We start from the raw sequence: 56,677 nt of genomic DNA, 5'->3' as shown, positions 1-56,677 counted from the left end.
CGTGGGCGCTGCCCTGAATGACCCAAGACAACAGCGCCAAGAACAACCGATAAGAGCCGATCGATCAGCGTTGCTGACCCCATCGACGCACGGTCAAGCGTTCAAGCGTCTTGAAGCCCAGGCTCTCGACCAGCAGGCCTATGAGCACCACCATGGCCAGCCCCGCGAACACGCGGTCGGTGTAGAGCTCGTTGCGGTTCTGGAAGATGTACCAGCCCAGGCCGCCCTTGCCCGACGAGGCACCGAACACCAGTTCGGCCGCGATCAGCGTGCGCCACGCGAAAGCCCAGCCGATCTTCAGGCCCGACAGGATCGACGGCAACGCAGCCGGCACCAGGATCTGCAGCACGTAGCGCAGGCCCTTCAGGCCGTAGTTGCGGCCGGCCATGCGCAGTGTTTCGGGCACGCCCTGGAAGCCCGCATAGGTGTTGAGCGCCAACGGCCACAGCACGGAATGGATCAGCACGAACACCAGGCTGCCCCGGCCCAGGCCGAACCACAGCAAGGCGAGCGGCAACAGCGCGATGGCGGGCAACGGGTTGAACATCGACGTGAGCGTGTCCAGCAGGTCGCGGCCGATCTGGGTGGACACCGCGAGCGTGGTGAGCGCGAAGGCCAGCAGCACGCCGGCAAGGTAGCCCTGCAGCAAGACGGCCAGGGAGATGCGCACCTTCTCGATCAGCTCGCCGCTGGCCAGGCCTTCGAACAACGCACGGGCGGTGGCGGTAAAGGTGGGCAGCAGCAGGTCGTTGTCCTGCCAGCGGGCCGCGAGCTCCCAGAGCACTGCGATGACGACCAGGATCAGGCCCTTGCGCACGCCGGGCTGCGCCCAGATGCGGGCCGGCCACGGCAACACGCGTTCGAGCGGGACTTCGGTGAAGGGCTCGAGCGTGCGCTCGTACTCGGGGCGAACAGGAGGGATGGGAGGCGTGAGAGTGCTCATCGGGTATTGCTCCTTCCCCTTCCGGGGGAAGGCTGGGATGGGGGCGAGCAGCGATGGATGAGCCGGCGGCACTGGATACGCCGCTTGCCTCCACCCCAACCCTCCCCCGGGAGGGGAGGGAGAAAGGCAGGGTTCATGGCGCGGCCGCCACTTCTGGCTCTTCCTCGAACAGCATGTCGTGAATGCGCTTCGCCGTGCCCTGGAACTCGGGGCCGCCCAGGCTTTCGAGAGAGAAGCCATGGCTGTTGATCTCGGCGCGCATGCGGCCCGGGTGCGGCGACAGCAGCGCGATGCGGTTGCCCACCACCAGCGCTTCTTCGATGGAGTGCGTGACGAACAGCAGCGTGAAGCGCACCTCGTCCCACAGCTCGAGCAGCTCCTGCTGCATCTTGCGGCGCGTGAGCGCGTCGAGCGCGGCAAAGGGCTCGTCCATGAGCAGCACGCGCGGCTGCATGGCCAGCGCACGCGCGATCGCCACGCGCTGCTTCATGCCACCGGAAAGCTGGTGCGGATGCACGTCGGCGAACTTCGACAAGCCCACCTTGTCGAGGTAGTGCAGCGCGCGCTCGGCGGCTTCTTTCTTGCCGAGCGTGCGCGAAGCGAGCAGCGGGAACATGACGTTCTGCTTGACCGTTTTCCAGGGCGGCAACTGGTCGAACTCCTGGAACACGACGATGCGGTCGGGGCCGGGCTGCGTCACGCGCTGGCCATCGAGGCGGATCTCGCCTTCGACCGGCGGGATGAAGCCGGCCACGGCCTTCAGCAATGTCGACTTGCCGCAGCCCGAGGGGCCGAGCAGCACGAAGCGGTCGGCGGCGTGGACGTCGAAGCTCACGCGGTGCGTGGCACGAACGACGCGCTCGGGGGTGCGGTATTCGAGGCTGACGCTGTCCACTTGTAGCAGCGGCGCGAGCTCTTGACCCTGGTCTTCCTCCCTCCCCTCCCGGGGGAGGGCCGGGGTGGGGGCAAGCGGCGCCTGCTTCGCCACCGCTCTGCCCGCCCCCATCCCAGCCTTCCCCCAGAGGGGGAAGGAGTCAAACCCGGAAGGCGCCTTCGCCGTGCTCACGGCTCAATTCCCCGAACTGTTCTGCGCATCGTCAAAGAAATAGTCCTTCACCGAAGCCGGCTTGTTCTTGATCGCGCCCACCCTGTGCATGAACTCCGCCAACGGGTAGGTGTTCTGCGGCGTGGTCTTGAACTGCACTTCGGGGTTCTTGATGATCTTCAGCAGCAGCTCGCGGTCGAGCTTCGCGTTGCTCACCTTCAGATAGATGTCCGCTGCCTTCTCGGGGTTGGCGGTGACGAACTTCGCCGCCTCGTCGAGCGCATCGACAAAAGCCTTGTAGGTCTTCGGGTTCTCGCTGCGGAATTTCTCGGTGGCGTAGAGCACCGTGGCCGACGACGGTCCGCCCAGCACCTGGTACGAATTGAGCACGATGTGCGCGTTCGGGTTGCCCGCCAATTCCTGCTCCTGGAACGGCGGATTGCCGAAGTGCCCGGTGATCTCGGTGCCGCCCTTGATGATGGCCGCGGCCGCGTCGGGGTGCGGCAGCGCCACGCTGATCTTGTCGAGGCGGTTGAACTCCTTGTCGCCCCACAACTTGGCCGAGGCGAACTGCAGCACGCGCGACTGCACCGACACGCCGACGGCGGGCAGCGCGATGCGGTCCTTGTCGGTGAAGTCGGCAATGGTCTTCACGTTCGGGTTGTTGCTCACCAGGTAGTACGGGAAGTTGCCGAGCGAGGCCACGCCCTTCACGTTCTGCTTGCCCTTGGTGCGGTCCCACAGCGTGAGCAGCGGGCCCACGCCGGCGCCGGCAATTTCGATGTTGCCGGACAGCAGCGCGTCGTTGACGGCCGAGCCGCCCGACAGCTTGATCCACTCGACCTTGGCATCGACGCCCGCCGCCTTGGCGTGCTTCTCGATCAGCTTCTGTTCCTGCGCCACGTTGAGCAGCAGGTAGACGATGCCGAACTGCTCGGCAATGCGGATCTGCCCTTCGGCATGCGCGGCAAAACTGCCGGCAAGAAGGCCGAGGCCGGTGACGAACGCGGCGGCTTTGCGTGTGAAGCGGTTCATTGAAATCGATCCGGAGAGAAAGAAAAAGAATCAGAAAGGCGTGTCGCCGACGATGGTGGTGCGGTTCAGGCGGCGGCGCAGGTGGTCGGGCGTGCCGGCCGCCAGGTGCATCAGCGAGCGGTTGTCCCAGAACACCAGGTCATGCGGCGCCCACGTGTGGCGGTACACGAACTCGGGCTTGACGCTGTGCGCGAACAGCTCGGCCAGCAGCGCATCGCTCTCGTCTTGCGGCAGGCCGACGATGCGCGTCGTGAAATGCTCGCTGACGAACAGCGCCTTGCGGCCCGTTTCGGGATGCGTGCGCACCACCGGCTGCACGGCGGGTGCCACCTGGTCGATCTGCGCCTGCGAAAGCTTGGGCCGCCATGGATTTTTCGCGCGCAGCTCTTCGTACTTGGCAAGGTAGCTGTGCTCGGCCTTGAGCGGCAGGATGCGTTGCTGCAGCTCGGCCGGCAGCGATTCCCATGCAAGGTGCTGGTCGGCAAAGAGCGTGTCGCCGCCTTCGCTGGGCAGCTCCTGCGCGTGCAGCAGCGAGCCGAGGCTGGGGTTGGGCTTGTACGAAATGTCCGAATGCCAGTACACGCCCGCATCGCCCAGGCCAATGGGCTCGCCGTTCTCCTTGATGTTGGAGACGATCAGTATTTCCGGGTGGTTCCTGAGCTGGAACTGGTGCAGCACATGGATCTCGAGCGGGCCGAAGCGGCGGCTGAATTCGATGTGCTCGGCGGGCGTGATCTGCTGGTCGCGGAACACGACCACGTGGTGGTCGAGGTGCGCGCGGTGGATGCGCGCAAAGTCTTCGGCGTTGATCGGCTTCGAGATGTCGAGGCCGACGATTTCGGCGCCCACCGGTGCGTCGAAGGGGCGCACCTCGAAGTGCTGCGCCGCGGCCCGATGGGCCTGGGCGTTGGGAAGAACGGCAGTCATGCCGCGAATGTAGGGGCCGCTGCGCCGTTCTCCAACGAACTCTTCGTTGCTAGCTTATGACCCGCTCACGCGCCCCTCGGGCCACCCCGGGTCTCGCTCCCCATCGGGGTTTCACAGCGTGTGGCTGCGGTCGCCTTCGGCAAAGCCCATCGCGTCCCAGGGCTCGCCGACCGCGAAGCCGACCACCTTGAACAGCTCACCCATTTCGTGCTCGTGAATCAGCCGCGCCGCCATCGCGCGTTGCGCGGTGGTGCCCTGCTCCATCTTCGACAGCAGGCCGCAGTTCAGCAGAAAGCGCGCCTGGCTGGTGTAGCCCAGCACCTCCAGCCCCGCGTCCTGCCCCGCCAGCGCGATGCCGGTGAAGTCGACGTGCGCGGTGATGTCCTTGTAGCCCACGTCGGCCAGCGGGTCGCCATCGGCCTGGTGGGCGCGGTGGCACATCACCGTGCCCATGTGGCGCTGCGGGTGGTAGTACTCGCTCTCGGGGAAACCGTAGTCGATGAGAAAGGCCGCGCCCTTGTCCAGGCGGTCGGCCAGCGTGGCGATGAAGGCCTGGGCCTGGGGATGGATTTCCGTCAGGTAGTCGTGCGCGCCGACCACCTCGACCGGGGGACGCAGGCCGGTGGCGCGGTCGGCCCAGGCCCAGCCGTCGCCCTGCGCATTGCGCACCACGCCACGCTCGAACCACTGGCCACCAACGCGCGCCAGCAACTGCACCGGCATCGCGTCGAGCACTTCGTTGCCGACCACCACGCCCTGCATCGACCCGGGCAGTTCGCCCAGCCATTCGACCCGGTCCGCATAGCGCACCAGCGCCTGCTGCTGCCGCTCGCGCAGGGTGCCCGACAGGTCGACGATGCGGTAGCGCACGTCGCTTCGGCCCATTTCGTCGAGCGCATGCAGCAGCTGCACCGCCAGCGCGCCGGAGCCCGCGCCGAATTCCCAGACCGTGTCGGTGCCGGTCTTTTCGAGCGCCTGCGCCACCTGCGCCGCCAGTGCCTGGCCGAACATCGGCGTGAGCTCGGGGGCCGTCACGAAATCGCTGCCCGAAGACGGCATGTGGCCGAACTTGGCGGAGCTGTTGGCGTAGTAGCCCAGGCCGGGCGCGTACAGGGCGAGCGCCATGAAGCGGTCGAACCCGATCCATCCGCCGGCGCGTTCGACGGCGCGGGCAATGAGGTGATCGAGGGCGGTGGGTAAACTGTTCGGCGTCTGTGTCGTCACCCCGCCATTCTCTCTCCGTCCCCTTTCCCTTCTTCGCATGAGCGCCGCTTTTCCCTCCCCGACCCGCCGCACCGTTCTTGTCACGGGGGCCGGCCGCCGGCTGGGCCGCGAGATCGCGCTGGCGCTGGCTGCGGGTGGCTGGCAGGTGGCGGTGCACTACCGCAGTTCGCTGGCGGATGCCGAGAAAACGGTGGCCGACTGCGCCGCGCTGTCGGGCGATTCGGCCCTGTTCGTGGCCGACCTCGAAGACGAACAGGCCACGCGCGCATTGCTGCCCCGCGTGGTCGCGCGCTTTCGCACGGTCGATGCGGTGGTGCACAGCGCCGCGCTGTTCGAGCACGACGAGGCCGCGAGCTTCAGCTACGCGCTCATGGAGCGCCATGCGCGCAGCAACACCGGTGCGGCCATCCTGCTGGCGCAGGCGCTGCACGACCACCTGGCGGCGCGCGACACGCAAGGCGCCGTGGTCCACCTGCTCGACCAGAAGCTGTGGAACCCGAACCCCGACTTCCTGAGCTACACGCTGTCCAAGGCCGCGCTGGAAGCCGCCACGCCGATGCTGGCGCTGGCGCTGGCGCCGCACGTGCGGGTGGTGGGCGTGGCGCCCGGCCTCACGCTGGCCAGCCACATGCTGGACGACGACAAGTTCGCGCAGCTGCACAAGCTGTCGCCGCTGGGGCGCTCGTCCACCCCGGCCGACGTGGTGGCCACGGTGAAGTTCGCGCTGGAAAACAGCTCGATCACCGGCACCACGCTGCTGGTCGACGGCGGCCAGCACCTGATGAAATTCGAGCGCGACTTCTCGCTCATGTGAAGAACCTGTGAGCACCACCACCATGCCTTCCCCCCACACCCACGGCCGCCAGACCCTCACCCTGCTGGGCCTGCGCTTCAATGCCAACCTCGGCATCCTCGACCACGAGAAGGTGGCGCCGCAGCCGATCCAGGTCGATGCCGAACTGAGCCTGGGCCAGCAGCCGCTGCTGCCGCAGGACGACGACATCTTCCACGTGCTCGACTACGGCAAGGTGCGCCTGATCATCATCGACGAGTGCACCGCCGAGCACGTGAACCTGCTCGAAAGCCTGATCGGCAAAGTGGTGCACCGTCTGCTGCAGCTGCCCGGCGTGCTGGGCGTGCGCGTGAAGATCGCCAAGCTCGAGATCTTCGACGACTGCGAAGTGGCAATCCGCATGGAAGCCGGCGAGTGGTGAATGCCTGATCGCTTGAGCGCCTGAACGGTTCAGGCCGCTGAGCAGCAGGCCGCCGCGGGCTTGGCCGCGGCCGGCCACATGCGCACGGCCAGCGCGCCGAGCGCCGACAGCGTGGCCAGCAAGGCCACGCCCGACCATCCCCACTGCGCCAGCACCAGGGCGCCCAGCGCCGAGCCCGCCGCCATGCCGATGAACACGCCGGTGAAGAACACCGCGTTGAGCCGGCTGCGCGCACCGGGGTCGATGCCGTAGACGACGGTCTGGTGCGCGATCAGCGCGGCCTGCAGGCCGAAGTCGAAACCGATCGCGCTGGCCACGATGAGCCCGAGCCGGGCAGCCGGCGCCATGAGCGGTGCCAGCAGCATCGCGGCGAACGACAGCACCACCAGCACCGCGCCCAGGCGGATCACCAGCTCCGGCCCGCGGCGGTCCGCGATGCGTCCGGCGATGGGCGCGGCCAGCGCACCCGCCGCACCGGCCAGCCCGAAAGCGCCGGCTGCCGCGCTGCCCAGGTGGAACGGCGCGCCATGCAGCATGACGGCCAGCGTCGACCAGAACGCACTGAAGCCGATCGACAGCAGGCCCTGCGCGAAGGTGGCGCGGCGCAGCGCGCCGTGCTTGCGCCACAGCTGGGCCAGCGAGCCCAGCAGCGCGCCGTAGCCCAGCTGCGTGGTCGGACGCAGGTGCGGCAGGCCGCGCGCCGCGGCAACACCAATGAACGCGATGCTGGCCGCCGCGACCGCGAACATCGCGCGCCAGCCGAAATGCTCGGCCACGAAGCCGCTCAGCACCCGCGACAGCAGGATGCCCAGCAGCAGCCCCGTCATGACCGTGCCGACGACCTTGCCGCGGTGCGCCTCGGGCGCCAGCGTGGCGGCGGCTGGCACCACGTCCTGCGCCAGCGTGGCGGTCAGGCCGATGACGAGGCTGGCCAGCAGCAGCGGCCCGACCGACGGCGAAAAAGCCGCGGCCAGCAGCGCCAGCACCAGCACCGAGGCCTTGGCCAGGATGATGCGGCGCCGGTCGAAGCGGTCGCCCAGCGGTGCCAGCAGCAGGATGCCCAGCGCATAGCCCAGTTGCGTGAGCGTGGGCACGAAGCCGACGCTGCGCGCGGAAGCGCCGATGTCCGGCCCCAGTTCGCCGAGCATGGGCTGGCTGTAGTAGAGCGCCGCCACGGCGAACCCGGCGCTGGCGGCGAGCAGGAGGATCAGCGAGTTAGGCAGCCCATCATGCGTTTTTTGAATGGAAGACATGGCGTTAACCCTTAGGTCATGAAAGCAAGGGTTGAAGTGTGCGGGGCGAAGGCGCGCCAAGGTAGTCCCACGGTTTGAACAATTGATATACGCTTGACGCATGACCACGCCGCTTTCTGCCCCGCCCTCGGTCGACCGCATCGAGCTGATGCAGACCTTCGTGCACATCGTCGAGGCCGGCAGCCTTTCGGCCGCGGCCGCGCAGATGGGCACCACCCAGCCCACCGTGAGCCGGCGGCTGCAGGCACTGGAGCGCTCCCTGGGCGTGCGCCTGCTGCAGCGCTCCACCCACGCCATGAAGCTCACCGAAGACGGCGAGCGCTGCTTCCACCGCGCCAAGGAACTGATCCTGAGCTGGAGCGCCTTCGAGGCCGAACTGCGGGGCGTGGGCGACCACCCCGAAGGCCGGCTGCGCGTGGTGGCGCCGCACGTGTTCGGGCAGCAGTTGCTGGTGGGGCCGCTGGCCGCGTACCTGCACCGCTATCCGCAGATGACCGTCGAATGGCTGCTGCACGACGGCCCGCAGGACCGCACGCCCGACTTCATTGCCGAGGGCGTCGACTGCGCCATCCGCGTCGGCGAAGTGACCGACCCGGGCGTGGTCGCGATCCGGCTGTCCGAGGTGCCGCGCATCGCGGTCGGTGCGCCGTCTCTTTTCAAGGAGGCGGCGCTCCCCGTGCACGCCCGCGACCTCGAAGCGCTGCCCTGGATGGCGGCGCGCAACTTCTACCGCACCGAGATCGCGCTGACCCACGAAACCACCGGCGAGGTGTACCGCGTGCAGATCCGCCCGCGCATGATCACCGACAGCCTCAATGCGCTGCGCAGCGCGGCCGTGCTGGGCGTGGGCGTCGGCGTGCTGTCGACCTGGATGCTGGCCGAGGAGCTCGCGGACGGACGGCTGCTGCACCTGGCGCCGCAATGGCACGCGGCCGCCGCGCCCGTGTACATGGTGTACCCGTACGCGCGCTTCTACCCGGCCAAGCTGCGGCTCTTCGTGGAGGCCATGCGCACCGCCTTTCCCGCCGCGTAGCGTGCGGAATGGGGATCGGGGACAATCGACGCCTTCCCCCGACTCCCCGAAGTAGCCTGCCCATGAACGCCGTCTGGATCGACGAGGCGCCCGCCGCCGCCGACGCCACTGCCAATTCCCTGAAGATCGAACGCGAGACGCACAAGCTCGAAAAGCGCCTGTGCCGCGAGGTCGGCCGTGCCATCGTCGACTACAACATGATCGAAGAGGGCGACAAGGTCATGGTCTGCGTCTCGGGCGGAAAAGACAGCTACGCGCTGCTCGACATCCTGCTCAAGCTGAAGGCCCGCGCACCGATCCACTTCGACATCGTGGCGGTCAACCTCGACCAGAAGCAGCCCGGCTTTCCCGAAGAAGTGCTGCCCAAATACCTGAGCGACCTGGGCGTGGACTTCCACATCGAGAACCAGGACACCTACAGCATCGTCAAGCGCGTCATTCCCGAGGGCAAGACCACCTGCGGCCTGTGCAGCCGGCTGCGCCGCGGCATCCTGTACCGCGTGGCCGACGAACTGGGCGCCACCAAGGTCGCGCTGGGCCACCACCGCGACGACATGCTGCAGACCTTCTTCCTCAACATGTTCTTCGCCGGCAAGCTCAAGAGCATGCCGCCCAAGCTGGTGAGCGACGACGGCAAGCACATCGTGATCCGCCCGCTGGCCTACGTGGCTGAAAAAGACACCGTGCGCTGGGCCCAGCACCGGCAATTCCCGATCATTCCCTGCACGCTGTGCGGCAGCCAGGAAAACCTGCAGCGCAAGCAGGTCGGCGAAATGCTGCGCGAGTGGGACAAGAAATACCCGGGCCGTGTGGAGAACATGTTCACCGCGCTGCAGAACGTGGTGCCTTCTCACCTGCTCGACGGAACGCGGCACGATTTCAAGGGTCTGAAGGCGACGGGCGTGGCGGATGACGACGGCGACAAGGCCTTCGACACGCCCTCTTTCGACCTGCTCTCCCAGGCACCCTCGGCCCTGCGCATCGTCCAGGGCTGATTCGGGCAACCCAGGGGAATTTTGGGCACCTGGCCCGGAGACCCTCATGAAACGTGCGCTTTACGCTCTTCTTCTGGTAGCAACCCTGTCGGGCTGCGCCACCTCCTGGGTGGTCGACAGCGACGTGAAGAGTTTTTCTTCGCTCGGCGCCGTGGCGCCCGGCGCCACCTACCGCTTCGACCGCCTGCCTTCGCAGCAGGCCGACACCGCCCGCCAGGAATCGCTCGAAGCCATGGCCGCCGCCGCGCTCGAGAAGGTCGGCCTGCGCCGCGACGACGCCAGGCCGCAATACACCGCGCAGATCGGCGCCCGCGTGACCGCCGGCCTCTCGCCCTGGGCCGACCCCTGGCTGTTCGACGGCCCCTGGGGTTATGGCGGCTACGGCTACGGCGGCTACTACGGCCATGGCCGCCGCTTCTACGGCAGTGGCTGGTACGGCGGCCCGGCGTTCATGCCGCCCGCGGCCAACCCCTGGTACGAGCGCGAAGTGAGCATCGTGCTGCGCGAAGTGGGCAGCAACCGCGTGGTATACGAAACGCGGGCCCGCAACGACGGCCCCTACAACTCGAGCACGGCCATCCTGCCGGTGATGTTCCAGGCGGCCCTGCAGGGCTTTCCCAATCCGCCGCAGGGCGAGCGCCGGGTGAACATCGACCTGAACCCGCCGACCGCGAAGAAATAGAAGCGGGCAGCGCGCTTCTAGAATCCCCGCGGATGGAAGAAATCACCCGTTTGATCGCCGTTCGCCACGGCGAAACCGCCTGGAATGTCGGCACCCGCATCCAGGGGCACATCGACATCGGCCTGAACGCCACCGGCCTGTGGCAGGCCGAGCGCACCGGCCAGGCGCTGGCCGACGAGCCCATCGGCGTCATCTACGCCAGCGACCTTTCGCGCGCCTGGCAAACCGCCGAGGCCATCGCCAAGCCCCACGGGCTGGCGGTGCAGTCCGAGCCGCGGCTGCGCGAACGCGCATTCGGCGACCTGGAGGGCATGAGCTTCGCGGAGATCGAGGCGATGAAGCCCGAAGAAGCCAGGCGCTGGCGCGAGCGCGACCCCGAGTTCGAACCGGTCGGCGGCGAGAGCCTGCTGACGTTCCGCGACCGCATCACGGGCGTGGCCTCTGAGCTGGCGGCGCGCCATCCGGGCGAACTGGTAACGCTGGTTGCGCACGGCGGCGTGATGGACGTGCTGTACCGCGCGGCCACCCGCCAGGCCCTGCAGGCGCCGCGCACCTGGCAGCTCGGCAACGCGGCCATCAACCGCATGCTGTGGACGCCCGAGGGCTTCAGCCTCGTGGGCTGGAGCGACACCGCCCACCTGGCCCAGGCCGCCGGCCACACGCTCGACGAGACGACGACCTAGCGGGTCTTCGCACGGCCACCTTGCCATGCACAAGTTCGTTGTTCGCCCGACGAAGCCGGCGCCACACTCCCTTCCTGCAGTTCAATGGCCGCGGCCTTCTGAATGAAAAGAATAAATTCCGAATCTTCGGCCTATGCGAGTTGGGACGCCTCCCTGGCGCTCTCGACCCCATGGATCGAAGCCACTCACCTGGGCAATGTCGTCAGCCTGGCGGCTGGAGACGTGCTCGCCCGGGAAGGCGAGCGGCACAGTTATTTTTATCTTCTTCGGTCCGGATTCGTTCATTCGACGATCCAGCGAAGCAATGGCGCCGAATTCCTGCTCGAGATATTCGGGCCGGGCGCGATTTTTGGTGAAGGCCCGGCATTTGCCAACAGGCCTCGTCCGACCACGACGCGGGTGGTTGCGCCCGCCATCCTTAGCCGCTACCTGCCGGCGGACATTACCCAGAAGTTTTCCACCATGCCCGAGCTTGCGGCCTCGCTCATTCAACTGCTGGGCTTCAAGAACAAGATGGTTGTTGAAAAGCTTGCGGGCGTTGCATCGGCGGCCCCCAAAGAGCGGGTGGTCGATTTGCTATTGCGTATTGCGCGATTGCAATCGAACAGCGATTTTCCTTCAGCGCAGGAATCAAGAAATTTTCAAGTCGATTTAACGCACGAGAAAATTGCGGCAATGACCGCATTGAGTCGGGTCACCGTGACAAGAACGCTGAACCTGCTGTCGAAAGAAGGCGTCATCGAAACACGGGCCAAGCAGGTCATCATCCATGATGTTTCCGCACTACGCCGTTTGCATTACAAAAATAGTTAGCTTTCTGTATCGCTGGATACCACGAAAACCCTAACCAGGCGCCATTATTCTCCTCACAATCCAAGAGGAAATGATGGCAGAGTTAACGAAATGGGTGGTTGAGGATATCAACCGCACGACGCCGAACCTCGCGGCGATACATAAATTCTCAATGGGCGACCGGGCAGGTTTGCGGTTCGAGAATTTTCTACAGGAATATCAGGTCGACCTGATATCGCATGCCATTTCCAAAATTGGCATCGAATATTACGAGGGCGACGACAAGGCTGGCAATATCGTCCGCAAAGGAAAGCTCGGCCCCAATTTTTTCCGCTTCAAATCGGATCACGGCGAATATTTTCGCCGGGCACGCATCTTTGAAAAAGTATTCGAGGAGCGCATTCTTGCCCTCGTCAATTTTTTCCCGCGCGTCCAGGAAGTGGCGTCGAAGATGTTTTCCCTGGGCCATGCCGTCGCCGAGCACCAGGGCCGGAACATGATGAACTTCACGGTGCGCATGTTGCCGGAAGCACCGATCCATCGCGACTGGATGCCGGGTGAAAACACCGGGCTTTCATTTGCGCCGCAAATCAGCGAGCAGTTTGCGTGGAACATTTACCTCAAGACGCCCAAATCGGGTGGGCAGACTCGCATCTACAAGGAGCGAGACCCTGCGCTGGCCGGCAAGGGAAATGACTATTTCGAAGTTGCCCCCCGCGTCGGCGATTTGATCATTTTCCGCACCACGCAGGCGCATTCGGTCATGCCAAGCGATGGAGAGCGGCTCACCTTGTCCGGCTTTTTTGGGACCACTCCCGAAAAACTCCTGTTCTGGGTGTAAGGGCCGGGATGGAAAAATCCCTGTCCGCGCCCATGGGAATTTCGCACGGCTGGATTGCGGCGCTGCCTTTCATTCCCAAGGTGCTGGTATTTGGGCTGATCGTCGGCGTTGCCAGCAAGAATGCCGACTGGTCTTTGGGTGAATTGATCTTTGCCGCCTTGAGCGTCAATGCGGCCACCGCTCAATTGGCTGCGCTCGAATTCAACAATTCCGCTCACATGGGCGCGTTGATTGCATTGACCGCCGGGCTCAATGCAAAGCATCTTCTTTTTACGGCCTCGCTCTGGCCCTATATGAAGAACTCCAGCAAATGGCGCGTGGGGCTGGCGGCGGCCATGGTGACCGACAGCAGTTGGACGGCATGCCACATCGCCGCCCAGCGGGGCCCGATCGACGTCAACTTCATCCTGGGGAATGCCTCCGCGCTCACTTTGGCGTGGACGGCGGGCTGCATCGCCGGATTCCAGTTCGGCGCCGTGCTTACGCCGCAGATGCTGTACAGCTTCGGCATGGACGCACTGGTTCCGCTCTCGATGGCGCTGCTGCTGCCCATCGGTCTTCGAAAGAATCCGTACCACCTGACACCTGTAGCAATCGGCGCCGTGGTCGGCTTGCTCTACTGGTGGCGAACCGACCAGCAAGCCATGGCGGTGCTGTTGGCGGGCCTGGCCGGAATGGCGTCCACGCTGTGGATCAACAGGAAGAGCCGGACATGACCGCCATCGTCGTCATGGCCTTGGTCACGATTGCCATCCGCCTGTCGGGCCTGGGCGCGGCTCACTGGCTGTCGCGCTGGCCGGCCGCTGAAATGGCGCTGACCAACGCCGGGCCCAGCCTGATGGGCGCCTATCTCCTGATCCAGATTGCCATCATGCCCACCCTGTTGCTGCCGGTCGCCGTGACCATGGCCGTGGTGTGGCGCTTCGGTGGACTGCAGCTTGCCTTTCTCGCCGGATGGCTGGCGCTCATGGCCGTGCGGCATCTTTGAACCGCGGCCCTGCCGCCGCATGCGACGGCGGCAGCCGCGCTCAGGCGTGCGAAGCCGCGTGCCCGCCGCCCGCGGCTTCGGCCTTCGCCTCGCCCGGCAGTTCGACCATCGGCCCCGTGCCGCTGTAGCGATCGAGCGCCAGGTAGATCGCCGGCGTGATGTACAGCGTGATCACCTGCGAGAAGATCAGTCCGCCCACCACCGCCACGCCCAAGGGCTGGCGCAGTTCGGCACCGGCACCGAGCCCCAGCGCCAGCGGCAATGCGCCCATCAGCGCGGCCAGCGTCGTCATCAGGATCGGGCGGAAACGCAACCGGCAAGCCTCGCGGATGGCGTCCACCGGCTTCATGCCTTCGGTGCGCTGCGCATCGAGCGCGAAGTCGATCAGCATGATGGCGTTCTTCTTCACGATGCCGATCAGCAGCAGGATGCCGATGGTCGCGATCAGCGTCAGGTCGAAGCCGAAGAGCTTCAGTGAAATCAGCGCGCCCACCGCCGCCGACGGCAGGCCGGCAAGAATGGTCAGCGGGTGGATGTAGCTCTCGTACAGCACGCCCAGCAGCACGTAGATGACCAGCACCGCCAGCACCAGCAGCACCGCCTGGCTCGACTGCGAACTCTGGAACACCGCCGCATCGCCGCCGTAGGTGGTGATGATCGAAGGCGGCATCTTCAGCTCGTCCTTGAACTGGTCGATCTTCGCGGTCGCGTTGCCCAGCGGCACGTCGGGCGCGAGGTTGAACGACACCGTCACCGCCTGTAGCTGGCCCTGGTGGTTGACGGATGTGGGGCCCACGGTGCGCCTGATGGTCGAGAAGGCCGACAGCGGCACGAGGCGCCCGGTGGTGCTGCGCACCGACAGGCGCGACACGTCGTCTTCGAACTGCCGGTCGCTGTCGGCGGCCGACAGGATCACCTGGTAGGTGTTGCTGGCGGCGTAGATGCTGCCGATCTGCCGGTCGCCGTACGCGTTGTACAGGGCCGTGCGCAGGTCGCCCACGGCCACCCCCAGCACGCCGGCCTTGTCGCGGTCGATCTCCAGCGTGGCCTGCAGGCCGCGGTTCTGCGAATCGCTGGTCACGTCGCGGAAAGCCGGGTCGGCGCGCATGCGCTCCATGAGCCGCGTGGCCCACGGCACCATCTCGCCGGCGTTCACGCTCTGCAGCGTGTACTGGAAGCGCGCCTTGCTCTGACGGCCGCCCAGGCGCAGGTTCTGCACCGGCTGCATGTACACGGCAATGCCCGGGATTTCACGGAAACGCTGGCGCAGCGATTCGAGCACCTTCGACATCTGCGGGCGCTCGCTGCGTGCCTTGAGCACGGCGAACAACCGGCCCGAGTTCTGCGTGGCGGTGGGGCCGCCCACGCCGACGAAAGAGCTGACGTAGTCGACGCTCGGGTCGTCCTTGAGCGCGGCCGCCACGCGGTCTTGCAGCGCCTTCATGGCGGTGAATGAAATGTCTTCGGCGGCTTCGGTCGTGATCTGGATCTGGCCGATGTCTTCCTCGGGGAAGAAGCCCTTGGGAATGGTCGCGAACAGCCAGCCGGTGATGACGAAGGTCAGCGCCGCCATCAGCAGCATCAGCTTGCGATGGCCCAGCGTCCAGTCGAGCGAACGCATGTAGCCGCCGTGCACCGCGCGGTAGCCGCGCTCGAAGGCGCGGCCAATCGCCGTGCCGGGCTCGGGGTGCTCTTCTTCGTGGTCCAGCCCCCCCTCTTTTTCTTTGCGCGGCACGTGCTTGAGCAGCCGGCTCGCGAGCATCGGCACCAGCGTGAGCGACACCACGGCCGACACCAGCACCGCCAGCGCCACCACCACCGCGAACTCGTGGAACAGCAGGCCGATCACGCCGGGCATGAAGAAGATCGGAATGAAAACCGCCACCAGCGAAATCGAGATCGACACGATGGTGAAGCCCACCTCGCGCGCCCCGCGCAGCGCCGCGGCAAAGGGCTCCATGCCTTTCTCGACGTAACGCATGATGTTTTCGAGCACCACGATGGCGTCGTCCACCACCAGGCCCACGGCCAGCGTGATGCCCAGCAGCGAGACGTTGTCCAGGCTGTAGCCGAAGGCATAGAGCAGCGCCACCGCGCCGATCAGCGAAATCGGAATGGTCGCCGCCGGAATCAGCGTGGCCACCAGCCGGTGCAGGAACAAAAAGATCACCAGCACCACCAGCGCGATGGTGCCCAGCAGCGTGAGCTGCACGTCGTGCACCGCCTCGCGGATCGACAGTGAGCGGTCGTTCACCATCTGGATCTCGACCGACTGCGGCAGCTCGGCCTTGAAGCGCGGGATGAGCGCGCGCACCGCGTCCACCACCTGCACGGTGTTGGCATTGGGCTGGCGCTGCACGGCCAGCGATATGGAGTCCTGGCCGTTGAAGCTGCTGGCGGTCTTGACCGATTCGAAGCTGTCTTCGATGGTCGCCACTTCGTCCAGGCGCACCGGCGCGCCGTTGCGCTGGCCGACGATGAGCTTGGCGAAATCGGCGGCCTTGACGAGCTGCCGGTTGGCCTGGATGGTGAGCGTCTGGCGCGGGCCGTCGAGCACGCCGACCGGCGTGTTGGCATTGGCCGAATTGACCGCCCTGGCCAGTTCGTCGAGCGTGATGTTGCGCGCGTTCAGCAGGTCGGCATTGGCCTTGATGCGCACCGCAAAAGCCTTGCGGCCATACACGCCCACCTGCGCCACGCCGTCGATGGTCGAGAGCGTGGGCGAGATCAGGTTCTCGGCATAGTCGTTGAGCTCGGCCGGGTTCATCGACGGCGAGATCAGCGCGATGAACAGCACCGGCGCATCGGCCGGGTTCACCTTGCGGTACGAGGGCAGTTGCGTCAGTTCCTGCGGCAACTGGCGCTGGGCGCGCAGCAAAGCGGCCTGCACATCGACGGCGGCGGCGTCGATGTCGCGGCTGCTGACGAATTCGAGGGTGAGCGAGGTCACGCCCTGCGTGTTCACCGAGCTGATGGTCTGCAGGCCGGGGATGGTCGAGAACTGCTTTTCGAGCGGCAGCGCGACCGAACTGGCCATGGTGTCCGGGCTGGCGCCGGGCAACTGCGCGTTGACGTTGATGACCGGCGTGTTGTAGCTGGGCAGCGCCGCGACCGGGATGCTGAAGTACGCAAAGATGCCGATGACCACCACCGCGGCGGACAGCAGCACCGTCATTGCCGGACGGCGGATGCAGAGCTCTGAAATGTTCATGCGCGTTCCCGCACGGGCTTGATGTCCGACGAGGCCGCGCTGCCAGGCGTGACGCCCGTGGTGCCGTTGGTGCCGTTGGTGCCGTTGGTGCCGTTGGTGCCGTTGGGCGCGGTGCCCGGTGCCGCGCCGGGCGCGGGCGCTGGCGCGGCAGGCGCCTTGGCGTCTACGCGGACCTTGCCGCCCGGGCGCACGTTCTGGCTGCCCTCGATCACCACCTGCTCACCCGGCTCGATGCCGCTCACCGCGACCTTGGTGCCGAAGGTGTGGAGCGTCTTCACCTTGCGGCGGGTGGCCGTTCGCGTCTCGTCGACCACATAGAGCGAGGTGCCGTCGGCCAGCATCATCAGCGCCGCCGCCGGCACCACGGTGGCGCCTGCCAACGTGCGCACCGTGATGCGGGTGGCCACGAACTGGCCGGGCCAGAGGCTCTGGTCGGCGTTGTTGAACACGGCCTTGGCGCGCACGGTGCCGATCTGCGGATCGACGGTGTTGTCGACGAAGTCGAGCGTGCCGCCCAGCGGCTCCTTGCGCCCGGCCACGATGGCCTCGACCTTCGAGCGGGTGCGCGCGGCGGCCAGCAGGTCCTGCAGGTTGCCCTCGGGCACCGGGAAGCTCACGGCAATCGGGTCGAGCTGCGTCACCGTGACCAGCGACAGCGTGGGCTGCACCAGCGTGCCCGGGTAGATGTTGACGGCGCCGATGCGCCCGGCAATGGGCGCGCGCAGCGTGGCGTAGCCCAGCGCCACCTGCGCCGATTGCACGGCGGCGCGGTCGGCCGCGACGGCGGCACGCTGCGCCTGCAGTTGCGACAGCGTGGCGTCGGCCGCGCTCTTGGCAATGAAGTTCTGCGCCACCAGGTCCTGGCTGCGCTTGTACTGGCGCTCCAGGTCGGCCATGGTGGCCTCGTCTTTCTGCTGCTGGGCCCGGGCGCGCGCCAGGTTGGCCTGGTCGTTGCGGTCGTCCAGCGTGAACAGCAGCTGGCCCGCCTTGACGAACTGCCCTTCCTTCACGTGCACCGCGCTCACGGTGTTGGTGACCTGCGGGCGCATGTCGACGCTGTTCAGGGACACCACGCTGCCATTGACCTGCACCGTGACCGGCACGTCCTGCTTCTCGGCGGTGGCCAGCGTCACCAGGGCGGGCGCGCCGCCATTGGCCGGGGCGCCACCGGCGGCGGTGGGAGCCTTGTCTTTCTTGTTGGCGGCCAGCTTGTTGCCGGACATGCTCCACCACCCGCCCGCGACGGCTACGATCAACACACCCGCGAGGGCGACGGCAACATTTTTTTTCATGGGGTTCTTGTGCACTTTGGGCTGACACCAGCTATTGGAGCAGTGGCCGCCCTGCAGAGTCGATAGGCACCGTAAAGAAATGTAAAGCAGGGAACCCGCTGCGGCATGCAACCCCTGTGTCCGGCACAAGAGATACGCGACCCCGTCGCTAAAATCGCCCGCACCACAGCCTCTGGATATACCCCATGAACCGCTGCAAGACATCCACGAAAACTCTCACTTTCATAGCGCTCTGCGCAGCCATTGCCGGCGCCGCCGGCTTTTTCCCGCTCGTGGCGAGCGCCCAGGACGAGGTGCCCCGCCCGCAGACCCAGAACGAATCGCTGGTCGGGGGGCGCAATTTCCCCATCGGCACCCTGCGCGGCAAGTTCATGGTGACCAGCGCGCCCGACGTCGAGCTGGACGGCAAGGCCGACCGGCTGGGTGCCGGCGCGCGCATCCGCAGCGAGCAGAACATGCTGGTGATGCCTGGCGCCATCATCGGCCAGCGCTTTTTGGTCAACTACACGCGCGATGCCGCCGGGCTGCTGCGCGAGGTCTGGATCCTCACGCGGGACGAAGCCTCGGCCAGCCGCGAGTCGCTGAACAAGCCGTTCCTGAACGTCTGGCCGTTCACCTCGAACGACACCGTCAACACGCAATGAAAAGAAGGCGGCGCGGAGCCTTTTCCGCGCCCGCCCGCTGCGCCCTTCTTCCACGGAGGGCCAAGAAAGAGTTCCCCATGAAAAAAGTATTCATCAAGACCTTCGGCTGCCAGATGAACGAGTACGACTCGGACAAGATGGCCGACGTGCTGCACGCCGCACAGGGCTACGAGCCGACGCAGAACGTCGACGAGGCCGACCTCATTCTGTTCAACACCTGCTCGGTGCGCGAGAAGGCGCAAGAGAAGGTGTTCTCCGATCTCGGCCGCGTGAAGCACCTGAAGGCCAAGGGCGTGAAGATCGGCGTTGGCGGCTGCGTGGCCAGCCAGGAAGGCGCGGCCATCATTGCGCGCGCGCCCTACGTCGACATCGTGTTCGGCCCGCAAACGCTGCACCGCCTGCCCGAAATGCTGAACGACAGCGCGCGCCTGAACCGCCCGCAGGTCGACATCAGCTTTCCCGAGATCGAGAAGTTCGACCACCTGCCGCCCGCGCGCGTGGAAGGCTCCACGGCTTTCGTGTCGATCATGGAAGGCTGCTCCAAGTACTGCAGCTACTGCGTGGTGCCCTACACCCGCGGCGAGGAAGTGAACCGCCCGCTGGACGACGTGCTGGTCGAAATTGCCGGCCTGGCCGACCAGGGCGTGCGCGAGATCACGCTGCTGGGCCAGAACGTGAACGCCTACCGCGGCAAGATGGGCGACACCGCCGAAATTGCCGACTTCGCGCTGCTGATCGAATACGTGGCCGAGATCCCCGGCATCGAGCGCATCCGCTACACCACCAGCCACCCGAACGAGTTCACGCCACGGCTGATCGAGGCTTATGCCAAGGTGCCGCAACTGGTGAGCCACCTGCACCTGCCGGTGCAGCACGGCAGCGACCGCATCCTGATGGCCATGAAGCGCGGCTACACGGCCATGGAATACAAGAGCACGGTGCGCAAGCTGCGCGCCATTCGCCCCGAACTGGCCCTCTCCAGCGACTTCATCGTCGGCTTCCCGGGCGAGACCGACGAAGACTTCGCCAAGATGATGAAGCTCATCGACGACTGCCAGTTCGACAACAGCTTCAGCTTCATCTTCAGCCCGCGCCCCGGCACGCCGGCCGCCGCGCTGCAAGACGACACGCCGCATGAAGTGAAGCTGGCGCGGCTGCACACGCTGCAGGCCGTGATCGACGGCAACGTCAAGCGTTTCGGCCAGGCCCTGGTGGGCACCACGCAGCGCGTGCTGGTGGAAGGCGCCTCGCGCAAGGACGCGAACGAGCTGATGGGCCGCACCGCCTGCAACCGCGTCGTCAACTTCGAGGGCCCAGCTCATCTGTCCGGCCGCCTGGTCGGCCAGATGACCGACCTGCGCATCACGCGCTCGCTGGCGTACACGCTGCGCGGCGAAGTGCTGACGCGCGAATCGTCGCTGTCGTCGTCCGCGGCAGCTGCGGCAGCCGCTTCGGCCGCGCTCGCCCACTGATGGCCAAGCGGCCATCGACCCGGGGCTCGTTCCAGCAGCTCCTGCTGTTCGCGTTCCTGCTGATCACCGCGCTGCTGGTCGGCGTGGCGCTGCGCTCGGTGCTGCAGTACGACGTGCTGATGACGCAAAGCCGCGACGCGGCCGCGCGTGCGCTGCGGCTGTCGGGCGCGTCCCAGTCGCTGGCCGAGCGCAGCGCGGCCATGGAGCGCGCCGGGCGCCAGTCGCTGGTGCTGAACGACACGGTGCTGCGCCGCCGCTTCGACGACGCCGCGCGCGAGGCGCACCAGGTGCTGGAGCGCCTCGAAAAGAACGGCCTTGCCCCGGCCGGCATCGAGATGTGGCGCGCCCAGCTGGGCGTGATCGAAGGCCTGATGAGCGGCAGCGCCGACAGCGCCCTCACGCGCGAAAGCACCATGGCGATGCAGTTCCGCGAACTCGATGCGCTGAACACCAACATCGCCCAGCAGGCGCAGTTCTTGATCGAAACGCAGAACGACGCGCTGGCCAAGCGCATCGAGAACGCGCGCCGCCGGCTGATGCGCGAAGTGGTGGCCGCCAGCGTGCTGGCCGTGGTGCTGGCGCTGGCTTTCGGCATCTGGCTCGCGCGCCCTTTCAAGCGGCTCGAAAACGCCATCGTCGGCCTGGGCCAGAACCGGCTCGACGAACCCATCGACATCCGCGGCCCGGCCGACGTGCGGCGCGTGTCGCAGCAGCTCGAATGGCTGCGGCTGCGCCTGACCGAGCTGGACGCCGACAAGGCGCGCTTTCTGCGCCACGTGTCGCACGAACTCAAGACGCCGCTGGCCGCGCTGCGCGAAGGCGTCTCGCTGCTGGAAGACGGCGTGACGGGGCCGTTGAACCCGGCCCAGCTCGAAGTCGCGCAGATCCTGCAGCAGAACACGGTGTCGCTGCAGGGGCAGATCGAGGCGCTGCTGCGCTTCAACGCCGCCGCCTTCGAGGCGCGCGAGCTGCGCCGCGAACGCACCGAGCTGCTGCCGCTGATCGAGGAACAGATCGAGGCGCAGCGCCTGCAGTGGCAGTCGCACGGGCTGCGCGTGCGCGCCGAGGGCGAGCCGATTGCCATCACGGTCGATCGCACCAAGCTCGGCACGGCCATTGCCAACCTGCTGTCCAACGCCATTCGCTTCTCGATCACGGGCGGGGTCATCACCCTGGCCGTGTCGGGCACGCCGGAGGCGGTGTACATCGACGTCAACGACGCCGGGCCGGGCATTGCCGAAGGCGACCGCGACCGGATCTTCGAGCCGTTCTTTCGCGGCGAGCGCCAGCCGGAGCACACGGTGAAAGGCACCGGCATCGGACTTTCCATCGTGCAGGAGTACATTGCAGCCCACGGGGGCCGCATCACCTTGCAGCCTGGTGGACCCGGTGCACGCTTTCGCATCGAATTGCCCCGCACAGCCTGAGCACCCGCCCCATTTCAAACACCGCCTCGCGTCTCTTTCTTCGACCCATGTCTTTTTCGTTCGTCCGCAGTTCCACCTTCGCCGGGGCGATGACCGTGCCTTTCGTCCTGCTGCTGGCCGCCTGCGCCACGCAGCCGAAGCCGCCCGCCGAAGCCAACGCGCTGCCCCCGCCCGTGACCCTGCCGCGCGTGATGCCGGTCGAGGCCGAGCCCAAGGCGCCCGCCACGCAGCCGGCGTCGCTCTTCACGCTGATGACCCAGGGGCCGCTGGCGGCCATGCTGTCGTATGCCGACAAGGTGCGCCCGCTGAACGGCGCCGACCTGAGCGCCGAGATCTCGCGCATCGGCGACCCCGGTGATTCGCCCACCACGCAGATGCAGCTGGCGCTGCTGCTTTCGCAGACGCGCGTGCCGGCCGACCTGGCGCGTGCGCTGGGCCTGCTGCAGCGCGTGCTTGCCAACCCGTCGCCCGAAGCCCAGCCGCTGCATCCGTTCGCCCGCGCGCTGGCCGCGCGCTACGTGGAGCAGCGCCGGGTGGAAGACGACCGCGACAAGCAGGCGCAGCAGCTGCGCGACAGCCAGCGCCGCATCGACCAGCTGAACGACCGCATCGAAGCCCTGCGCGCCATCGAGCGCAGCTTCGCGCGGCCCGCCAGCACGCCGGCGCCCGCGGCAGCCCCCGCGGCGACAACCAACGGAGCAAAACCAAGCCCATGACCACCACCGGCGCCCGCCTCCTCGTGGTCGATGACGACCCGGACATGCTTCGGCTGCTCTCGATGCGGCTGGTGTCGGCGGGCTACCAGGTCACGGCCGTCACCTCGGCTGAAACCGCGCTCACCCAGCTGGAAATCGAGCACCCGCAACTGGTGCTGAGCGACGTGCGCCTGCCCGGGCGCGACGGCCTCCAGCTGTTCGACGAAATCCGCAAGCGCCACCCTTCGCTGCCGGTGATCCTGCTCACGGCCCACGGCACCATTCCCGACGCCGTCGAGGCCACGGCGCGCGGCGTGTTCACCTACCTCACCAAGCCCTACGACGCGCGCGAGCTGCTCGACAAGATCGCCCAGGCGCTGGCGCTCGGCGCACCAACCACCACGCCCAGCAAGACCGGCGACGACAGCTGGCGCTCGGAAATCGTGAGCCGCAGCAACCGCATGGCCGAACTGCTGGCCGAGGCGCGCATGGTCGCCAAATCGGACGCCTCGGTGCTGCTGCGCGGCGACTCGGGCGCCGGCAAGGAACTGCTGGCCCGTGCCATCCACAAGGCCAGCGCGCGTGCCGACAAGCCCTTCGTGGCGGTCAATTGCGGCGCCATTCCCGAGGCACTGCTCGAATCGGAACTGTTCGGCCACATGAAGGGCGCCTTCACCGACGCCCACGCCAACCACAAGGGCCTGTTCCAGCAGGCCGACGGCGGCACGCTGCTGCTCGACGAAATCGGGGACATGCCGCCCGCCCTGCAGGTCAAGCTGCTGCGCGTGCTGCAGGAGCGCGCGGTGCGCCCGCTGGGCGCCAGCCAGTCGATCGAGGTCGACGTGCGCATCGTCTCGGCCACCCATCGCGACCTCGACGCCGCGATGGAAGCCGGCCAGTTCCGCGAAGACCTGTATTACCGCCTGAACGTGGTGACGCTCACGCTGCCGCCGCTGTCAGCGCGGCGCGAAGACATTCCGCTGCTGGCCAACCACTTCCTGCAGCGGCTGTCGACCAAGTACGGCAAGCGGCTCTCGGGTTTCGCCCCCGAGGCGCTGAAGGCGCTGACCACCGCGGCCTGGCCCGGCAATGTGCGCCAGCTGTTCAATGTGGTCGAGCAGGTCTGCGCGCTGTCGAGTTCGCCGCTGATCCCGCTGGCGCTGGTGCAGCGCGCGCTGCGCGTGCCCAGCGTCGAGGTGCAGACCTATGCCGAGGCCAAGCAGCGTTTCGAGCGCGATTACCTGGTCGGCCTGCTGAAATTGACCGACGGCAACGTGGCCGACGCGGCCCGCCTGGCCGACCGCAACCGCACGGAGTTCTACCGGTTGTTGCAGAAGCACGAGCTCACGCCGGGGCACTTCAAGGCCGACGCTGTCGCTCCGGGCAGCGACCCTGTCGCCGAGTAGCGACGCACCTAAGTCGTTGATTCAAAAGGCCATTCCCCACCAGTCTCGCAGGCTTGTCGGGATTCGGCGACAAAAACAGGGGTTTTGGGGCCCTTCCACCGGCCCCGGCCCCCAAAACGACTCCCGGATCGCGCCAAGTCGTTGATCTGAAAGCGTTTTTCCATGCTGGCACAGGGTTTGCCCCTGTACTGGCATGACAGCACTCACCAGCCCATCTTTCGCACTGCGCCAGCAGCGCGACGGCCTGCGTCAAAAGCAGTTTTCCCCCTCGCGGCCCCGTGCCGCGGGCCATTCGCTGGCCGCGCTTGCAAGCGCTGGCGGCGCCGCCACGGATTGCGTCTTCAAGCGCCTTCCTGCCATTGGCGACACCCCCTCCCTCGACAAGCAACGTTGGTAAATCACATGAAGCCAAACGACTTCTCGCAACTGAATGTTCTGGCCGAGGCCGATTTTTCGCACCGCAGCCCGTTGCGTGAAGAACGCCACCCCAACGCGGTCACCGCGCCACCGGTCAACCGCGGCTCGATGACGCCCCGTCCCTGGCGCGGTTTCTGGAACAGCCTGGGCACCGCCGCCCTGGTGAAGCTCGGCGCGGGCCGCTCGGCCAACGCAGCCAATCCAGCCGACGACGCCAGCGCCGAATCGGCCCAGCAGGTCAAGCAACCGTGGCAGCGGGCCGCGGCACAACGCCGCCTCGCCTTCATGGTGCTCACCGTGCTCAGCACCGTGATTGCCTCGGTGCTGTTCGCCGGCGTGCAACCCGACTACGACAACGTCTGGCTCGAATACGGCCAGATCGGCCTCTACGGCCTGCTGTCGGGCTGGGTCGTGACCGGTTTCGTGACCGCCCTCATGGGCTTCTACGTCTCGGTGCGCGGTGACAAGCACGCGCTGTCGGCCAAGCAGGTGGTCAACCACCCGATGAACCCCGAAGCCCGCACCGCGATCATCATGCCGATCTGCAACGAAGACGTTGCCACGGTGTTCGCCGGCCTGCGCGCCACCTGCGAATCGGTGGCCGCCACCGGCCACGCGAAGCAGTTCGACGTGTTCGTGCTGTCGGACAGCTACACGCCCGAAACCGCCGCCGCCGAGCGCGCCGCCTGGGAAGACCTTCGCGCCGCACTGGCCGAAAGCCCGAACCAGCCGCAGGTCGAGGTGTACTACCGCCTGCGCACCCGCCGCACGCACCGCAAGGCCGGCAACGTGGCCGACTTCTGCCGCCGCTGGGGCAAGGACTACCGCTACATGGTCGTGCTCGACGCCGACTCGGTGATGAGCGGCGACTGCCTGACCTCGATGGTCAAGCTGATGGAAGCCAACCCGACCGCCGGCATCATCCAGACCGCGACGCAGGCCATTGGCCACGTCACGCTGCATGCCCGCGCACAACAATTCGCTTCCCGCGTGACGGGCCGCCTGTTCACGCTGGGCATGCAGTTCTGGCAACTGGGCGAATCGCACTACTGGGGCCACAACGCCATCATCCGCGTCGAGCCCTTCATGAAGCATTGCGCGCTGGCGCCCATCAAGGGCACCGGCGGCATGTCGGGCGGCATCATGTCGCACGACTTCGTCGAAGCAGCACTGATGCGCCGCGCCGGCTACAACGTGTGGCTGGTGTCCGACCTGGTCGGCAGCTACGAGCAGCAACCGCCGGACCTGCTGGCCGAGCTGCAACGCGACCGCCGCTGGTGCCAGGGCAACCTGCAGAACGCCCGCCTGATGGCCGAGCCCGGCATCCACCCCGTTCACCGCGCGATGTTCGTGACCGGCACCATGGCGTACGTCTCGGCGCCGCTGTGGCTCGCCTTCCTGACGCTGGGCACTGCCCTGTGGCTCAGCGGCTCCAGCCTCGTGTCGAGCTGGAACGTGCTGCCCGCCGAACTGGCCGGCCTGTGGGTCTGGACCCTGTGCCTGCTGTTCCTGCCTCGCGTGCTGGGCATCGCCGCCGTGCTGATGCGCGGCGAGCAACGCCAGTACGGCGGTGTGTGGGGCCTGGTGAAGAGCTCGGTGCTCGAAAGCGGCCTGGCCATCGTGCAGGCACCTGTCCGCATGCTGGCCCACTCGCTGTTCGTGGTCGTGGCCCTCACCGGCATCAAGCTCGACTGGAAGTCGCCCCCGCGTGAAGCCGCTGCCGTGCCGTGGAAGATCGCTGCCACGCAACTGGCGCCCATGACGCTGGTGATCGCCATGCTGGCCGTCGGTGTCGCCATGATCGATCCGAGCGCGCTGATCTGGCTCATGCCCGTCGGCCTGCCGCTGCTGCTGGCGATTCCGCTGACCGTGCTGACCAGCCAGATCGCGCTGGGCACCACGCTGCGCGACCGCGGCTTCCTGCTGATTCCCGAGGAATCGCGTTCGCCGGCCGTGCTGCGCCGCGCCTGGATGCATGCCCTGCGCCTGGCGCGCCCGGCGGCCCTTGCAACGGCCTGATGCGCTGACATACATCGCTCCAACGAAAAAGCCGGCTCACGCCGACTTTTTTCATGGTGCGCCGCAAACTCTACTTGTCCTTCAGCGCGGCAACGAACTCCTGCGAGTCGAAGCCCTCCCGCATGTGATGGCCCTTGACGATCAAATAGGGAATGCCATCGCCGCCCAGGCTGTCGAGCTTCGACTTGCAGCCGTGGTCCTTGTCGATGTCGCACTGCTCGTACTGGAAGCCGTACTCGGCCATCCAGCCCTTCGCGGCACGGCAGTTGGGGCACCAGTCGGCGGTGTACATGAAGACGTCGCCCGGCTTCGAACTGGCAGCCAGTGCGGCGAGCTGTTCGGCACTGTTGTTGCCGCTCAGTTTCGACGCAAGGCTGCTCACACTCACGCCGGCCGGGCCACGCTTCTGGACCACCTGGTGGCCCAGGTAGACGCCGCCGGCCAGCAGGAGAATCATCAGCCACTTGCCCCAGGGAAGACCATCGCCGTCGGGCACCGCGTGCGTGCGTTGTTGCGAACGATGCCCTGTCGAAGATGATGCGGCGCCGCGCGCATCGGCCGCCTTGTTGTAGGCCACGCCGCAGCCGGGGCATTGCCAGATGGGCGCGTCCGAGTTTTCAGGGCGCACCAGCTGGCACTTGGCGCAAATGGTTGGCATGAAGAGCTCCTCCGTATGGGCTGTGCTGCGCACGCATCCCGCACGAGAAGCGGCGCACCTTCGGGCATTCACAAGGCATCAGGTCCCTCCCGTGCCGATGTTCGTTGGCTGGCTGCATGTGTCGCGAGTCGCCAACAGCCGGTCGAGCTTAGCAAAACCGGATGGCCGCCAGCCCCTAGAATCGCGCCCTTCTTTTTCAACCTCTTTCATCTGGAGCGCCAAGTGCCCCGATTCGCCGTCATCACTCTCTGACGCCGACAACACCACTTCATTGCGGGTCATGTCGGGCGCCAAGCTGCGTTCCCACACTGACCCGGCACGGCCCTTCCGGCCGCTGAAGTCGACTCTCTTTCCAGCTTCGCTCCCGCACGTTGTCGGTTCTTCCTGATTTGCATCTGGAGAACAACGTGTTCCCTCTCTCTTCTCTTTCTCTCTCGTCGATCCCGCTGCTCAAGTACCCGCGTACTGCGCACCTGGAAGGCTCTCGCCTGCAAACCGGCGACACCGACGATGGCCAGACGCCGTTGTCGGCGCTGCAAGGCCGGCATGTGGTCATCGAGGAAAAACTCGATGGCGCCAACGCAGCCGTGTCGTTCACGCCGGCGGGCGAACTGCTGCTGCAATCGCGCGGCCACTACCTGGCCGGCGGCGCGGGCGAGCGGCAGTTCAACCTGTTCAAGCACTGGGCCGCGGCGCACGAAGCGGCGCTGCTGGAGCGGCTCGAAGACCGCTACGTGATGTACGGCGAGTGGTGCTTTGCCAAGCACAGCTGCTGGTATGACCGGCTGCCGGCCTTCTTCCTGGAGTTCGACATCTACGACCGGCAGGCGCAGTGCTTCCTGTCGACGCCCGCGCGGCATGCGCTGCTTGCCGATGGGCCTGTGCTGTCGGTGCCCGTGCTGTACGACGGCGAGATGCCGCGCAACGCGAAGGCATTGCGCGCATTGGTTCGGCCTTCGCTGGCACGCAGTGCCGGCTGGAAGCCGGCCTTCGAGCAGGCGGTGGCGCACGAAGGCCAGCCGCTCGATCTGGTGCGGCAACAGACCGACCTGTCCGACCTGGCGGAGGGTTTGTACCTCAAGACCGAATCGGACGGCGAGGTGACGGGCCGCTACAAGTGGGTGCGGCCTGATTTCGTGCAGACCATCCTCGACTCGGGTTCGCACCACAGCCGCCGGCCGGTGCTGCCGAACCAGCTCGCGCCGGGCGTGGATCTCTACGCACCAACGCCGCAAGTGAACTGGCAGGACCTGGGATTGCGCACGCTGCACGACCCGGTCGAGCTGGCAACAACAACAACAACGACAACAACAAGCACAAGGAGGCCACGATGACTTTCGACGATCTGCGCGCGCTGGTCCCCGCGCCCGCGCAAAACTTCGACTGGGCGCAGTGCTGCGAACTGCTGCCAGCGCTGCTGCGCCTGGAAGAAACACCGCAAGACCCGTACTACCACGCGGAAGGCAACGTCGGCATCCACACGCGCATGGTGCTCGACGCGCTCCTGGCCGACGCGCACTACCAGCGCGCCGATGCTGATGGCCGCTTCGTGCTGTTCATGGCCTGCCTGCTGCACGACATCGCCAAGCCCGACACCACGGTGATCGACGAGGCCAGCGGCCGCATCGGCCAGCCGGGCCATTCGCGTCGCGGTGCGGTCGACGTGCGCGTGCTGATGTGGAAGGCGCGCGTGCCGTTCGCCTTGCGCGAGGCCGTCTGCCGGATCATCGCGGTGCACCAGCTGCCGTTTCATGCCTTCGCCTCGCGCAAGGGCGTGCGGCCCGAATGGCTGGTGCACAAGCTCTCGTGGGAGCTGAGCCTGCCCGACCTGTGTTGCGTGGCGCGCAGCGACATGCTCGGCCGCCACTGCGAAAAGCGCGCCGACAGCATGGCCGACATCGCGCTCTTCGAGCAGTTGGCGCAAGAGGAAGGCTGCTGGGAAGGTCCGCGGCAGATGGCCGACGCGCACACGCGCCTGGCCTATTTCCGCGGCGCCGACACCAGCCCCGATTACCCGCTGTTCCAGACGGCGGGCTCTCGGGTGACGGTGATGTGCGGACTGCCCGCGAGCGGCAAGAACCACTGGGTGGCGCAGCACCGCAAGGGCTGGCCGGTTGTGTCCTTCGACGATGCGCGCGCCGAGCTAGGGCTGAAGCATGGCGAGAACGATGGACTCGCCGCGCACCACGCGGTCGACCAGGCCAAGGCGCTGCTGCGCAAGCAGGAACGCTTCGTCTGGAACGCCACGCACCTGAGCCAGCAGATGCGCACCAAGACGCTGGACCTGCTCTGGGCGTACCACGCGCAGACCGAGCTGGTGTATCTGGAGGTGCCGCACGCCGAGCTGATGCGCCGCAACCGCGATCGCGACACCACGCTGTCGAACGCGGGCATCGAGCGGATGCTGCATCGCTGGGAACTGCCGGCGCCGGTGGAGGCGCACGAGACGGTCTACGAGGTACAGAGCTGAAAACGACGAAGCCCGCCGGGGAATGCTCCGGCGGGCTTCGGTCTGCTGATTCCGTCTATCTATGTGCGCGGCTCAGAACGGCAGCTTCGGACCGCCGGGGCCACCCATGCCGCCCATGCCCTTCATGCCGCCCATCTTCTTCATCATCTTCATGAGGCCGCCGCCCTTCATCTTCTTCATCATTCCCTGCATCTGCTCGAACTCGTTGAGCAGGCGGTTCACTTCCTGAACCTGCACGCCGGCGCCGGCCGCGATGCGGCGCTTGCGCGTGGCCTTCAGCAGTTCGGGCTTGCGGCGCTCCAGCGGCGTCATGCTCTGGATGATCCCTTCCTTGCGGCGGATGTCGCGCTCGGCACGGGTCATGTCGGCCTCGGTGGCCTTGGCGGCCATCTGCGTGGGCAGCTTGTCCATGAGGCTCGACAGGCCCCCCATCTGCTTCATCTGCTGCAGCTGGCCCAGGAAGTCGTTGAGGTCGAAGCCCGCGCCGCTCTTGACCTTGGCCGCGAGCTTCTGCGCCGCCGCCACATCGACACCTGCCGTGACCTGCTCGACCAGCGCGACGATGTCGCCCATGCCGAGGATGCGGCCCGCATGGCGCTCGGCGTCGAACACCTCCAGGCCGTCGATCTTTTCACTGGTGCCGGCGAACTTGATCGGCACGCCCGTGACCTGGCGCACCGACAGCGCCGCGCCGCCGCGCGAATCGCCGTCGGTCTTGGTCAGGATGATGCCGGTCAGCGGCAGCGCTTCCTTGAAGGCCTTGGCGGTGTTGATGGCGTCCTGGCCCTGCATGGCATCGACCACGAACAGGGTTTCGACCGGATCGAGCGCCGCATGCAGCTGCTTGATTTCGGACATCAGCACTTCGTCGATGGCCAGTCGGCCTGCCGTGTCGACCAGCAGCACGTCGAAGTAGTGGCGCTTGGCGTGGTCGAGTGCGGCACGCGCGATGTCCAGCGGCTTCTGGTCGGGCGTGCTCGGGAACCATTCGGCGCCGGCCTGCTTCGTCACGGTCTTGAGCTGCTCGATGGCGGCGGGGCGATACACGTCGCCCGACACCGTGAGCACCTTCTTCTTGCGCTTTTCGATGAGGTGCTTGGCCAGCTTGGCGGTGGTGGTGGTCTTGCCAGCGCCTTGCAGGCCAGCCATCAGGATCACCGCCGGCGGTTGCGCCGCGAGGTTGATGTCCGACACGCCTTCGCCCATGGTGGCGGCGAGCTCGCGGTTCACGATGCCGACCAGCGCCTGGCCTGGCTTCAGCGAGCCCAGCACCTCCTGGCCCAGCGACTTTTCTTTCACCCGGGCAACGAAGTCGCGCACCACGGGCAGCGCCACGTCGGCTTCCAGCAGCGCCATGCGCACTTCGCGCAGCATGTCCTGCACATTGCTTTCGGTGATGCGCGCCTGGCCGCTCATCGTCTTGACGAGGCGGGAGAACTTTTCTGTGAGAGCGGTGGCCATGAGCGGAATGCCTTGCTTGCTGCCCGCTGCGGTGCGGGTCGGGTGAGAAGTCGGGGAAACGAGGGGAGAACTTGAAGTCGGGCGCGGGGAACGCAAGGGCGAGACGCTAAACTCCGACCGATGATTTTAGCGATCCCCTCTCCACTCGGCGTGGCGCTGGGCATCGCCACCGCGGCAGCCTACGGTTTTGCCGCTGCCGCGGGTGCCCGGCTGAGCCGCCAGACCACCCAATGGGCCCTGGGAATTGCATGGCTTTTGCATGCCGCCGTGCTGGCCCACGGGCTGGTCGGCAGCGAGCCGCGCTTCGGCTTTGCGCCCGCGCTGTCGGTCACCGCCTGGCTGGTGCTCACTGTCTATGCGGTCGAAAGCCGCATGTATCCCCAATTGAAGGTTCGGCGCGCGCTGGCCTGGCTGGGCGCAGCCGCGGTGCTGCTGGCCATTCTGTTTCCCGGCACGCCGCTGCACGTGAGCGCGTCGCCCTGGCTGCCGCTGCACCTGGCGCTGGGCATTGCCTCGTACGGCCTGTTCGGCGCGGCCGTGGTGCACGCCTGGCTGATCACGCGGGCCGAAAAGCAGATCCGCCTGGCGGCCGGCTCGCAGAGCGAAGGCGGCGTGCCGCTGCTCACGCTCGAGAGGCTCACTTTCCGTTTCGTGACGGCCGGCTTCGTGCTGCTCTCGGCCACGCTGCTGGCCGGCCTGCTGTTCAGCGAACAGCTGTACGGCGCCGCCGGCCGCGCCTGGAAGTGGGACCACAAGACCACCTTCTCGGTGCTGGCGTGGCTCACTTTTGCCGTGTTGCTGATCGGCCGGGCGCGCTTCGGCTGGCGCGGCCGCACCGCCCGCCGCGTGCTGTACGCCGGCTCGGCCCTGCTGCTGCTGGCCTATGTGGGCTCCCGCTTCGTGCTCGAAGTGGTGCTGGCGCGTCCTCCTGTATGAAATACCTCCTCGTCCTCGCCGTGCTCTGGATCGCCATCTGGCTCTGGCGCAAGAACCGGCGCGAAGAAATGCGCGACGCGCAGCGCGAGCACGCGGCCAAGGCACAGCGGGCGCCAACAAGCCCGCCACCCGCCGTCGGCGCGCCGCAGGCCATGGTGCGCTGCGCCCATTGCGGCCTGCACCTGCCCGCCACCGATGCCATTGCCGGCCCCGGCGGGGCGGTCTACTGCAGCCCCGCGCACCGGCAGGCCGGCGCGGCACCGGGCTGACCCCGCACCTCGCGGCATGAGCACCCCACTCTGGTCGCGCGGCGAGCCGGTCACCGACTGGGACACGCTCGAGCTGAGCAGCGGCGAAAGCACGGCGCTGCTGCGGCTGTGGCGCGGCTTCATGGTGGCGCGATGCTTCGTCGCGCTGGTGCTGGTGCTGCTGCAGTGCGTGGCTTTCGCGCTCGGGCAGACGATGCAGCCGCTGGCCATCGCCATCTCGGCCGGCTACCTGGTGGTCACCTGGCTGGGCATGCGCTACACGCGCTTCGTGCCGCCGATCCGCGGCTTCAGCCCGCTCTGGTTGGCGACCATCGGCATCGATCTCGCGGCCTTCACCACGCTGCAGGTGATCCAGGGCGGCAGCGTCAACTACACGCCGCTGTTCGCGCTGCCGGTGCTCATGAGCGCGGTGCTCGGCACCATGACCGTGAGCCTGGGCACCACGGCCACCGTCACGCTGCTGTTGCTGGGCGACGCGGGCTGGCATTGGCTGCAGCAACCGGTCGACTCGTCGGCCCGCTTCGTGCAGGCGGCGCTCACCGGCACCGGCCTCTTCGTGGTGGCCCTGCTGGCCCACGAACTGGCGCGCCGCCTGACGCGCGAAGAGGCGGTGGCGCAGCGCAACCGCAGCAGCGCGCAGATGCAGGCGCAGGTGAATGACCTGGTGATCGAGACGCTGAGCGAAGGCGTGCTGGTGATCGATGCCGATGGGCTGGTGCACGCGGCCAACCCGGCGGCCGACGCGATTCTCGGGCAGGGCCTGGCCAAGCTGACGCTGCCGTTCGCGCTGCACGCGCAGCCGGCATGGCATGCGCTGGCCGCGCTGGCGCGCCAGACCTTCGCGCGCCGGGCGCCGCAGTCGGAAGAAATTCCGGTGGCGCAGGCGCGCGGCGCGGCGCGCGAGGTGCGCGTGCGCACCCGGCTCACGCCCACCAGCGACCGCCACGTCGACAGCCTCTGCGTGATGTTCCTGCAAGACCTGCGCGAACTCGAGGCCCGCATCCGCACCGAAAAGCTGGCCGCCATGGGCCGCATGTCGGCCGCGGTGGCGCACGAAATCCGCAACCCGCTGGCGGCCATCACCCAGGCCAGCGCGCTGCTCGCCGAAGACCTGACCGACCCCGCGCACCGCAAGCTCACGAGCATGGTGCAGCACAACGCGCAGCGGCTGGCCCGCATCGTCGACGACGTGCTCGACGTTTCGCGGGCGCGGCAGCAGCGCGTGCTGTCGCTCGGCGAGCAGGTGGTGCTCGACCCCGCGGTGCAGGTGCTGGCCGACGAGTGGGTGCGCCAGACGCAGCGCAAGGGCGTGCTCATCACGCTCGATGCCCCGCAGAGCGACGTGCGCTTCGACGCCGAGCACCTGCGCCGCCTGATGGTCAACCTGCTCGACAACGCGGCGCGCTACGCCGGCAAGCGCGAAGGCTCGATCCAGGTGCTGACCACGCTGCAGCGCGGCAACTCCGGCCGTCCCAGCCTGATGGTGTGGAGCGACGGCGCGCCGCTGGAGCCGGCCGTGAAGCGGCATCTGTTCGAGCCCTTCTTCTCGTCCGAGAGCCGCTCCAGCGGGCTCGGCCTGTTCCTGTGCCGCGAGCTGTGCCGGCGCCACGGCGCCACCATCGGCTACGAGCGTCGCGCGCTGGTGCCGGGCGGCCCCGAGGGCAATGAATTCTTCGTCAGCTTCGCCGCCAGCGAAAACCGGCTGACACAATAGCGCCGTGAGTACTTCGCCCCCCTCTACCCAGCGCCCCGCGCAGATCCTGGTCATCGACGACGAACCCGACCTGCGCACACTCTATGAATTGACGCTGCTGCGCGAGGGCTACCGGGTCGAGGCCGCGGGCAGCGTGTCCGAGGCCTGGCAGCACCTGGAGGCCGGCCGCTTCGACGCGGTGATCACCGACATGCGGCTGCCCGACGGGCAGGGCATGGAAATCATCCATCGCATACAGAAAGACCAGCGCAGCGAGCGTTGCGTGGTCATGACCGCCTATGGCTCGGCCGAGAACGCGGTCGAAGCGCTGAAGGCGGGCGCCTTCGACTACCTCACCAAGCCGGTCGACCTGAAGCAGTTTCGCGCCGTCGTCGCCTCCGCCGTGCAGGCGCGGCAGGCAACGCAGCCGCCGGTCCGCGCAGCGCAGGCGGCACCGGCGAACGTCGACGCCACGCTGGTCGCCACGGGCAGCGGCGCCGCCGCGCTCGACCGGCTGGTCGGCGACTCGGACCCCATGCGCCTCGTCAAGTCGCGCATTGCCAAGGTGGCGCGCGGCATGGCGCCGGTGCTGGTGCGCGGCGAGTCGGGCACCGGCAAGGAACTGGTGGCGCGCGCGGTGCATGCCTGCAGCCAACGCAGCGACGGTCCGTTCGTGGCGGTCAATTGCGGCGCGATTCCCGAGAACCTGCTCGAAGCCGAATTCTTCGGTGCGAAGAAGGGTTCGTACACCGGCTCCGCGCAAGACCGCGACGGCTATTTCCAGGCCGCGCGCGGCGGCACATTGTTCCTCGACGAAATCGGCGACCTGCCGCTGGCCATGCAGTCGAAGCTGCTGCGCGCCATCCAGGAGCGCAGCGTGCGCGCCATCGGCTCCACGCAGGAAGACGCGGTTGACGTTCGCATCGTGAGCGCCACCCACAAGGACCTGCACGCCGAAGTGCAGGCCGCGCGCTTCCGGCAAGACCTTTTCTACCGGCTCAACGTGATCGAGATCGCGGTGCCCGCGCTGCGCGAGCGCCGCGAAGACCTGCCCGCGCTGTGCACCGCCCTGCTCGCGCGCATCGCGCAAGACGGCGGGCTGCCGGTGCCGCACCTGTCGGCCGAGCTGCTGCGCCGGCTGGCACTGCACCCGCTCGATGGCAACGTGCGCGAACTCGAAAACCTGCTGCACCGCGCGGTGGCGCTGAACGACGGCGACGAACTGCATCTCGACCTGATGGGCGCGGCCGCCACGGCAGCGGCAGCAGCAGCCGAAGCGGCGTCTTCCGCGCCAGCGCCGCTGCTGTCGCTCACAGGTGAACCGGCCACGGCCCCCATGCCGCCGCCAAGCTTCGCGGAACCCCTCAAGCCCGCCGCGCCGCCACTGCCCTCCGACCTGCAGGCCTACCTCGACCAGCAGGAGCGCGAGATCCTCGTGCGCGCGCTGCACGAAAGCGGCTTCAACCGCACGGCCGCCGCCGCGCGGCTCGGCATGAGCCTGCGCCAGATCCGCTACCGCATCGCCCGCCTGGGCATCACCACGCCCAACGGCGACGATGGCGCCAGCAGCCATGCCGACGACTGAAGCCTGCAACGACGACGATGGCCTCTGGCAGGCCGGCTGGTATCGCTTTGCGAAAGCGCTGCGCTCGCCGAATTTCGGGCCCCGCCCCGAAGGCGCGCAGACCGACCTGGTCGTGCTGCACTCCATCAGCCTGCCGCCCGGAGAGTACGGCGGCGACGCGGTGCAGCGCCTGTTCACCAACCAGCTCGACTGGGACGCGCACCCCTACTTCCAGTCGATCCGCGGCCTGGAGGTGTCCTCGCATTTCTATGTGCGGCGCAACGGCGAGCTCTGGCAGTTCGTGAGCTGCGACGACCGCGCATGGCATGCCGGCGTGTCGTCGTGGCGAGGCCGCGACAACTGCAACGACGACTCCATCGGCATCGAGCTCGAGGGCCTCGAAGGCCAGCCTTTCGACGAGCCGCAATACGAAACGCTGGCAAGCCTCTGCGCCGCCGTCGCGCAGCACTACGCCATTGCGTACATCGCCGGCCACGAGCACATCGCGCCGGGCCGCAAGCAAGACCCCGGCAACGGTTTCGACTGGCGTCTGCTGCGCGAACAACTTGGCTGGGATCCACAAATGTTTCCCGCGCAGATAGCGCAGCGCTAATTTTTTCAATCGCGCGGCGCCCCGCGATGCGCCGATATCGCGGCGCAGCAATGAGACAATTGCAAACACCGGATCCAGCAACCATGCGCCCTGCAGGCCCAAATCGGCCTGCAAGCCACGCCCCATGCGGGTTGCGCCACCATAGGCCAGTATTGATGCGGCATCGCTGGCCGTGTCCTATGCCGAAAGAAATATCGGCAATGCTTGTATCCGGAAGAAAACGCTACATCTAGTGGGTTGTAGCCCCCTCACACCCTAGATATAGTGTCTTCCGTCCGACGCTCAATGTCGGCGCGACGCTCGCCGAGGCGTCGCCATCCAACAAGAATTGCCAACCGAGAGGAAGCGAATGCAAACAGCCCTGAACCCCCAATCGACCCCGCGTGCCGTTCCCTCGACGCCACCGCAGCAGCAGCGAGACACTGCTGGCTCGCCCACCGGCCAGAACCTCGCTCACTACCAGATCATTCGCCGCAACGGCGCCGTCGTTCCGTTCGAGCCGAACAAGATCGCCATCGCGATGATGAAAGCCTTCCTGGCCGTGCACGGCACCCAGGGCGCGGCTTCGGCCAGCGTGCGCGAAACCGTCGACACGCTCACGCAAGGCGTGATCCGCGCCATGGTGCGCTCGCGTCCGGGCGGCGGCACCTTCCACATCGAAGACGTGCAAGACCAGGTCGAACTGGGCCTGATGCGCGGCGGCCACCACGAAATCGCTCGTGCCTACGTGCTGTACCGCGAACGCCGCACGCAAGAGCGCTCCAAGCAAGTCGAGCAAGACACGCCGGCCGCTCCCGCGCTGCACGTGCTGGACAACGGCGAGCTCGTCGCGCTCGACCTGAACGAACTCAAGGGCCTGATCGAGTCCGCCTGCGAAAACCTGGGCGACAGCATCACGGCCGCGCCGATCGTCGCCGAGACGATGCGCAACCTGTACGACGGCGTGCCGCTCGACGAGGTCTACAAGGCTTCGATCCTGGCCGCCCGCACGCTGATCGAGAAAGACCCCGACTACACCTTCGCCACCGCGCGCCTGCTGCTGCACACGATCTTCAAGGAGATCATCGGCCGCGAAGTGATGCCCGCCGAACGCGCCACCGCCTACGCCGACTACTTCCCGCAGTTCATCAAGAAGGGCGTCGAGAACGAACTGCTCGACGAGAAGCTGCTGCAGTACGACCTGCCCCGCCTGGGCGCCGCCCTGAAGGCCAAGCGCGACAACCAGTTCGACTACCTGGGCCTGCAGACCCTGTACGACCGCTACTTCCTGCACGTGCGCAAGACGCGCATCGAGCTGCCGCAGGCTTTCTTCATGCGCGTGGCCATGGGCCTGTCGCTGAACGAAATCGACCGTGAAGCGCGCGCCATCGAGTTCTACGAAGTGCTGTCGTCGTTCGACTTCATGTCGAGCACGCCCACGCTGTTCAACGCCGGCACGCTGCGCTCGCAACTGTCCAGCTGCTACCTGACCACCGTGCCCGACGACCTGGACGGCATCTACGAGTCGATCAAGGAAAACGCGCTGCTCTCGAAGTTCGCGGGCGGCCTGGGCAACGACTGGACCCGCGTGCGCGCACTGGGCAGCCACATCAAGGGCACCAACGGCGAATCGCAAGGCGTGGTGCCGTTCCTGAAGGTGGTGAACGACACCGCCGTGGCGGTGAACCAGGGCGGCAAGCGCAAGGGCGCCGTCTGCACGTACCTGGAAACCTGGCACCTCGACATCGAGGAGTTCCTGGAGCTGCGCAAGAACACCGGCGACGACCGCCGCCGCACGCACGACATGAACACGGCCAACTGGATTCCCGACCTCTTCATGCGCCGCGTGATGGAAAAGGGCACCTGGACGCTGTTCTCGCCCTCCAACGTGCCCGACCTGCACGACCTGTTCGGCGCCGACTTCGAAAAGGCCTACGTCGCCTACGAAGAGAAGGCGGCCCGCGGCGAGATCAAGCCCGCGCGCACCATCCAGGCTTCGGACCTGTGGCGCAAGATGCTCACGATGCTGTTCGAGACCGGCCACCCCTGGATCACGTTCAAGGACGCCTGCAACGTGCGCTCGCCGCAGCAGCACGCCGGCGTGGTTCACTCGTCGAACCTGTGCACCGAGATCACGCTGAACACCAGCGACACCGAAACCGCGGTGTGCAACCTGGGTTCGGTGAACCTGCTGCAGCATCTGAAGGACGGCAAGGTCGACCAGGAAAAGCTCCAGAAGACCATCTCGACCGCGATGCGCATGCTCGACAACGTGATCGACATCAACTACTACGCCGTGAAGAAGGCGCGCGACTCGAACCTGCGCCACCGTCCGGTCGGCCTGGGCCTGATGGGCTTCCAGGACGCGCTGTACGAACTGCGCATTCCCTACGCCTCGCAAGAAGCCGTGCAGTTCGCCGACGAGTCGATGGAAGCCATCTGCTACCACGCCTACTCGGCATCGGCCGACCTGGCGCGCGAACGCGGCAAGTACTCGAGCTACAAGGGCTCGCTGTGGGACAAGGGCATCCTGCCGATCGACACGCTCGACCTGCTTGAGAAGGCACGCGGCGGCTACGTCGAAGTCGACCGCTCGTCCACGCTCGACTGGGAAGCGCTGCGCCAGAAGATCAAGGCCCAGGGCATGCGCAATTCGAACTGCGTGGCCATTGCACCGACCGCCACCATCTCGAACATCATCGGCGTCGACGCTTCCATCGAACCCTGCTTCGGCAACCTGTCGGTCAAGTCGAACCTGTCGGGCGAATTCACCGTCATCAACCACTACCTGGTGCGCGACCTGAAGCGCCTGGGCCTGTGGGACGACGTGATGGTCATGGACCTGAAGCACTTCGACGGTTCGCTGCGTCCGATCGACCGCGTGCCGCAAGACGTGAAGGCGCTCTACGCCACCGCGTTCGAAGTGGAAACCACGTGGCTGGTCGAAGCCGCCTCGCGTCGCCAGAAGTGGATCGACCAGGCGCAGTCGCTGAACATCTACATGGCCGGCGCATCGGGCAAGAAGCTCGACGACACCTACAAGCTCGCATGGCTGCGCGGCCTGAAGACCACGTACTACCTGCGCACGCAGAGCGCGACGCACGCCGAGAAATCGACGGTGCAATCGGGCCGCCTCAACTCGGTGTCGTCGGGCAACGACGCACCTTCGGGCATGAGCGCACTCGAAGCCGCCGCTGCTGCCGCGAAGGCACAGATGAGCGCAATGCCCGCCACCGACATCGCCTTCTGCGGTGTGGACGATCCGACCTGCGAAGCGTGCCAGTGAACGTGTCGATATTCACGACACGGAGTTCGTGAGCCAGTGAGGCGCATGTGAAGAAAAATCGCGCGACGTTCAGGCAATGAAGGCATTGACTGACATCGCGCGATGCATGCGAGCAACATAACAACCACATAAATGGAGCGCGATGTGAACGAGCACTTTGCAACTTACATCGTTACTCCGATAATTTGAGCATTGGATTTTTCTATGTTGACCTGGGACGAAGAAGTCAAGCCCTCCTTACCAAAGGATATGCAACAAGGATTGCAGCACCACAACGCATCGACCAGCGGCTTGCCCGCGGGCCGTTCGGTGGATGCTCCGACTTCGTCGATTGCACAACCCACGCTGCGCACGTTCGATGACGGCGCCGCGCCGTTGCGTCAGGTCGCACCGGCCGCAACCGCCGCCGCGGTTCCCGCTGTCGCCCAGCGCGTCAAGGCTTCCGACAAGCGCATCATCAACGGCCAGACCGACGTCAACCAGCTGGTGCCGTTCAAGTACAAGTGGGCCTGGGAAAAATACCTCGCCACCTGCGCCAACCACTGGATGCCGCAGGAAGTGAACATGACGCGCGACATCGCGTTGTGGAAAGACCCGAACGGCCTGACCGAAGACGAGCGCCGCATCGTCAAGCGGAACCTCGGCTTCTTCGTGACCGCCGATTCGCTGGCCGCCAACAACATCGTGCTGGGCACCTACCGCCACATCACGGCGCCCGAATGCCGCCAGTTCCTGCTGCGCCAGGCTTTTGAAGAAGCGATCCACACGCACGCGTACCAGTACATCGTCGAGTCGCTCGGCCTGGACGAAAGCGAGATCTTCAACGCCTACAACGAAGTGCAATCGATCCGCGAGAAGGACCAGTTCCTGCTCCCGTTCATCGACGCCATCAGCGACCCGCACTTCAAGACCGGCACGCACGAAACCGACCAGACGCTGCTCAAGTCGCTCATCGTGTTCGCCTGCCTGATGGAAGGCCTGTTCTTCTACGTCGGCTTCACGCAGATTCTTGCGCTGGGCCGCCAGAACAAGATGACCGGCGCCGCCGAGCAGTACCAGTACATCCTGCGCGACGAGTCGATGCACTGCAACTTCGGCATCGACCTGATCAACCAGCTCAAGCTCGAGAACCCCGGCCTCTGGACTGCAGAGTTCAAGGCCGAGATCAAGGACCTCTTCATGAAGGCCGTCGAGCTCGAGTACAAATACGCCGAAGACACCATGCCACGTGGCGTGCTCGGCATGAATGCCTCCATGTTCAAGGGCTACCTGCGCTACATTGCCAACCGGCGTGCACAGCAGATCGGCCTCGAAACGCTTTTCCCGAACGAAGAAAACCCGTTCCCCTGGATGAGCGAAATGATTGACCTGAAGAAAGAGCGCAACTTTTTCGAAACCCGCGTGATCGAGTACCAGTCGGGTGGTGCGCTCTCCTGGGATTGAATCTTTCCGACAAGAATTAATGAATTCAAGAATTGCCCTTGCCACCGATCGCGCCAAAGAGCGCGGCATGGACGAGGGCTCAGGTGTTCATGGTGCTGGGGCTCAGATTCCAACGCCATGAATCGCTTCACGCTCCCAACGTGCGTGGAGTGCTTCAATAGGTTGATTTTTTCAACTTGATCAAGGAGAAATAGAAATGGCAACTGCAAAGAAAGCGCCGGCTAAGAAAGCCGCTGCAAAGAAGGCTCCGGCAAAGAAGGTCGTGGCTGCTAAGAAGGCTCCCGCCAAGAAGGTAGCTGCGAAGAAGGCTCCGGCCAAGAAGGTCGCAGCGAAGAAGGTAGCCGCCAAGAAGGCAGCTCCGGCGAAGAAGGTAGCCGCCAAGAAGGCAGCTCCGGCAAAGAAGGCCGCCGCCAAGAAGGCTCCGGCAAAGAAGGCCGTAGCGAAGAAGGCTCCGGCGAAGAAGGCCGCTGCAAAGAAGGCGCCTGCCAAGAAGGCCGCCGCCAAGAAGGCGCCTGCGAAGAAGGCTGCTGCCAAGAAGGCCCCGGCGAAAAAGGCTGCGGCCAAGAAAGCCGCGAAAAAGCCCGCTGCCAAGCCTGCCGCTGCCGCCAAGCCTGCTGCTGCGGCCAAGAAGCCCGCAGCAAAGAAGGCAGCCAAAGCTGCAGCGCCCGCCAAGGCAGCCGTAGCGCCCGCTCCCGCGGCGCAAACGACGCTGAATCCCCAGGCAGCCTGGCCGTTCCCGACGGCCAGCAAGCCCTGAGTTTCTCAGCGGCCTTGAAGGCGCAAAGCCCGGCACCTCACGGTGTCGGGCTTTTTTATTGGCGCCGGTTGCTAGCGCCCAGGCAGCAAGCAAGCCGGCGAACCGGCCCGTGCTTGCGCGCGGTTCTTACAGGCCCAGCGCCTTGCGATCGATCTGGTAGTTCTGCGGCCCACGCTGCGCGATCTTGATCGCACCGACGCGATTGCCCAGTGCCGCGCATTGCGCGAGCGGCCAACCCTTTTCGAGGCCGAACAGCAGCGCGCCACGCCATGCGTCGCCGCAGCCGGTGGGCTCGACCACCTCGGTCGCGACCACGCCAGGCACGTGCTCGCGTTCGCCGCCGATCCAGATTTCACAGCCCTCGGCCGCCAGCGTGACCACCAGGCCGCGCACGCGCTGCGAGATCTCGGCCAGGCTCCAGCCGGTGCGCTGCGACAGCATCTTGCCCTCGTAGTCATTCACCACGACCCAACTCGCGAGCTCCACGAAATGCCTGAGCGCCTCGCCGTCGAACATCGGCAGGCCCTGACCCGGATCGAACACGAAGGGAATGCCGGCGGCGGCAAACTGCTCCGCGTGTTGCAGCATCGCTTCGCGGCCATCGGGCGCGACGATGCCGAGCTTGATGTCTTCGCGCGCGGACACCTGCGTCACGTGCGCCTGCTGCATTGCACCGGGGTGGAAGGCGGTGATCTGGTTGTTGTCGACGTCGCTCATGATCATCGCCTGCGCGGTGAACGTGCCTTCGAGCTGGCGCACGAACTCCGTGCTGATGCCCAGTGTGCGCATGCGCTCGATGTAGTCCGCGCCGTCGGTGCCGAGCGTGGCCATCGGCAAGGCATTGCCGCCCAGCGCATTGAGGCTGTATGCGATGTTGCCGGCGCAGCCGCCGAAGTCGCGCCGCAGGGTCGGCACGAGGAACGACACATTCAGGATGTGCAACTGGTCCGGAAGAATCTGGTCGGCGAACCGGCCCTCGAAAGTCATGATGGTGTCGAACGCGAGGGAACCGCAAATCACTGCTGCCATGGGTGGACCGTTTGTTGGGTAGAAATTGGATGAAAGAAGAAAGGACGGCGCGCAAGCGACGTCCGACTAGGGATAGAAGGCTTCGACGCGGTAGCCCGCTATGGGCGGCAGCGCCGCGGCCTCCGTCGCGGACAGGGTCAACGGCAGCGAGGCCGCACGGTCGGCGCGCGCCGCCAGCACGGCCGGTGCGCCGTAGTCCGCCGGCGTCAGCACGCGGCGCACCACGGCCCGCTCTTGCGTGTCGAGCAGCGACAGCTCGACGGCCGGCATCGCGAGCGGCACGGTGGCGCCGTTGCGCAAGGTGAAGCTCAGGCGGTAGTCGTTGCCGCCGCTCTTCTCGCGCGCGAAGGCCGCGCCTTCGATCACGATGTCGCCGATCTGGCGCAGCGCCGCGAGCTCGCAGCCCGTGTACTGGCACAGCGCGGCGAGTGCGGGGCGCAGGCTGGGTTGGCGCGCGGCAATGCCATCGCGCTCATGGCGAATGACCTGCACCGCAAGCAGCAGAAGCGCCAGCAGCACCAACAGGACCAGCAAGGCACGCACGCTCTTGCGCTGCCAGAAGCCCACCGGCTTTTCGGTGGCCTCGTCTTCTTCGGCGAAGGGATGGCCCTCTGGCGCCTCGAAGGGCGCCGACAGCGAAAAATCGGGCTCGCTCTGGACCGCCACCACGGCGGCCGACGCCTTCGCGGCAGCGCGCTCCTCGCGGGCCTTGGCCGTGGCGATCTTGGCCGACTTGATGCGAGCCCGGCGCAGCGCTTTCTGCATCTGCACCTGGTCGTGGTCTTTCTCTTGCTGCTCGCGCTCCCCTTCCCCGTCGTCGCTGGCCCTCTCGACCAGCGCGCGCACCCTCATGCGCGGCGCCACGGGCAACGGCGGTGCCGGCGGCGGAGGCGAAGGCGGGGGAGCCGCAAGATTCAGGTCGATGTTCGGGAACGGCGGCAACGAACTCGCCGGCGGCCGCCACGCGGGCTCGCTGACGTCGAGGTCGGACCAGGGCTCGTCCGCGGCAATACCGTGTTCGGGCAAGGACAGCGAGAACGAAGGAGGAAGCGCAAACGATGCGGAAGACGATGGATCGAGGGAAGGCGAAGCCGCCGCAGCGGCGGACGGCTCGGTCGCGCTTGCGGTTGCGGGCTCGGAGGCCGGCACCGGCGCAGTTTCCGGCTGTGCGTGCTGTTCGGGCTCGTCATCGAAGAAGTCGGCGTCTTCCACAGCCTGCTGAGGCTCTGGCTCTGGCTGGTGCAGCGCCAGGTCGGGCAACGAAGGCAGCGATGCAGGCGCAGCCGACGGCTCCGCCTTGGCTTCGGCCGGGGCCGGCTCGACCAGTCCGGGCATATAGCCACCCGGCATCGGCGACGGCGCACTCACTGGAGCGCTCAGCGCACCTGGTGAGGCACCCGGCGCCCCATCAGGCGCTTCATGCAAATCGAGCGTGGCGTCGAACACATGGCTGCACCGGCCACAGCGCACCCAGCCATCGGAGATGCGAAGCTGGTCGCGCACCACCTTGAAGGTGGTGGTGCAGGCGGGGCAGCGGGTGACGAGACTCATGACCGGGCGATTGTAGGGTTGAGCCCTCGCCGCGTGAGTGGGTGCGGAGCGACGCGAAAAACGGGGCTGCCGCCCCTCAGCAGCGCGCCGTCATGAGGATCCAGCCGTCCTCGCTGTCGCTGACTTCCAGCGCGGCGTACGGTGCGTACGCCTCCTTCAGCTCGTCGGCCTGGCGCTCGAGGATGCCGGCCAGCACCAGCGATCCACCCGCCTTCACGTGGCTGCGCAGCAGCGGTGCGAGCACCTTGAGCGGCGTGGCCAGGATGTTGGCGAGCACGGTGTCGTAGTGGCCCTTGGCCGCATCCGGCAGGCCGGCCTTCAGGCTGACGCCATTGGCTTCGGCGTTGAGCTGCGTCGACGACACGGCGGCCTCGTCGATGTCGACCGCATCGATGTCGGTCGCGCCGAACTTGGCCGCGCCGATGGCAAGGATGCCGGAGCCGCAGCCGTAGTCGAGCACGCGCTGGTTGCCCAGCGTGCCCTGCGTCGCAATCCAGCGCAGGCACATGCGCGTGGTCGGGTGCGTGCCGGTGCCGAAGGCCAGGCCCGGGTCGAGCCGGATCACCTGCCTGGCTTGCGCGGGCGGCTCGTGCCAGGTCGGCACGATCCAGAACTCGGGCGTGATCTCGACAGGCGCGAACTGCGATTGCGTCAGGCGCACCCAGTCTTGCTCGGGCACGTTCGCCACGCCGAGCACGGCGCAGCCTTCGAAAAAGTCCTGCAGCGCGAGCACCGACGCGGCGTCTTTTGCCAGCGCTTCGTCGGGGAACAGCGCGATCACGCGCGAACGCTGCCAGCCCTCCTTGGGCGGCGGCATGCCGGGCTCGCCGAACAACGCCTGCTCGGCGTCGGTCTGCGCATCGGCATCCTCGACCGACACGCTCAACGCATCGAGTGCGTCGAGTGCGTCGCTGAGCGCTTCGACCCGGTCTTCCGGCGCCATCAGGCGGAGTTCGAACATGGCGTCGTGCGTGGGCTCAGCGCTTGTGCGCCGCGAGCCACTCTTCCAGGTAATGGATGTTGGTGCCGCCGCTCATGAACTTGGCGTCGACCATCAGCTCGCGGTGCAGCGGGATGTTGGTCTGGATGCCTTCGATCACGGTCTCGTTCAGCGCCGTGCGCATGCGCGCCATGGCCTGCTCGCGCGTGTCGCCGTACACGATGATCTTGCCGATCATCGAGTCGTAGTTCGGGGGCACGAAGTAGTTGGTGTACGCATGCGAATCGACGCGCACGCCAGGGCCGCCCGGCGGGTGCCACATGGTGATGCGGCCCGGCGACGGCGTGAACTTCCAGGCGTCCTCGGCGTTGATGCGGACCTCGATGGCGTGGCCGCGCATCTCGATCTGGCGCTGCGTGAACGGCAGCTTTTCGCCGGCAGCCACCATGATCTGCGTCTTCACGATGTCGATGCCGGTGGTGAACTCGGTCACCGGGTGCTCCACCTGCACGCGCGTGTTCATCTCGATGAAGTAGAACTCGCCGTTTTCGTAGAGGAACTCGAAGGTGCCGGCGCCGCGGTAGCCGATCTTCTTGCAGGCCGCTGCGCAACGCTCGCCGATCTTCTCGATCAGCTTGCGCGGAATGCCGGGGGCCGGCGATTCCTCGATCACCTTCTGGTGGCGGCGCTGCATGGAGCAGTCGCGCTCGCCCAGGTAGACGGCGTTCTTGTGCTTGTCGGCGAGGATCTGGATCTCGATGTGGCGCGGGTTCTGGAGAAACTTCTCCATGTACACGGCCGGATTGCTGAAGGCCGCGCCGGCCTCCGCCTTGGTCATCTGGATCGCATTGACCAGTGCCGCCTCGGTGTGCACCACGCGCATGCCGCGGCCACCGCCGCCGCCCGCCGCCTTGATGATGACCGGGTAGCCGATCGCGCGGGCAATGCGCTTGTTGGTGGCGGCGTCGTCCGAGAGCTCACCCTCGGAGCCGGGCACGCAGGGCACTCCGGCCTTGATCATGGCCTGCTTGGCCGAGACCTTGTCGCCCATCGTGCGGATGTTGTCCGGCGTCGGGCCGATGAACTGGAAACCGCTCTGCTCCACGCGTTCGGCGAAGTTGGCGTTTTCGCTCAGGAAACCGTAGCCGGGGTGAATGGCTTCGGCATCGGTCACTTCGGCCGCCGAAATGATGGCCGGCATGTTGAGATAGCTCAGCGCGGACGGGGCGGGGCCGATGCACACGGCTTCCTGCGCCAGCTTGACGTACTTGGCGTCGCGATCGGCTTCGGAATAGACCATGACGGCCTTGATGCCCATTTCGCTGCAGGCGCGCTGAATCCGGAGGGCAATCTCCCCCCGGTTTGCAACCAGGATCTTCTTGAACATGGTCACTCGATGATGAACAACGGCTGTCCGTATTCGACCGCCTGGCCGTTCTCGCCGAGGATCTGGGTGATCGTGCCGGACTTGTCGGCTTCGATTTCGTTGAGGATCTTCATCGCTTCGATGATGCAGACCGTGTCGCCCTCGTTCACCTTGCTGCCGACTTCGACGAAGGCCGGAGCGCCAGGGCTCGACGAGCGGTAAAAAGTGCCGACCATCGGCGACTTGACGGCATGGCCTGCGGGCGCGGCTTCGGCAACCGGGGCGCTGGGCGCGGCGGGTGCACCGGCGGCGGCCGGGGCGGCAGCCGCGGGCGGGGCGGCCAGGGTTTGCACATACTGCACCGGTGCGGCACCGCCGCCCTTGACGATGCGAACCTTGCCTTCGGTTTCGGTGATTTCCAGTTCGGAAATATTCGATTCGGACACCAGGTCGATCAGTGTCTTGAGTTTGCGCAGATCCATGGGACTCCAGGGCCGGCTTTGCCGGTCATTAGGATATAACTTGGCTGAAAATCGGCGATTTTCAGCGTTCGGCGTTCAACGCCAGCGTAAGAAATGGATTCTAACCACGAACAAGTTCGCGTCGCCAAGTGTCCAGGTCGGCTGTGGCGAGCTGGCCCATTTTACGAGCCGCGACCAGGCCGCCGCCGTTCAGCACCAGCGTGAAGGGCAGCCCGCCCGCCGTATTGCCCAGATTCTTGACCAGTTCCGTGCCCTGCAACCCGGCCAGTCCGATCGGATAGCTGACTGGCGTGCGTTGCAGGAACTTGCGCACAGAGCTGGGTTGATCAATGGCCAATCCCACCACTTGCCATCCGTTGGCGGCATTTTCACGGAAAAAGGCGTCGATCATGGGCATTTCTTCGACGCACGGCGGGCACCAAGTGGCCCAGAAGTTGAGCAGCAGCGGCTTCCCGCGCAGGCTCGACATGACGAACTCGCCGCCCTCGGGACGCTCGAAGCTCTGGGCCCAGAAGGCCGCATCGAGCGTTTCACCGCCCGCGGCGACGCTGCTGCCGCCGCGCTCCTTCCACCAGGCACCGCCGATCCCGGCGGCGGTCGCCGCTACCGCCACGCCGGCATACAGCATGCCGCGTCGTGTGGGCGAAGAAGTCATTCACTTGTCCTTTTCTCGTTCAATCAGTCGGCGCAATGCGGGCAGGTCGCCGCGCGGCGTGCGCCCCTGGGCATCGGGCTTCAGGGCCCCGCGCAGGTCGTCGAGGTCATAGACCAGCAGGTGCACCCCGATTTCCTCTCCGAGCGCCCGGCTCGGGGCATGCACGCTCAAGGCCTCGACCTGCTCGCCATGGAAGCCGGTCACCATGCGCGGCTCGTAGTCCACGTGGTGATCGATCAGGGCGATTTCGGCCGACTTGGAATCATCGCAGAACAACTGAATATAAATGTCTGACAACCGGGTGGCCGTTCCGTGCCAGACGGCACCGCCCACATGAGGGCGAAAGGCCGCCATGCGCTCCATCCACTCGAGCGCCAGCAGGCGCAGCACATGCAGTTCCTGGGGCTGGGTGTCGGCGCAGAAGAGCGCGATGTAGTCGCGCACCTCGGCCTCGACCTCGTCGTTGTTCGGCAGCGCAGTGCGGGCCGAGAGGCCCAGGTCGCGCAGCGCGCGGCGCTTGGCCGGGCCATATTCCAGCCCTTCCTCGACGACGAGGCGGGCTGCGGTGGCGGCAATTTCACGCTTGGACGTGTCCATCGAGGCATTTTGCCCGCAGTAGACGGCGCGCACACGAACATCAGTACAGGCCGCAGGACAAAGGCCGGGCCGCCCTGCGGCGCGTGCATGGGGCTTACCTAGAATCGACCGATGCACATTCATATTCTGGGTATCTGCGGCACGTTCATGGGCGGGTTGGCCGCCCTGGCGCGCGAAGCAGGCCACCGGGTCACGGGCTGCGACGCCGGCGTGTACCCGCCGATGAGCGATCAGTTGCGCGCTCTCGGCATCGACCTGATCGAAGGTTTCGGCGCAGACCAGCTCGCCCTTTCGCCCGACGTTTTCGTGGTCGGCAACGTGGTGTCGCGCGCCCGGCTGGCCGACGGGAGCCCCAAGTTCCCGCTGATGGAAGCCATACTGGACGCCGGCAAGCCCTACACCAGCGGCCCACAGTGGCTGGCCGAGCATGTGCTGCTGGGCCGCCACGTGCTGGCCGTGGCCGGCACGCACGGCAAGACCACCACCACGTCGATGCTGGCCTGGGTGCTGGAACAGGGCGGCAAGGCGCCCGGCTTCCTGGTCGGCGGCGTGCCGCTCGATTTCGGCGTGTCGGCGCGGCTGGGCGACGGCGCGGCCTTCGTGATCGAAGCCGACGAGTACGACACCGCCTTCTTCGACAAGCGCAGCAAGTTCGTGCACTACCGGCCGCGCACGGCCGTGCTCAACAACCTCGAGTTCGACCACGCGGACATCTTCGACGACCTGCCCGCCATCGAGCGCCAGTTCCACCACCTCGTGCGCACCGTGCCGAGCACCGGGCGGCTGGTGGTGAACGCCTCCGAAGAAAGCCTGCAGCGCGTGCTGGCGCAGGGCTGCTGGAGCGGGCTGGCGCGTTTCGGTGCCCCCAGCCCGGGTGGACCTGACAGCGAATGGCAGGCGCGCGGCTCGCACGACGCCTTCGACGTGCTGTACCGCGGCGAGGCGGTGGGCCGCGTCGAATGGGCGCTGTCGGGCCTGCACAACCAGATGAACGCGCTGGCCGCCATTGCCGCGGCCGAGCACGTGGGCGTTTCGCCGGCCGATGCGGCCCGGGCGCTCGGCAGTTTTCGCAACGTGCGCCGGCGCATGGAGCTGCGCGGCACAGTGGAGCGCAGCGGCGGCGCGATCACCGTCTACGACGACTTCGCGCACCACCCGACGGCCATCCGCACCACGCTCGACGGCCTGCGCAAGAAGCTGGATGCGGCCGGCAAGAAAAGTGAGCGCATCCTTGCGGCATTCGAGCCACGCAGCAACACCATGAAGCTGGGCGTGATGGCGGCCCAGCTGCCATGGAGCCTGGAATCGGCCGACCTGTCGTTCTGCCACACGGCAGGGCTCGACTGGGATGCCGCCGCCGCGCTGGCCCCGATGGGCGAGCGCGCGCAGGTGGCGGGCGCCATCGAGCCGTTGCTGGCGCAGATCGTGGCGGCGGCAAGGCCCGGCGATCACATCGTCTGCATGAGCAACGGCGGCTTCGGCGGCGTGCACGAGAAACTGCTTTCGGCCCTCGGAGCCACGGAGACACCATGACCGCCATGCGCGCTCGCGAACTGATCGACACCCTGAAACTCCAGCCTCACCCCGAGGGCGGCTGGTACAGCGAGGTGTTCCGCTCGGCCGCGAGCGTCACGCCCGCGGATGGCCGACCGCCCCGCAATGCCCTGACCAGCATCTACTTCCTGCTTGAGGCGGGCCAGCATTCGCGCTGGCACCGGGTGCTGTCCGATGAAGTCTGGGTGCACCTCGAAGGCGTGCCGCTGGCGCTCTGGACTTGCGATGCGGCAATGCGCACCGCGCCGGCCCACACGCGGCTGGGACCGGTCGATGCGCACGGCACGCGCCCCCAGCATGTGGTGCCGGCCGGCCAATGGCAGGCCGCCCGGCCGATCCAGGGCCACACGGCAGGCGACTACACGCTGGTCGCCTGCATGGTCGGCCCAGGCTTCGACTTTGCCGATTTCTCGATGGTGCCGCCCGACAGCGACGAAGCTGCGTCGATGCGGCACCACTGGCCCGAACTGGCCGGAATGCTCTGACGACCAGTCAGGCAGAGCCCAGCGCCCGCTTCAGCCGCGGCGCTGCTTGACGGCCTGCGACAGCGTTTCGAGCACCTGCACCGAATCGTCCCAGCCGATGCAGGCGTCGGTGATGCTCTTGCCGTATTCGAGGCCCGAGAGCTGGTCCTTGCCCGGCGTGAACTTCTGGGCACCGGCCTGCAGGTGGCTTTCGACCATCACGCCGAACACGCGGTTCGAACCGCCGGCGATCTGGCCCGCGATGTCCTTGGCCACGTCGATCTGCTTCTGGTGCTGCTTGGAACTGTTGGCGTGGCTGCAATCGACCATCAGCGTGGGCGGCAGCTTGGCGGCTTCGAGGTCCTTGCAGGCGGCTTCGACGCTGGCCGCGTCGTAGTTCGGTGCCTTGCCACCGCGCAGGATCACGTGGCAGTCGCGGTTGCCGTTGGTCTGCACGATGGCGACCTGGCCGTTCTTGTGAACCGACAGGAAGTGGTGGCCGCGCGCAGCCGCCTGGATGGCGTCGGTGGCGATGCGGATGTTGCCGTCGGTGCCGTTCTTGAAGCCGATCGGTGCCGACAGGCCCGAGGCCAGCTCGCGGTGCACCTGGCTTTCGGTGGTGCGCGCGCCGATGGCGCCCCATGCAATCAGGTCGCCGATGTACTGCGGCGAGATCACGTCGAGGAACTCGCTGCCCGCCGGCAGGCCAAGGCGGTTGATGTCAATCAGCAACTGGCGCGCGATGCGCAGGCCTTCGTCGATGCGGAAGCTTTCGTCGAGGTACGGGTCGTTGATCAGGCCCTTCCAGCCGACCGTGGTGCGCGGCTTCTCGAAGTACACGCGCATCACGATCTCGAGCGTGCCGGCGTATTTTTCGCGCTCGACCTTCAGGCGCTTGGCGTATTCGACGGCGGCGGCCGGGTCGTGGATCGAGCAGGGGCCCATGATCACCAGCAGCCGGTCGTCCTTGCCGGCCATGATGTTGTGGATGTTCCGGCGGGTGCCTTCGATCAGCGTTTCAATGGCCGTGCCCCGGATCGGGAAAAAGCGGATCAGATGTTCGGGAGGGGGGAGCACGTTGATGTCCTTGATGCGTTCGTCGTCGGTCTTGCTGGTTTTTTCGACGCTCGCATACCAGCTGTCGCTGGCGGGGGCAGTGTTCGTGCTCATGGGTGCTTCCTTGTTGGAGTGGATATCGTCAGGGCATAAAAAAACCGCCGGGGGCTTGAGGCCACCGGCGGTTTTGGGAGGGTGTTCGTTTGCTTTACGCGCTCGCCTCTCGTCCGCCGGAAACCGGGAACCAAAAGTAGGCAAAGAAATAAGCGCGGAGGGCGGACATGTGGGCGGAATGTAGCACGGAAAACAAAAACCCGGTCAATCGACCGGGCTCGGCGTTGTTTATCGGTAGCCCGATTCGTTGGGGTTGTGAATGATCCAGATCAGGTTGCCGCTGGAGAAATCGCCCATGCCGCCACCCGCGAAAATCAGCCGTCCCTGGCCCTTGTAGGTCATCTCGAAACGGTGCCGGTCGCTGCCGAAATAGAACGGAATGAAGGCCTTGCCCGTCACGTAGGCGCCCTGGTCGGTCGGCTGGCCGGCAAGGTCGGTGACCTGCCTGGCGCTCATGCCGATCTGCAGGCGCGTGAACTTGCTGTTGCGCGCCGGGGTGCCGGTGATCTCGCCTTCGTAGCCGTTCAGGCCCTTGACGGTGCGGCCGCTGCCGGCTTCGACCTTCGAGGAATCGGTCACGTTGCCGCGGGCGTCCATGCCCGCCTTCGCGCCGCCGCGTGCGGGTGCCGCCGGTGCGGCAGCTGCCGGAGCGGGCGCTGCCGCGGGTTCGCTGGCGCCGGAGCCGCCACGCGAGGCACAACCGGCGCTTGCCAGCACCACCACGGCAGTCGCAGCCCACAGGGCCGCAGACGAATTGATCCTGATCCTCATCGAATGCTCCTTCTTGTGATGAAAAAACGAAGGAGCGCAGCTTAACAAGCCCTCAGGCCGTTCCGCCGACGGTCAACCCATCGATGCGAAGGGTCGGCTGGCCCACGCCCACGGGCACACTCTGCCCCTCCTTGCCGCAGGTGCCCACGCCGGAATCGAGCGCCATGTCGTTGCCGATCATGGTCACGCGGGTGAGTGCGTCGGGGCCGTTGCCCACGATGGTCGCGCCCTTGACCGGGTACTGGATCTTGCCGTTCTCGACCCAATAGGCCTCGCTGGCCGAGAACACGAACTTGCCGCTCGTGATGTCGACCTGCCCGCCGCCGAAGTTGGTGGCGTACAGGCCCTTCTTGATGCTGGCGACGATTTCCTGCGGGTCCTTGTCGCCGCCGAGCATGTAGGTGTTGGTCATGCGCGGCATCGGCACGTGCGCGTAGCTCTCGCGGCGGCCGTTGCCCGTGGGCTTGACCTTCATGAGGCGCGCATTGAGCGAATCCTGGATGTAGCCCTTGAGGATGCCGTCTTCGATCAGCACGTTGCGCTGGCTGGCGTTGCCTTCGTCGTCCACGTTGAGCGAGCCGCGGCGGTCGGCGATCGTGCCGTCGTCGAGCACCGTGACGCCCTTGGCCGCCACGCGCTGGCCGATGCGGCCCGCGAAGGCGCTGGAGCCCTTGCGGTTGAAGTCGCCTTCGAGCCCATGGCCGATGGCTTCGTGCAGCAGGATGCCGGGCCAGCCGGAGCCGAGCACCACAGTCATTTCGCCGGCAGGCGCCGGACGGGCCTCCAGGTTGGTAAGCGCCGCTTTCACGGCGTGGTCGACGTACTCGGCAATCTGCTCGTCGGTGAAGTACGCCAGGCCGAATCGGCCACCGCCGCCGCCCGAGCCGATTTCGCGGCGGCCGTTCTGCTCGGTGATGACGGTGACCGACAGGCGCACCAGCGGACGCACGTCGGCGGCCAGCGTGCCGTCGGCGCGCGCCACCAGAATCACGTCGTATTCGCTGGCCAGGCCGGCCATGACCTGCGCCACGCGCGGATCGCGCGAACGGGCCAGCTTTTCGACCCGCTCGAGCAGCTTCACCTTGGCGGTGCTGTCGAGTGTGGAAATGGGGTCGACGCCGTTGTAGAGCGAGCGGCTCGATGCAATCTTGCGGGCCGGCGTCTTCACGCGACCGGTTCGGCCGGCGGAGGAAATGGAGCGCACCGTGCGGGCCGCATCGAGCAGCGACGCCTCGGAGATGTCGTCCGAATAGGCAAAGGCGGTTTTCTCGCCGCTGACCGCGCGCACGCCGACGCCCTGGTCGATGCTGAAGCTGCCGGTCTTGACGATGCCTTCCTCGAGGCTCCAGCCTTCGCTGCGCGTGTACTGGAAGTACAGGTCGGCGTCGTCCACCCGGTGCGAGGTGATCTCGGCCAGGGCTTTGCTCAGGTGCGATTCGTCAAGGCCGAAGGGCGTGAGCAGGAGCTGTTGCGCCGTGGCGAGGCGCTCGATGGTGGGTTCGCGAGAGATCATTGCGCCATTCTAGGCAGCCACCCTCCTCCGTGCCGCCCCAAGGACACTCGGAGCACCCTTGGGACACTCCCGGGGCGCTAGTTCTGGGCGAGCTTCCGCGCCCGGGCGATCGACATCAGGATGCCCAGCCCCAGCCCCAGCGTCACCATGGCCGTGCCGCCATAGCTGATGAACGGCAGCGGCACCCCCACCACCGGCAGGATGCCGCTCACCATGCCCATGTTGACGAAGGCATAGGTGAAGAAAATCATCGTGACCGCCCCCGCCAGCAGGCGCGAGAACAGCGTGGTCGCGTTGGTGGCGATGGCCAGCCCGCGGAAGATCAGCAGGATGAACGCCGCGATCAACGCCAGGTTGCCCATCAGCCCGAACTCCTCGGAGTAGGCGGCAAAGATGAAGTCGGTGGTGCGCTCGGGAATGAACTCCAGATGCGTCTGCGTGCCCTGCATGAAACCCTTGCCGCCCACGCCGCCCGAGCCGATGGCGATCATCCCCTGGATGATGTGGAAGCCCTTGCCCAGCGGGTCCTTGCTGGGGTCGAGCAGCGTGCACACGCGCTGCTTCTGGTAGTCGTGCAGCACCCGCCAGTCGACGCCGTCGGCGCACAGCCTTGTCTCGAAGCTCACGATCAGCGTCACCGCAATGGCGCCGATCACCACCGGCGGAACGATCAGCTTCCACGGCAGGCCTGCAAAGAAGATCACCGCCATGCCGGCCGCCAGCACCAGCAGCGAGGTGCCCAGGTCGGGCTGCTTCATGATGAGCCCGACCGGCACCGCCAGCAGCACCGTGGCCACCACGAAGTCGAGCGGCCGCAACTGGCCTTCGCGCCGCTGGAACCACCAGGCCAGCATCAGCGGCATCGCGATCTTCAGGATTTCGCTGGGCTGGATCACCACCCCGACATTGATCCAGCGCTGGGCGCCCTTCTTGGTGATGCCGAACAGCGCCACCGCCACCAGCAGCGCCACCCCCGCCGCGTAGAGCGGCACCGCGCACATCATCAGCCGCTGCGGCGGCACCTGCGCCACCACGAACATGATGAAGCCCGCCAGCAGCATGTTGCGGCCGTGGTCGACGAATCGCGAGCCATGGTCGTAGCCCGAGGAATACATGGTGGCGAGCCCGGCAAACGCCAGCAGCATCACGGCGAAGGCCAGAAAGCCGTCGAAGCCCTGGAAGATGGGCGCGACACGGCGCGCCAGGGAGGGCTGATTGAACACGGCAGACATGGGGGCGGATTATCCCCGCCCCGCAAGTCGTTTCAGTCGAAACCGAGCTGAACGACCGTGCGCCCCGGTCGGCTTTCCAGCCCCAGGCGGGCACCGATGGCCCCGGCGCGCTCGGCCAGCGAGCGGGGCGCATGCGCCGCGTCGAAGCCCCGGCCGTTGTCGATCACGCGCAGCTGTACCGTACCGTCCCGCATGCCGGCCTCGATCCGCAGCACGCTGGCGTGGGCGTGCTGCAGCACATTCGAAATGGCCTCGAACAGCAAGAACTGCAGTTGCCGCATGGCTTGGGCATCGAGCCGCTCCACCGGCGCAACCTCGTCCACCGCCCATTCGAACTCGATGCCCGCCGCCGCCAGCCGGGGCTCCAGCCGGTAGCGCAGCGCCGCGAGCAACGCGCCGATGTCGCCCGGCGGCAGGTGAATCGAGTCGATCGACAGCTTGAGCTGGTCCAGCGAATCGCGCAGCGTGCGCAGCAGGTCGCCCGAGCTGGTCTGGCCCGACTGCAGTTGCCGGATCGCCGAACTGATGTGCGAGCCCACCCCATCGTGCATGTCGCGCAGGATGCGTTCGCGCTCGTGGGTGCGCGCCTGGTCGCGCGCCGCCGCCTCGAGCTCTGCATAGGTGGCCGCCAGTTCGCGCTCGCGCTGGGCCACGCGCTCGGCCAGCGCCGCAACCGATCCGCGCGCCTGGACGCTGGCGGCATGAAAGCGCCGCAGCACGATCAGCAGCAGCGCCACGCCGAAGAACACCGACGAATAGCGCACCCAGGTGGTTTCGCCATAGGTGTCGCTGAGCCGGATCACCAGCCAGTCGCGCGCGCCGAACATCACCGTCACCAGCGCGGCGCCCGCCACCAGCAGTTGCTCCGTGTTCGGCTTGCGAACAGTGGCCACGACAAAAGCCGCGACGAACGAGAAGATGAGCACGATCTCGACGGCAAGCCATCCGGTCAGCCACAGCGGCTCGTCGCGGGACAGCGACAGCGCGCTGAACACCACGGTGCCGAGCACGATGCCGCCCATGGGCCAGCGCACCCATCGGTGGCGCGGCGCCCGCCCCCACCCGGCGATATGGAGGCCGAACATCATGACGGAGACGGCCCACCCCGCGTAGCAGGCGGCCATGAGCACGCCCCACGGCCCCCACGAGAGCGGCGGCTCGGGAATCACCCCGTCGGCCACCCGGATGGCCCAGCAGAACTCGGCCAGCGCGGCCCAGAAATAGATGCCTTCGCGCCGCGTGTGCCCGTTGGCATCGATCTCGACCTGCGTCAGCCACAGCGCCAGCGCGATGCCGCCGACGATCAGGCTGAAGGCGGTCAGCAGCACCGAGCCGGTGAAGCGCCAGGCATAGGCGCCCTCGAAAAACTCGGTGCGCACCGGCGTGGCCGGCCCGATGGTCACGCGGGAAAGGCCGGCGCGCCTTGCGCTGTCGGCGCGCAGGTTGATCCGCAGGTGGTTGTCGCCCTTCCTCAGCAAATGCCCCGGCACGGGCACGTAGATGGGCGCCTTGGCGTAGTCGGCCTGGTTGCCGCGGTCCATGTCGCCGTAGACCTGCAGCAGCGCGCCGTTGAGTTGCACCTCGAAGACGCTGCCGGCGCGGGGAATGAAAATGCCCCAGGGCGCCTCGGGCGTGGCGTCGAGCGTGAACGGGAGGTCGAAGGTGGCACTGCCGGGCCGGCCCCCGTGGCGGCGGTCCCAGTGGTAGGAAAGCTCGACGGGCTCGCTGCGCGTGACGCCATCGATGGTGGTGGTGACGGTGCCCCGCTGCAGTTCGATCGGGCTCTCTGGCGCGGCCACGCTCGCAGCTACGGTGCCGCCCGAAAGGAGCAGCGCCAGCCACAGCGAAAACAACGACACCAGCCTAGGCAGCATTCGCCCGCTCAGTGTTCCGCCACGCTGTTGCGTGATCCGCTGTGATGCATGAAGCCGACGGGGGTGCGTTTGCTCTTTGTGCTGCTGTTCGGGAGCGGGGTCATTCGTGGCG

Annotated in this window: 51 protein-coding genes; 28 read left to right on the top strand and 23 right to left on the bottom strand. The window is 66.7% G+C overall.

Features of this window, described 5'->3' with window-relative positions; genetic code table 11:
• Window positions 1–64: 64 nt before the first annotated feature.
• The 5 genes from DBV14_RS27835 to DBV14_RS27810 all read right to left on the bottom strand — a co-directional run bounded on the left by DBV14_RS27835 (window position 65) and on the right by DBV14_RS27810 (window position 5,174).
• The gene (locus DBV14_RS27835) at window positions 65–943 is read right to left on the bottom strand and encodes an ABC transporter permease (protein WP_124464262.1); all 879 of its coding nucleotides are present in this window, start codon (window positions 941–943) and stop codon (window positions 65–67) included.
• Between the two features lie 133 nt (window positions 944–1,076).
• Window positions 1,077–1,949 (bottom strand): ABC transporter ATP-binding protein, encoded by an 873-nt coding sequence (locus tag DBV14_RS27825; RefSeq protein ID WP_124464260.1) that lies wholly within the window; start codon window positions 1,947–1,949, stop codon window positions 1,077–1,079.
• Window positions 1,950–2,012: 63 nt separating this feature from the next.
• Window positions 2,013–3,023 carry an ABC transporter substrate-binding protein gene (locus tag DBV14_RS27820; RefSeq protein WP_124464259.1) on the bottom strand — a complete coding sequence of 337 codons (1,011 nt, stop codon included), beginning with the start codon at window positions 3,021–3,023 and terminating at the stop codon, window positions 2,013–2,015.
• 30 nt (window positions 3,024–3,053) lie between these two features.
• Window positions 3,054–3,950: a TauD/TfdA family dioxygenase gene (locus DBV14_RS27815; protein ID WP_124464257.1), complete on the bottom strand. Its 897-nt coding sequence runs from the start codon at window positions 3,948–3,950 to the stop codon at window positions 3,054–3,056.
• 111 nt (window positions 3,951–4,061) lie between these two features.
• Window positions 4,062–5,174: a class I SAM-dependent methyltransferase gene (locus DBV14_RS27810; protein ID WP_124464255.1), complete on the bottom strand. Its 1,113-nt coding sequence runs from the start codon at window positions 5,172–5,174 to the stop codon at window positions 4,062–4,064.
• Window positions 5,175–5,211: 37 nt separating this feature from the next.
• Here DBV14_RS27810 and DBV14_RS27805 point away from each other — a divergent pair, with 37 nt between their 5' ends.
• Both DBV14_RS27805 and DBV14_RS27800 read left to right on the top strand, forming a co-directional pair.
• On the top strand, window positions 5,212–5,988 hold the full coding sequence (locus tag DBV14_RS27805) for an SDR family oxidoreductase (protein WP_124464253.1): 777 nt from the start codon (window positions 5,212–5,214) through the stop codon (window positions 5,986–5,988).
• A gap of 22 nt (window positions 5,989–6,010) precedes the next feature.
• Entirely contained in the window at window positions 6,011–6,388 is a 378-nt protein-coding gene (locus DBV14_RS27800; RefSeq protein ID WP_124464252.1) for a dihydroneopterin aldolase, read from the top strand.
• A 29-nt stretch (window positions 6,389–6,417) separates the two neighbouring features.
• Here DBV14_RS27800 and DBV14_RS27795 read toward each other — a convergent pair whose 3' ends face one another.
• Window positions 6,418–7,641, bottom strand: a complete 1,224-nt coding sequence (locus tag DBV14_RS27795) for an MFS transporter (protein WP_124464251.1) — start codon at window positions 7,639–7,641, stop codon at window positions 6,418–6,420.
• 100 nt (window positions 7,642–7,741) lie between these two features.
• On the opposite strand from DBV14_RS27795, the gene DBV14_RS27790 reads away from it, so the two are divergent.
• The 8 genes from DBV14_RS27790 to DBV14_RS27755 all read left to right on the top strand — a co-directional run bounded on the left by DBV14_RS27790 (window position 7,742) and on the right by DBV14_RS27755 (window position 13,655).
• Window positions 7,742–8,674 (top strand): LysR family transcriptional regulator, encoded by a 933-nt coding sequence (locus DBV14_RS27790; RefSeq protein ID WP_124464249.1) that lies wholly within the window; start codon window positions 7,742–7,744, stop codon window positions 8,672–8,674.
• 62 nt (window positions 8,675–8,736) lie between these two features.
• Window positions 8,737–9,669 (top strand): tRNA 2-thiocytidine(32) synthetase TtcA, encoded by a 933-nt coding sequence (gene ttcA / locus DBV14_RS27785; protein ID WP_124464248.1) that lies wholly within the window; start codon window positions 8,737–8,739, stop codon window positions 9,667–9,669.
• A 46-nt stretch (window positions 9,670–9,715) separates the two neighbouring features.
• Complete coding sequence (locus tag DBV14_RS27780) at window positions 9,716–10,351, top strand: DUF4136 domain-containing protein (RefSeq protein ID WP_124464246.1); 636 nt, start codon at window positions 9,716–9,718, stop codon at window positions 10,349–10,351.
• Between the two features lie 32 nt (window positions 10,352–10,383).
• Window positions 10,384–11,034, top strand: coding sequence for a histidine phosphatase family protein (locus tag DBV14_RS27775; protein WP_124464244.1), 651 nt, complete (start codon window positions 10,384–10,386; stop codon window positions 11,032–11,034).
• Window positions 11,035–11,136: 102 nt separating this feature from the next.
• Window positions 11,137–11,847, top strand: coding sequence for a Crp/Fnr family transcriptional regulator (locus DBV14_RS27770; RefSeq protein ID WP_124464242.1), 711 nt, complete (start codon window positions 11,137–11,139; stop codon window positions 11,845–11,847).
• 70 nt (window positions 11,848–11,917) lie between these two features.
• Window positions 11,918–12,667: a 2OG-Fe(II) oxygenase gene (locus tag DBV14_RS27765; protein ID WP_124464240.1), complete on the top strand. Its 750-nt coding sequence runs from the start codon at window positions 11,918–11,920 to the stop codon at window positions 12,665–12,667.
• An 8-nt stretch (window positions 12,668–12,675) separates the two neighbouring features.
• The gene (locus DBV14_RS27760; protein ID WP_124464238.1) at window positions 12,676–13,383 is read left to right on the top strand and encodes an AzlC family ABC transporter permease; all 708 of its coding nucleotides are present in this window, start codon (window positions 12,676–12,678) and stop codon (window positions 13,381–13,383) included.
• Window positions 13,380–13,655: a hypothetical protein gene (locus DBV14_RS27755; RefSeq protein WP_124464236.1), complete on the top strand. Its 276-nt coding sequence runs from the start codon at window positions 13,380–13,382 to the stop codon at window positions 13,653–13,655. Before DBV14_RS27760 ends, DBV14_RS27755 begins: the two co-directional genes overlap by 4 nt.
• Window positions 13,656–13,695: 40 nt before the next feature.
• On the opposite strand, the gene DBV14_RS27750 is transcribed toward DBV14_RS27755, so the two are convergent.
• Window positions 13,696–16,866 carry an efflux RND transporter permease subunit gene (locus DBV14_RS27750; RefSeq protein ID WP_124464233.1) on the bottom strand — a complete coding sequence of 1,057 codons (3,171 nt, stop codon included), beginning with the start codon at window positions 16,864–16,866 and terminating at the stop codon, window positions 13,696–13,698.
• Window positions 16,863–18,074: an efflux RND transporter periplasmic adaptor subunit gene (locus DBV14_RS27745; protein WP_124464264.1), complete on the bottom strand. Its 1,212-nt coding sequence runs from the start codon at window positions 18,072–18,074 to the stop codon at window positions 16,863–16,865. Before DBV14_RS27745 ends, DBV14_RS27750 begins: the two co-directional genes overlap by 4 nt.
• A 269-nt stretch (window positions 18,075–18,343) precedes the next feature.
• Between DBV14_RS27745 and DBV14_RS27740 the strand changes: the two genes are divergently transcribed.
• The 6 genes from DBV14_RS27740 to mdoH all read left to right on the top strand — a co-directional run bounded on the left by DBV14_RS27740 (window position 18,344) and on the right by mdoH (window position 26,238).
• Window positions 18,344–18,802 (top strand): hypothetical protein, encoded by a 459-nt coding sequence (locus DBV14_RS27740; RefSeq protein ID WP_124464231.1) that lies wholly within the window; start codon window positions 18,344–18,346, stop codon window positions 18,800–18,802.
• A 77-nt stretch (window positions 18,803–18,879) separates the two neighbouring features.
• A complete protein-coding gene (gene miaB / locus DBV14_RS27735; RefSeq protein WP_124464229.1) occupies window positions 18,880–20,274 on the top strand; it encodes a tRNA (N6-isopentenyl adenosine(37)-C2)-methylthiotransferase MiaB in 1,395 nt (464 codons plus the stop codon).
• Entirely contained in the window at window positions 20,274–21,701 is a 1,428-nt protein-coding gene (locus tag DBV14_RS27730; RefSeq protein WP_124464227.1) for a sensor histidine kinase KdpD, read from the top strand. The genes miaB and DBV14_RS27730 overlap by 1 nt, the downstream gene beginning before the upstream one ends.
• A gap of 47 nt (window positions 21,702–21,748) precedes the next feature.
• A complete protein-coding gene (locus DBV14_RS27725) occupies window positions 21,749–22,417 on the top strand; it encodes a hypothetical protein (RefSeq protein WP_124464225.1) in 669 nt (222 codons plus the stop codon).
• Window positions 22,414–23,802 (top strand): sigma 54-interacting transcriptional regulator, encoded by a 1,389-nt coding sequence (locus DBV14_RS27720; protein WP_124464223.1) that lies wholly within the window; start codon window positions 22,414–22,416, stop codon window positions 23,800–23,802. The genes DBV14_RS27725 and DBV14_RS27720 overlap by 4 nt, the downstream gene beginning before the upstream one ends.
• 402 nt (window positions 23,803–24,204) lie before the next feature.
• On the top strand, window positions 24,205–26,238 hold the full coding sequence (mdoH, locus tag DBV14_RS27710; RefSeq protein WP_124464221.1) for a glucans biosynthesis glucosyltransferase MdoH: 2,034 nt from the start codon (window positions 24,205–24,207) through the stop codon (window positions 26,236–26,238).
• A gap of 70 nt (window positions 26,239–26,308) precedes the next feature.
• Here the strand turns inward: mdoH and DBV14_RS27705 are convergent, their stop codons facing one another.
• Window positions 26,309–26,896: a glutaredoxin family protein gene (locus DBV14_RS27705; RefSeq protein WP_124464220.1), complete on the bottom strand. Its 588-nt coding sequence runs from the start codon at window positions 26,894–26,896 to the stop codon at window positions 26,309–26,311.
• A 78-nt stretch (window positions 26,897–26,974) separates the two neighbouring features.
• A complete protein-coding gene (locus tag DBV14_RS27700; protein ID WP_124464218.1) occupies window positions 26,975–27,178 on the bottom strand; it encodes a hypothetical protein in 204 nt (67 codons plus the stop codon).
• 125 nt (window positions 27,179–27,303) lie between these two features.
• Between DBV14_RS27700 and DBV14_RS27695 the strand changes: the two genes are divergently transcribed.
• Both DBV14_RS27695 and DBV14_RS27690 read left to right on the top strand, forming a co-directional pair.
• Window positions 27,304–28,230: an RNA ligase family protein gene (locus DBV14_RS27695; protein WP_124464216.1), complete on the top strand. Its 927-nt coding sequence runs from the start codon at window positions 27,304–27,306 to the stop codon at window positions 28,228–28,230.
• Entirely contained in the window at window positions 28,227–29,366 is a 1,140-nt protein-coding gene (locus DBV14_RS27690; protein ID WP_124464213.1) for an AAA family ATPase, read from the top strand. Before DBV14_RS27695 ends, DBV14_RS27690 begins: the two co-directional genes overlap by 4 nt.
• 72 nt (window positions 29,367–29,438) lie before the next feature.
• Here DBV14_RS27690 and ffh read toward each other — a convergent pair whose 3' ends face one another.
• Window positions 29,439–30,827: a signal recognition particle protein gene (gene ffh / locus DBV14_RS27685; protein ID WP_124464211.1), complete on the bottom strand. Its 1,389-nt coding sequence runs from the start codon at window positions 30,825–30,827 to the stop codon at window positions 29,439–29,441.
• A 120-nt stretch (window positions 30,828–30,947) separates the two neighbouring features.
• Between ffh and DBV14_RS27680 the strand changes: the two genes are divergently transcribed.
• From DBV14_RS27680 to DBV14_RS27645, 8 genes are all read left to right on the top strand, one after another.
• Entirely contained in the window at window positions 30,948–31,763 is an 816-nt protein-coding gene (locus DBV14_RS27680) for an inner membrane protein YpjD (protein ID WP_124464209.1), read from the top strand.
• Complete coding sequence (locus tag DBV14_RS27675) at window positions 31,760–32,032, top strand: PP0621 family protein (protein ID WP_124464207.1); 273 nt, start codon at window positions 31,760–31,762, stop codon at window positions 32,030–32,032. The genes DBV14_RS27680 and DBV14_RS27675 overlap by 4 nt, the downstream gene beginning before the upstream one ends.
• Window positions 32,033–32,048: 16 nt before the next feature.
• Entirely contained in the window at window positions 32,049–33,746 is a 1,698-nt protein-coding gene (locus tag DBV14_RS27670; RefSeq protein ID WP_124464205.1) for a nitrogen regulation protein NR(II), read from the top strand.
• A gap of 4 nt (window positions 33,747–33,750) precedes the next feature.
• The gene (locus tag DBV14_RS27665; RefSeq protein WP_124464203.1) at window positions 33,751–35,310 is read left to right on the top strand and encodes a sigma-54 dependent transcriptional regulator; all 1,560 of its coding nucleotides are present in this window, start codon (window positions 33,751–33,753) and stop codon (window positions 35,308–35,310) included.
• Complete coding sequence (gene ampD, locus DBV14_RS27660; RefSeq protein WP_124464201.1) at window positions 35,297–35,902, top strand: 1,6-anhydro-N-acetylmuramyl-L-alanine amidase AmpD; 606 nt, start codon at window positions 35,297–35,299, stop codon at window positions 35,900–35,902. The genes DBV14_RS27665 and ampD overlap by 14 nt, the downstream gene beginning before the upstream one ends.
• A 349-nt stretch (window positions 35,903–36,251) precedes the next feature.
• Window positions 36,252–39,167 carry a ribonucleoside-diphosphate reductase subunit alpha gene (locus tag DBV14_RS27655; RefSeq protein ID WP_124464199.1) on the top strand — a complete coding sequence of 972 codons (2,916 nt, stop codon included), beginning with the start codon at window positions 36,252–36,254 and terminating at the stop codon, window positions 39,165–39,167.
• Between the two features lie 204 nt (window positions 39,168–39,371).
• Window positions 39,372–40,610, top strand: coding sequence for a ribonucleotide-diphosphate reductase subunit beta (locus tag DBV14_RS27650; protein ID WP_124464197.1), 1,239 nt, complete (start codon window positions 39,372–39,374; stop codon window positions 40,608–40,610).
• 196 nt (window positions 40,611–40,806) lie between these two features.
• Entirely contained in the window at window positions 40,807–41,367 is a 561-nt protein-coding gene (locus tag DBV14_RS27645) for a histone H1-like DNA-binding protein (RefSeq protein ID WP_124464195.1), read from the top strand.
• A gap of 126 nt (window positions 41,368–41,493) precedes the next feature.
• Here the strand turns inward: DBV14_RS27645 and DBV14_RS27640 are convergent, their stop codons facing one another.
• The 7 genes from DBV14_RS27640 to DBV14_RS27610 all read right to left on the bottom strand — a co-directional run bounded on the left by DBV14_RS27640 (window position 41,494) and on the right by DBV14_RS27610 (window position 47,987).
• Window positions 41,494–42,396, bottom strand: a complete 903-nt coding sequence (locus DBV14_RS27640; RefSeq protein ID WP_124464193.1) for a carbohydrate kinase family protein — start codon at window positions 42,394–42,396, stop codon at window positions 41,494–41,496.
• A 66-nt stretch (window positions 42,397–42,462) separates the two neighbouring features.
• Window positions 42,463–43,947, bottom strand: coding sequence for a zinc-ribbon and DUF3426 domain-containing protein (locus tag DBV14_RS27635; protein WP_124464190.1), 1,485 nt, complete (start codon window positions 43,945–43,947; stop codon window positions 42,463–42,465).
• Between the two features lie 76 nt (window positions 43,948–44,023).
• A complete protein-coding gene (prmA, locus tag DBV14_RS27630) occupies window positions 44,024–44,908 on the bottom strand; it encodes a 50S ribosomal protein L11 methyltransferase (RefSeq protein ID WP_124464188.1) in 885 nt (294 codons plus the stop codon).
• A 16-nt stretch (window positions 44,909–44,924) separates the two neighbouring features.
• On the bottom strand, window positions 44,925–46,274 hold the full coding sequence (gene accC, locus DBV14_RS27625) for an acetyl-CoA carboxylase biotin carboxylase subunit (protein ID WP_013539470.1): 1,350 nt from the start codon (window positions 46,272–46,274) through the stop codon (window positions 44,925–44,927).
• Window positions 46,275–46,276: 2 nt separating this feature from the next.
• Window positions 46,277–46,735 (bottom strand): acetyl-CoA carboxylase biotin carboxyl carrier protein, encoded by a 459-nt coding sequence (gene accB / locus DBV14_RS27620; protein ID WP_124464186.1) that lies wholly within the window; start codon window positions 46,733–46,735, stop codon window positions 46,277–46,279.
• Window positions 46,736–46,835: 100 nt separating this feature from the next.
• On the bottom strand, window positions 46,836–47,390 hold the full coding sequence (locus DBV14_RS27615; protein WP_124464184.1) for a TlpA disulfide reductase family protein: 555 nt from the start codon (window positions 47,388–47,390) through the stop codon (window positions 46,836–46,838).
• Window positions 47,391–47,987, bottom strand: coding sequence for a hypothetical protein (locus tag DBV14_RS27610; protein WP_124464182.1), 597 nt, complete (start codon window positions 47,985–47,987; stop codon window positions 47,391–47,393).
• 111 nt (window positions 47,988–48,098) lie between these two features.
• Between DBV14_RS27610 and mpl the strand changes: the two genes are divergently transcribed.
• Together mpl and DBV14_RS27600 are read left to right on the top strand one after the other, a co-directional pair.
• The gene (gene mpl / locus DBV14_RS27605; protein WP_124464180.1) at window positions 48,099–49,520 is read left to right on the top strand and encodes a UDP-N-acetylmuramate:L-alanyl-gamma-D-glutamyl-meso-diaminopimelate ligase; all 1,422 of its coding nucleotides are present in this window, start codon (window positions 48,099–48,101) and stop codon (window positions 49,518–49,520) included.
• Window positions 49,517–50,026 carry a cupin domain-containing protein gene (locus DBV14_RS27600; protein WP_124464178.1) on the top strand — a complete coding sequence of 170 codons (510 nt, stop codon included), beginning with the start codon at window positions 49,517–49,519 and terminating at the stop codon, window positions 50,024–50,026. Before mpl ends, DBV14_RS27600 begins: the two co-directional genes overlap by 4 nt.
• Window positions 50,027–50,056: 30 nt before the next feature.
• Here DBV14_RS27600 and DBV14_RS27595 read toward each other — a convergent pair whose 3' ends face one another.
• The 5 genes from DBV14_RS27595 to DBV14_RS27575 form a co-directional block, all read right to left on the bottom strand.
• Window positions 50,057–51,175, bottom strand: coding sequence for a 3-deoxy-7-phosphoheptulonate synthase (locus tag DBV14_RS27595; protein ID WP_124464176.1), 1,119 nt, complete (start codon window positions 51,173–51,175; stop codon window positions 50,057–50,059).
• Between the two features lie 228 nt (window positions 51,176–51,403).
• Window positions 51,404–51,946, bottom strand: a complete 543-nt coding sequence (locus DBV14_RS27590; RefSeq protein ID WP_124464174.1) for a hypothetical protein — start codon at window positions 51,944–51,946, stop codon at window positions 51,404–51,406.
• A 52-nt stretch (window positions 51,947–51,998) separates the two neighbouring features.
• A complete protein-coding gene (gene tldD, locus DBV14_RS27585; RefSeq protein WP_124464173.1) occupies window positions 51,999–53,459 on the bottom strand; it encodes a metalloprotease TldD in 1,461 nt (486 codons plus the stop codon).
• A 77-nt stretch (window positions 53,460–53,536) separates the two neighbouring features.
• Window positions 53,537–54,691, bottom strand: coding sequence for a rod shape-determining protein RodA (rodA, locus tag DBV14_RS27580; RefSeq protein WP_124464171.1), 1,155 nt, complete (start codon window positions 54,689–54,691; stop codon window positions 53,537–53,539).
• A gap of 32 nt (window positions 54,692–54,723) precedes the next feature.
• Entirely contained in the window at window positions 54,724–56,565 is a 1,842-nt protein-coding gene (locus DBV14_RS27575; RefSeq protein WP_124464169.1) for an ATP-binding protein, read from the bottom strand.
• Window positions 56,566–56,677: the final 112 nt, after the last annotated feature.

It is taken from the genome of Variovorax sp. KBW07, assembly GCF_003852515.1.
Classification (GTDB): Bacteria; Pseudomonadota; Gammaproteobacteria; order Burkholderiales; family Burkholderiaceae_C; genus Variovorax.
Note: the sequence above shows the minus strand (reverse complement) of the source record. Positions and strands in the feature narration are given on the sequence as shown.

Bases quoted from the DNA above. Each gene is read 5' to 3' on its own strand.
- DBV14_RS27835 (WP_124464262.1), bottom strand. From the start codon at position 943: ATGAGCACTCTCACGCCTCCCATCCCTCCTGTTCGCCCCGAGTACGAG.
- DBV14_RS27825 (WP_124464260.1), bottom strand. From the start codon at position 1,949: ATGGGGGCGGGCAGAGCGGTGGCGAAGCAGGCGCCGCTTGCCCCCACC.
- DBV14_RS27820 (WP_124464259.1), bottom strand. From the start codon at position 3,023: ATGAACCGCTTCACACGCAAAGCCGCCGCGTTCGTCACCGGCCTCGGC.
- DBV14_RS27815 (WP_124464257.1), bottom strand. From the start codon at position 3,950: ATGACTGCCGTTCTTCCCAACGCCCAGGCCCATCGGGCCGCGGCGCAG.
- DBV14_RS27805 (WP_124464253.1), top strand. From the start codon at position 5,212: ATGAGCGCCGCTTTTCCCTCCCCGACCCGCCGCACCGTTCTTGTCACG.
- DBV14_RS27800 (WP_124464252.1), top strand. From the start codon at position 6,011: ATGCCTTCCCCCCACACCCACGGCCGCCAGACCCTCACCCTGCTGGGC.
- DBV14_RS27795 (WP_124464251.1), bottom strand. From the start codon at position 7,641: ATGTCTTCCATTCAAAAAACGCATGATGGGCTGCCTAACTCGCTGATC.
- DBV14_RS27790 (WP_124464249.1), top strand. From the start codon at position 7,742: ATGACCACGCCGCTTTCTGCCCCGCCCTCGGTCGACCGCATCGAGCTG.
- ttcA (WP_124464248.1), top strand. From the start codon at position 8,737: ATGAACGCCGTCTGGATCGACGAGGCGCCCGCCGCCGCCGACGCCACT.
- DBV14_RS27780 (WP_124464246.1), top strand. From the start codon at position 9,716: ATGAAACGTGCGCTTTACGCTCTTCTTCTGGTAGCAACCCTGTCGGGC.
- DBV14_RS27775 (WP_124464244.1), top strand. From the start codon at position 10,384: ATGGAAGAAATCACCCGTTTGATCGCCGTTCGCCACGGCGAAACCGCC.
- DBV14_RS27770 (WP_124464242.1), top strand. From the start codon at position 11,137: ATGAAAAGAATAAATTCCGAATCTTCGGCCTATGCGAGTTGGGACGCC.
- DBV14_RS27765 (WP_124464240.1), top strand. From the start codon at position 11,918: ATGATGGCAGAGTTAACGAAATGGGTGGTTGAGGATATCAACCGCACG.
- DBV14_RS27760 (WP_124464238.1), top strand. From the start codon at position 12,676: ATGGAAAAATCCCTGTCCGCGCCCATGGGAATTTCGCACGGCTGGATT.
- DBV14_RS27755 (WP_124464236.1), top strand. From the start codon at position 13,380: ATGACCGCCATCGTCGTCATGGCCTTGGTCACGATTGCCATCCGCCTG.
- DBV14_RS27750 (WP_124464233.1), bottom strand. From the start codon at position 16,866: ATGAACATTTCAGAGCTCTGCATCCGCCGTCCGGCAATGACGGTGCTG.
- DBV14_RS27740 (WP_124464231.1), top strand. From the start codon at position 18,344: ATGAACCGCTGCAAGACATCCACGAAAACTCTCACTTTCATAGCGCTC.
- miaB (WP_124464229.1), top strand. From the start codon at position 18,880: ATGAAAAAAGTATTCATCAAGACCTTCGGCTGCCAGATGAACGAGTAC.
- DBV14_RS27730 (WP_124464227.1), top strand. From the start codon at position 20,274: ATGGCCAAGCGGCCATCGACCCGGGGCTCGTTCCAGCAGCTCCTGCTG.
- DBV14_RS27725 (WP_124464225.1), top strand. From the start codon at position 21,749: ATGTCTTTTTCGTTCGTCCGCAGTTCCACCTTCGCCGGGGCGATGACC.
- DBV14_RS27720 (WP_124464223.1), top strand. From the start codon at position 22,414: ATGACCACCACCGGCGCCCGCCTCCTCGTGGTCGATGACGACCCGGAC.
- mdoH (WP_124464221.1), top strand. From the start codon at position 24,205: ATGAAGCCAAACGACTTCTCGCAACTGAATGTTCTGGCCGAGGCCGAT.
- DBV14_RS27705 (WP_124464220.1), bottom strand. From the start codon at position 26,896: ATGCCAACCATTTGCGCCAAGTGCCAGCTGGTGCGCCCTGAAAACTCG.
- DBV14_RS27700 (WP_124464218.1), bottom strand. From the start codon at position 27,178: ATGACCCGCAATGAAGTGGTGTTGTCGGCGTCAGAGAGTGATGACGGC.
- DBV14_RS27690 (WP_124464213.1), top strand. From the start codon at position 28,227: ATGACTTTCGACGATCTGCGCGCGCTGGTCCCCGCGCCCGCGCAAAAC.
- ffh (WP_124464211.1), bottom strand. From the start codon at position 30,827: ATGGCCACCGCTCTCACAGAAAAGTTCTCCCGCCTCGTCAAGACGATG.
- DBV14_RS27680 (WP_124464209.1), top strand. From the start codon at position 30,948: ATGATTTTAGCGATCCCCTCTCCACTCGGCGTGGCGCTGGGCATCGCC.
- DBV14_RS27675 (WP_124464207.1), top strand. From the start codon at position 31,760: ATGAAATACCTCCTCGTCCTCGCCGTGCTCTGGATCGCCATCTGGCTC.
- DBV14_RS27670 (WP_124464205.1), top strand. From the start codon at position 32,049: ATGAGCACCCCACTCTGGTCGCGCGGCGAGCCGGTCACCGACTGGGAC.
- ampD (WP_124464201.1), top strand. From the start codon at position 35,297: ATGCCGACGACTGAAGCCTGCAACGACGACGATGGCCTCTGGCAGGCC.
- DBV14_RS27655 (WP_124464199.1), top strand. From the start codon at position 36,252: ATGCAAACAGCCCTGAACCCCCAATCGACCCCGCGTGCCGTTCCCTCG.
- DBV14_RS27650 (WP_124464197.1), top strand. From the start codon at position 39,372: ATGTTGACCTGGGACGAAGAAGTCAAGCCCTCCTTACCAAAGGATATG.
- DBV14_RS27645 (WP_124464195.1), top strand. From the start codon at position 40,807: ATGGCAACTGCAAAGAAAGCGCCGGCTAAGAAAGCCGCTGCAAAGAAG.
- DBV14_RS27640 (WP_124464193.1), bottom strand. From the start codon at position 42,396: ATGGCAGCAGTGATTTGCGGTTCCCTCGCGTTCGACACCATCATGACT.
- DBV14_RS27635 (WP_124464190.1), bottom strand. From the start codon at position 43,947: ATGAGTCTCGTCACCCGCTGCCCCGCCTGCACCACCACCTTCAAGGTG.
- prmA (WP_124464188.1), bottom strand. From the start codon at position 44,908: ATGTTCGAACTCCGCCTGATGGCGCCGGAAGACCGGGTCGAAGCGCTC.
- accC (WP_013539470.1), bottom strand. From the start codon at position 46,274: ATGTTCAAGAAGATCCTGGTTGCAAACCGGGGGGAGATTGCCCTCCGG.
- accB (WP_124464186.1), bottom strand. From the start codon at position 46,735: ATGGATCTGCGCAAACTCAAGACACTGATCGACCTGGTGTCCGAATCG.
- DBV14_RS27615 (WP_124464184.1), bottom strand. From the start codon at position 47,390: ATGACTTCTTCGCCCACACGACGCGGCATGCTGTATGCCGGCGTGGCG.
- DBV14_RS27610 (WP_124464182.1), bottom strand. From the start codon at position 47,987: ATGGACACGTCCAAGCGTGAAATTGCCGCCACCGCAGCCCGCCTCGTC.
- mpl (WP_124464180.1), top strand. From the start codon at position 48,099: ATGCACATTCATATTCTGGGTATCTGCGGCACGTTCATGGGCGGGTTG.
- DBV14_RS27600 (WP_124464178.1), top strand. From the start codon at position 49,517: ATGACCGCCATGCGCGCTCGCGAACTGATCGACACCCTGAAACTCCAG.
- DBV14_RS27595 (WP_124464176.1), bottom strand. From the start codon at position 51,175: ATGAGCACGAACACTGCCCCCGCCAGCGACAGCTGGTATGCGAGCGTC.
- DBV14_RS27590 (WP_124464174.1), bottom strand. From the start codon at position 51,946: ATGAGGATCAGGATCAATTCGTCTGCGGCCCTGTGGGCTGCGACTGCC.
- tldD (WP_124464173.1), bottom strand. From the start codon at position 53,459: ATGATCTCTCGCGAACCCACCATCGAGCGCCTCGCCACGGCGCAACAG.
- rodA (WP_124464171.1), bottom strand. From the start codon at position 54,691: ATGTCTGCCGTGTTCAATCAGCCCTCCCTGGCGCGCCGTGTCGCGCCC.
- DBV14_RS27575 (WP_124464169.1), bottom strand. From the start codon at position 56,565: ATGCTGCCTAGGCTGGTGTCGTTGTTTTCGCTGTGGCTGGCGCTGCTC.